General features: G+C 50.1%; 48 protein-coding genes (1 of these 48 running past the window's edge). 26 read left to right on the top strand and 22 right to left on the bottom strand.

The genetic code is table 11. The features are described from left to right. Window positions 1-37 carry the beginning of an iron donor protein CyaY gene (cyaY, locus tag ACO6UY_RS09235; protein WP_422460622.1) on the bottom strand. It extends 287 nt beyond the left edge of the window, so the window shows 37 of its 324 coding nt (coding positions 1-37); its start codon is at window positions 35-37; its stop codon lies off the left edge, out of view. Between the two features lie 189 nt (window positions 38-226). Between cyaY and lptM the strand changes: the two genes are divergently transcribed. Genes lptM through xerC form a run of 5 tightly spaced genes read left to right on the top strand, consistent with a single transcriptional unit; the run spans window position 227 to window position 4,273 of the window. Then, a complete protein-coding gene (lptM, locus tag ACO6UY_RS09230) occupies window positions 227-391 on the top strand; it encodes an LPS translocon maturation chaperone LptM (protein ID WP_269675681.1) in 165 nt (54 codons plus the stop codon). Window positions 392-447: 56 nt separating this feature from the next. Next, window positions 448-1,725 (top strand): diaminopimelate decarboxylase, encoded by a 1,278-nt coding sequence (lysA, locus tag ACO6UY_RS09225; RefSeq protein WP_422489719.1) that lies wholly within the window; start codon window positions 448-450, stop codon window positions 1,723-1,725. A gap of 23 nt (window positions 1,726-1,748) precedes the next feature. Continuing rightward, on the top strand, window positions 1,749-2,579 hold the full coding sequence (dapF, locus tag ACO6UY_RS09220; RefSeq protein WP_422450547.1) for a diaminopimelate epimerase: 831 nt from the start codon (window positions 1,749-1,751) through the stop codon (window positions 2,577-2,579). Window positions 2,580-2,600: 21 nt separating this feature from the next. Beyond that, a complete protein-coding gene (locus tag ACO6UY_RS09215) occupies window positions 2,601-3,329 on the top strand; it encodes a DUF484 family protein (protein WP_422449954.1) in 729 nt (242 codons plus the stop codon). A gap of 35 nt (window positions 3,330-3,364) precedes the next feature. Next, complete coding sequence (xerC, locus tag ACO6UY_RS09210) at window positions 3,365-4,273, top strand: tyrosine recombinase XerC (RefSeq protein WP_422450546.1); 909 nt, start codon at window positions 3,365-3,367, stop codon at window positions 4,271-4,273. Window positions 4,274-4,302: 29 nt separating this feature from the next. Here xerC and ACO6UY_RS09205 read toward each other — a convergent pair whose 3' ends face one another. From ACO6UY_RS09205 to ACO6UY_RS09180, 6 genes are all read right to left on the bottom strand, one after another. Then, window positions 4,303-5,532: a hypothetical protein gene (locus tag ACO6UY_RS09205; protein WP_422449953.1), complete on the bottom strand. Its 1,230-nt coding sequence runs from the start codon at window positions 5,530-5,532 to the stop codon at window positions 4,303-4,305. A gap of 248 nt (window positions 5,533-5,780) precedes the next feature. Next, a complete protein-coding gene (locus ACO6UY_RS09200) occupies window positions 5,781-7,007 on the bottom strand; it encodes an ankyrin repeat domain-containing protein (protein WP_422449952.1) in 1,227 nt (408 codons plus the stop codon). 77 nt (window positions 7,008-7,084) lie between these two features. Then, on the bottom strand, window positions 7,085-7,324 hold the full coding sequence (locus tag ACO6UY_RS09195) for an anion permease (RefSeq protein ID WP_422449951.1): 240 nt from the start codon (window positions 7,322-7,324) through the stop codon (window positions 7,085-7,087). Further along, window positions 7,293-7,835 (bottom strand): SLC13 family permease, encoded by a 543-nt coding sequence (locus ACO6UY_RS09190; RefSeq protein WP_422460629.1) that lies wholly within the window; start codon window positions 7,833-7,835, stop codon window positions 7,293-7,295. Before ACO6UY_RS09190 ends, ACO6UY_RS09195 begins: the two co-directional genes overlap by 32 nt. After that, complete coding sequence (locus ACO6UY_RS09185) at window positions 7,768-8,091, bottom strand: SLC13 family permease (RefSeq protein WP_422489699.1); 324 nt, start codon at window positions 8,089-8,091, stop codon at window positions 7,768-7,770. Before ACO6UY_RS09185 ends, ACO6UY_RS09190 begins: the two co-directional genes overlap by 68 nt. A 621-nt stretch (window positions 8,092-8,712) precedes the next feature. Then, window positions 8,713-9,069: a hypothetical protein gene (locus ACO6UY_RS09180; RefSeq protein WP_422449948.1), complete on the bottom strand. Its 357-nt coding sequence runs from the start codon at window positions 9,067-9,069 to the stop codon at window positions 8,713-8,715. On the opposite strand from ACO6UY_RS09180, the gene ACO6UY_RS09175 reads away from it, so the two are divergent. Beyond that, on the top strand, window positions 9,050-10,045 hold the full coding sequence (locus ACO6UY_RS09175; protein WP_422449947.1) for a hypothetical protein: 996 nt from the start codon (window positions 9,050-9,052) through the stop codon (window positions 10,043-10,045). The genes ACO6UY_RS09180 and ACO6UY_RS09175 overlap by 20 nt on opposite strands. 135 nt (window positions 10,046-10,180) lie before the next feature. Here ACO6UY_RS09175 and ACO6UY_RS09170 read toward each other — a convergent pair whose 3' ends face one another. Further along, entirely contained in the window at window positions 10,181-11,578 is a 1,398-nt protein-coding gene (locus tag ACO6UY_RS09170) for an L-cystine transporter (protein WP_422460632.1), read from the bottom strand. A gap of 439 nt (window positions 11,579-12,017) precedes the next feature. Between ACO6UY_RS09170 and ACO6UY_RS09165 the strand changes: the two genes are divergently transcribed. From ACO6UY_RS09165 to ACO6UY_RS09145, 5 genes are all read left to right on the top strand, one after another. Continuing rightward, window positions 12,018-12,920, top strand: coding sequence for a hypothetical protein (locus tag ACO6UY_RS09165; RefSeq protein WP_422449944.1), 903 nt, complete (start codon window positions 12,018-12,020; stop codon window positions 12,918-12,920). Continuing rightward, window positions 12,913-16,704 (top strand): hypothetical protein, encoded by a 3,792-nt coding sequence (locus ACO6UY_RS09160; protein WP_422489697.1) that lies wholly within the window; start codon window positions 12,913-12,915, stop codon window positions 16,702-16,704. Before ACO6UY_RS09165 ends, ACO6UY_RS09160 begins: the two co-directional genes overlap by 8 nt. Before the next feature lie 137 nt (window positions 16,705-16,841). Next, window positions 16,842-21,461 (top strand): hypothetical protein, encoded by a 4,620-nt coding sequence (locus ACO6UY_RS09155; protein ID WP_422489695.1) that lies wholly within the window; start codon window positions 16,842-16,844, stop codon window positions 21,459-21,461. Window positions 21,462-21,615: 154 nt separating this feature from the next. After that, window positions 21,616-22,236 carry an FKBP-type peptidyl-prolyl cis-trans isomerase gene (locus ACO6UY_RS09150; RefSeq protein ID WP_422489693.1) on the top strand — a complete coding sequence of 207 codons (621 nt, stop codon included), beginning with the start codon at window positions 21,616-21,618 and terminating at the stop codon, window positions 22,234-22,236. A 201-nt stretch (window positions 22,237-22,437) separates the two neighbouring features. Continuing rightward, the gene (locus tag ACO6UY_RS09145) at window positions 22,438-23,037 is read left to right on the top strand and encodes a hypothetical protein (protein WP_422449940.1); all 600 of its coding nucleotides are present in this window, start codon (window positions 22,438-22,440) and stop codon (window positions 23,035-23,037) included. Window positions 23,038-23,111: 74 nt separating this feature from the next. Here ACO6UY_RS09145 and gpmM read toward each other — a convergent pair whose 3' ends face one another. Then, window positions 23,112-24,644 (bottom strand): 2,3-bisphosphoglycerate-independent phosphoglycerate mutase, encoded by a 1,533-nt coding sequence (gene gpmM / locus ACO6UY_RS09140; RefSeq protein WP_422449939.1) that lies wholly within the window; start codon window positions 24,642-24,644, stop codon window positions 23,112-23,114. 421 nt (window positions 24,645-25,065) lie between these two features. On the opposite strand from gpmM, the gene ACO6UY_RS09135 reads away from it, so the two are divergent. The 3 genes from ACO6UY_RS09135 (at window position 25,066) to ACO6UY_RS09125 (ending at window position 26,364) form a co-directional block, all read left to right on the top strand. Further along, entirely contained in the window at window positions 25,066-25,482 is a 417-nt protein-coding gene (locus tag ACO6UY_RS09135) for a rhodanese-like domain-containing protein (protein WP_422449938.1), read from the top strand. Window positions 25,483-25,569: 87 nt separating this feature from the next. Further along, the gene (gene secB, locus ACO6UY_RS09130) at window positions 25,570-26,076 is read left to right on the top strand and encodes a protein-export chaperone SecB (protein ID WP_241693370.1); all 507 of its coding nucleotides are present in this window, start codon (window positions 25,570-25,572) and stop codon (window positions 26,074-26,076) included. 3 nt (window positions 26,077-26,079) lie between these two features. Next, entirely contained in the window at window positions 26,080-26,364 is a 285-nt protein-coding gene (locus tag ACO6UY_RS09125; protein ID WP_422449937.1) for a DUF29 domain-containing protein, read from the top strand. Between the two features lie 174 nt (window positions 26,365-26,538). Here ACO6UY_RS09125 and trmL read toward each other — a convergent pair whose 3' ends face one another. After that, the gene (gene trmL, locus ACO6UY_RS09120; protein WP_422489692.1) at window positions 26,539-27,003 is read right to left on the bottom strand and encodes a tRNA (uridine(34)/cytosine(34)/5-carboxymethylaminomethyluridine(34)-2'-O)-methyltransferase TrmL; all 465 of its coding nucleotides are present in this window, start codon (window positions 27,001-27,003) and stop codon (window positions 26,539-26,541) included. 1,049 nt (window positions 27,004-28,052) lie between these two features. Between trmL and ACO6UY_RS09115 the strand changes: the two genes are divergently transcribed. From ACO6UY_RS09115 to ACO6UY_RS09100, 4 genes are all read left to right on the top strand, one after another. After that, the gene (locus ACO6UY_RS09115; RefSeq protein ID WP_422449935.1) at window positions 28,053-28,601 is read left to right on the top strand and encodes a hypothetical protein; all 549 of its coding nucleotides are present in this window, start codon (window positions 28,053-28,055) and stop codon (window positions 28,599-28,601) included. A gap of 347 nt (window positions 28,602-28,948) precedes the next feature. Next, a complete protein-coding gene (locus ACO6UY_RS09110) occupies window positions 28,949-31,411 on the top strand; it encodes a TcfC E-set like domain-containing protein (protein ID WP_422449934.1) in 2,463 nt (820 codons plus the stop codon). A 93-nt stretch (window positions 31,412-31,504) separates the two neighbouring features. Beyond that, complete coding sequence (locus ACO6UY_RS09105; RefSeq protein WP_422449933.1) at window positions 31,505-32,539, top strand: hypothetical protein; 1,035 nt, start codon at window positions 31,505-31,507, stop codon at window positions 32,537-32,539. Between the two features lie 402 nt (window positions 32,540-32,941). Then, window positions 32,942-33,769 (top strand): hypothetical protein, encoded by an 828-nt coding sequence (locus tag ACO6UY_RS09100; protein ID WP_422449932.1) that lies wholly within the window; start codon window positions 32,942-32,944, stop codon window positions 33,767-33,769. A gap of 250 nt (window positions 33,770-34,019) precedes the next feature. Here ACO6UY_RS09100 and ACO6UY_RS09095 read toward each other — a convergent pair whose 3' ends face one another. Then, the gene (locus ACO6UY_RS09095; RefSeq protein ID WP_422449931.1) at window positions 34,020-34,766 is read right to left on the bottom strand and encodes a hypothetical protein; all 747 of its coding nucleotides are present in this window, start codon (window positions 34,764-34,766) and stop codon (window positions 34,020-34,022) included. 414 nt (window positions 34,767-35,180) lie between these two features. Here ACO6UY_RS09095 and ACO6UY_RS09090 point away from each other — a divergent pair, with 414 nt between their 5' ends. After that, complete coding sequence (locus tag ACO6UY_RS09090; protein WP_422449930.1) at window positions 35,181-35,570, top strand: hypothetical protein; 390 nt, start codon at window positions 35,181-35,183, stop codon at window positions 35,568-35,570. Here ACO6UY_RS09090 and ACO6UY_RS09085 read toward each other — a convergent pair. The 6 genes from ACO6UY_RS09085 to glnA all read right to left on the bottom strand — a co-directional run bounded on the left by ACO6UY_RS09085 (window position 35,552) and on the right by glnA (window position 42,284). Beyond that, a complete protein-coding gene (locus ACO6UY_RS09085) occupies window positions 35,552-36,268 on the bottom strand; it encodes a molecular chaperone (RefSeq protein ID WP_422449929.1) in 717 nt (238 codons plus the stop codon). The genes ACO6UY_RS09090 and ACO6UY_RS09085 overlap by 19 nt on opposite strands. 152 nt (window positions 36,269-36,420) lie before the next feature. Continuing rightward, complete coding sequence (locus tag ACO6UY_RS09080; RefSeq protein ID WP_422489690.1) at window positions 36,421-36,735, bottom strand: hypothetical protein; 315 nt, start codon at window positions 36,733-36,735, stop codon at window positions 36,421-36,423. A 361-nt stretch (window positions 36,736-37,096) separates the two neighbouring features. After that, window positions 37,097-38,575, bottom strand: coding sequence for a nitrogen regulation protein NR(I) (gene glnG / locus ACO6UY_RS09075; RefSeq protein WP_422449927.1), 1,479 nt, complete (start codon window positions 38,573-38,575; stop codon window positions 37,097-37,099). A 3-nt stretch (window positions 38,576-38,578) separates the two neighbouring features. Next, complete coding sequence (glnL, locus tag ACO6UY_RS09070; protein ID WP_422449926.1) at window positions 38,579-39,652, bottom strand: nitrogen regulation protein NR(II); 1,074 nt, start codon at window positions 39,650-39,652, stop codon at window positions 38,579-38,581. A 411-nt stretch (window positions 39,653-40,063) separates the two neighbouring features. After that, window positions 40,064-40,624, bottom strand: a complete 561-nt coding sequence (locus tag ACO6UY_RS09065; RefSeq protein ID WP_422449925.1) for a DUF4124 domain-containing protein — start codon at window positions 40,622-40,624, stop codon at window positions 40,064-40,066. Between the two features lie 256 nt (window positions 40,625-40,880). Next, complete coding sequence (glnA, locus tag ACO6UY_RS09060) at window positions 40,881-42,284, bottom strand: glutamate--ammonia ligase (RefSeq protein ID WP_101746446.1); 1,404 nt, start codon at window positions 42,282-42,284, stop codon at window positions 40,881-40,883. A gap of 675 nt (window positions 42,285-42,959) precedes the next feature. Here glnA and thiI point away from each other — a divergent pair. The 4 genes from thiI (at window position 42,960) to ACO6UY_RS09040 (ending at window position 48,818) form a co-directional block, all read left to right on the top strand. Beyond that, the gene (gene thiI / locus ACO6UY_RS09055) at window positions 42,960-44,417 is read left to right on the top strand and encodes a tRNA uracil 4-sulfurtransferase ThiI (RefSeq protein WP_422449924.1); all 1,458 of its coding nucleotides are present in this window, start codon (window positions 42,960-42,962) and stop codon (window positions 44,415-44,417) included. An 83-nt stretch (window positions 44,418-44,500) separates the two neighbouring features. After that, window positions 44,501-45,004 carry a dihydrofolate reductase gene (locus ACO6UY_RS09050; RefSeq protein ID WP_422449923.1) on the top strand — a complete coding sequence of 168 codons (504 nt, stop codon included), beginning with the start codon at window positions 44,501-44,503 and terminating at the stop codon, window positions 45,002-45,004. Window positions 45,005-45,248: 244 nt separating this feature from the next. Then, on the top strand, window positions 45,249-48,008 hold the full coding sequence (locus tag ACO6UY_RS09045) for a hypothetical protein (protein ID WP_422449922.1): 2,760 nt from the start codon (window positions 45,249-45,251) through the stop codon (window positions 48,006-48,008). Window positions 48,009-48,134: 126 nt separating this feature from the next. Next, the gene (locus tag ACO6UY_RS09040) at window positions 48,135-48,818 is read left to right on the top strand and encodes a DUF2057 family protein (RefSeq protein ID WP_422449921.1); all 684 of its coding nucleotides are present in this window, start codon (window positions 48,135-48,137) and stop codon (window positions 48,816-48,818) included. A gap of 273 nt (window positions 48,819-49,091) precedes the next feature. On the opposite strand, the gene argA is transcribed toward ACO6UY_RS09040, so the two are convergent. From argA to ACO6UY_RS09020, 4 genes are all read right to left on the bottom strand, one after another. Then, on the bottom strand, window positions 49,092-50,459 hold the full coding sequence (gene argA / locus ACO6UY_RS09035) for an amino-acid N-acetyltransferase (RefSeq protein WP_422450545.1): 1,368 nt from the start codon (window positions 50,457-50,459) through the stop codon (window positions 49,092-49,094). Between the two features lie 94 nt (window positions 50,460-50,553). After that, the gene (gene argE, locus ACO6UY_RS09030) at window positions 50,554-51,708 is read right to left on the bottom strand and encodes an acetylornithine deacetylase (RefSeq protein WP_422449920.1); all 1,155 of its coding nucleotides are present in this window, start codon (window positions 51,706-51,708) and stop codon (window positions 50,554-50,556) included. Window positions 51,709-51,792: 84 nt separating this feature from the next. Next, the gene (locus ACO6UY_RS09025; RefSeq protein WP_422449919.1) at window positions 51,793-53,064 is read right to left on the bottom strand and encodes an inorganic phosphate transporter; all 1,272 of its coding nucleotides are present in this window, start codon (window positions 53,062-53,064) and stop codon (window positions 51,793-51,795) included. A 19-nt stretch (window positions 53,065-53,083) separates the two neighbouring features. Further along, complete coding sequence (locus ACO6UY_RS09020; protein ID WP_101746454.1) at window positions 53,084-53,764, bottom strand: TIGR00153 family protein; 681 nt, start codon at window positions 53,762-53,764, stop codon at window positions 53,084-53,086. A 169-nt stretch (window positions 53,765-53,933) separates the two neighbouring features. On the opposite strand from ACO6UY_RS09020, the gene ACO6UY_RS09015 reads away from it, so the two are divergent. The 3 genes from ACO6UY_RS09015 (at window position 53,934) to ACO6UY_RS09005 (ending at window position 56,763) form a co-directional block, all read left to right on the top strand. After that, window positions 53,934-54,386: an inorganic triphosphatase gene (locus ACO6UY_RS09015; protein WP_422460644.1), complete on the top strand. Its 453-nt coding sequence runs from the start codon at window positions 53,934-53,936 to the stop codon at window positions 54,384-54,386. Window positions 54,387-54,417: 31 nt separating this feature from the next. Beyond that, entirely contained in the window at window positions 54,418-56,157 is a 1,740-nt protein-coding gene (locus ACO6UY_RS09010; RefSeq protein WP_422450544.1) for a GspE/PulE family protein, read from the top strand. Window positions 56,158-56,226: 69 nt separating this feature from the next. Beyond that, complete coding sequence (locus tag ACO6UY_RS09005) at window positions 56,227-56,763, top strand: hypothetical protein (protein ID WP_422460646.1); 537 nt, start codon at window positions 56,227-56,229, stop codon at window positions 56,761-56,763. Between the two features lie 100 nt (window positions 56,764-56,863). Here the strand turns inward: ACO6UY_RS09005 and ACO6UY_RS09000 are convergent, their stop codons facing one another. Next, window positions 56,864-57,538, bottom strand: coding sequence for a hypothetical protein (locus ACO6UY_RS09000; protein WP_422489688.1), 675 nt, complete (start codon window positions 57,536-57,538; stop codon window positions 56,864-56,866). Between the last annotated feature and the right edge of the window lie 133 nt (window positions 57,539-57,671).

The raw sequence follows: 57,671 nt of genomic DNA, 5'->3' as shown, positions 1-57,671 counted from the left end.
GGCCATCCAGAAGTTCATTATATTGACGCTCTTTCATTCCTGTCTCGGTGCAATTTAATCTGAATGGGGGAATTTTAGCCTGCTTCCGGCGTTGCTGATAGAGCCTTGCATGAAAAGAAAGCGCTGCCACCGCATGCCGAGTTGCCTCAATTATGAAATATTCGGGCTAGAGCCATCGCTAATTAGACAGTTATACTGTGGCCTATTCAGAATTAAGGATCAGATTATGAGATTGTTCACTGCTGACCATCGGCTGAAAACTTCCGCTCTGGCCGCTGCTGCGTTTTTCGTGCTGCTGCTCACAGGCTGTGGTCAGAAAGGTGACCTTTATCAACCAGCATCATCTCTGGCTGATGCATCGGCTGCTCTGGAAGAAACAGTCGTTGAATAAAGAGCAGTTCTGGCTAATTACATCAATAAATAAGTGAAATGGGGAACAGTCACCTTATGGAGTGGTTTACCTTTCAGCCCTCTGAACCAGCGGCCGGTAGCGAGTTGTTTGCCGAAGAGATTCCGGTGCAACAGCTGGCCCGCCAGTATGGTACGCCTTTATATGTCTACTCCAGACGAGCCCTGGAAGCCAGCTATCAGGCCTATTATCAGGCCATGTCTGACAGCCCCCACTTGATTTGTTATGCGGTAAAAGCGAACAGCAACCTGGCGGTGCTGAATGTTCTGGCCCGGTTGGGGGCTGGCTTTGATATTGTCTCGGTCGGGGAGCTGGAACGGGTGCTCGCGGCCGGCGGTGATCCCGCCAGGGTGGTGTTTTCCGGGGTGGCCAAGCAGCGCCATGAGATTCGCCGGGCGCTGGAAGTGGGTGTCCACTGCTTCAATATTGAATCAGAACAGGAGCTGGAGCGTATTCAGGAAGAAGCGCTGGCGATGAATCAAGTGGCCCGCATCTCCCTGCGGGTCAATCCGGATGTGGATGCCCGGACTCACCCCTATATCTCCACTGGCCTGAAAGATAATAAGTTCGGCATTGATATTAACCGGGCTCCTGCGGTTTATGCCCGGGCTGCTGAATTGAGCAATATTGAGGTGGTGGGTGTTGATTGCCATATCGGTTCCCAGCTGACCACCACCGAGCCTTTCCTGGATGCGCTGGATCGTCTGTTGCTGTTAATGGATCAGTTGCAGGCTCAGGGGATTCATTTGCAGCATCTGGATATTGGCGGTGGCCTGGGGGTTCAGTATCAGGATGAGACGATTCCGTCACCTGCCGATTATCTGGTGTCGGTCAAACAGCGCCTTGTTGAGCGAGGCTATGGCGATGTGATACTGGTGGTGGAGCCGGGTCGGTCCATTGCTGCCCAGGCGGGTATTCTGCTGACCCGCGTTGAGTTGATCAAGGCGACTGAACAGAAGCATTTTGCCATTGTGGATGGAGCCATGAATGACCTGTTGAGACCGTCCATCTACAGTGCCTGGCATACTATTGCCAATACGGCGCAGCACGCGGATGTGGATAGTCAGGTGTATGATATTGTCGGGCCTGTTTGTGAAAGTGGCGACTTTCTGGGCAAAGCACGGAATCTGGCCATCCGGGAAGGTGACCTGCTGGCGGTGTATTCGGCGGGTGCCTACGGTTTTGTTATGAGTTCCAACTACAATACCCGCAATCGAGCCGCCGAAATCATGGTTGATGGTACTCAATCTTATGTGATCCGTCGCCGGGAAACCGTTGCCGAGCAGTTTGCCTCAGAAAGCCTGCTGCCGTCGTAAAGTATCAGGAAAGAATGAACTATATGTTGCTACATTTCACCAAGATGCATGGGCTGGGTAACGACTTTATGGTGGTCGATATGGTGTCCCAGAATCTGCGCCTGCCGCCGGAAAAAATCCGCCGCCTGGCGGACCGGCGGTTTGGGATCGGCTTTGACCAGTTGCTGCTGGTTGAACCCCCGACCAATCCTGATATGGATTTTCGCTACCGCATCTTTAATGCCGATGGCAGTGAAGTGGAGCAGTGTGGCAATGGGGCCCGTTGTTTCGCCCGTTTCGTCCGGGACAAAAAGCTGATCGGCAGAGACCGGATCCGGGTACAAACCGCCGGGGGCAACATTGAGCTGACGATTCAGAGCAATGGCGAGGTTTGCGTGGATATGGGGATGCCGAGGCTGGACCCTGAACAGGTGCCGTTTAATGCGCAGCAGCGTTCAGTGACCTATCCCCTGATGGTTGATGGCCAGGTTATCGAGGTTTCGGCCGTGTCCATGGGCAATCCCCACTGCGTTTATCGGGTGGCTGATGTGCACAGGGCACCCGTGGACACCTGGGGGCCGATGATTGAAGCCCATCCGGACTTTCCCCGGAAATGCAATGCCGGATTTATGCAGGTCCTCAGTACCGATGAAATTAACCTGCGGGTATTTGAGCGCGGCGTTGGTGAAACCCTCGCCTGTGGCACCGGTGCCTGTGCCGCTGTGGTGGCAGGACGCCTGCAAGGTTTGCTGGGCGATACCGTTAAAGTGAACTTGCCCGGGGGTAGCCTGTCTATTTATTGGCCGGGAGAGGGCAGTCCGGTTATGATGACAGGCGCAGCAACCCGGGTTTATGAAGGATACACCCGGCTATAAATCCGCTAAGGGCCAGAGACCATGACCGAACAGATCGTCGAAACAGACAGGGAGCAGCAGGAAACGCCGAATCAGCCGAAAGCTCTGAAACCCAGGCAGGTTGCCAACTTTCTGAAAGAGCATCCTGATTTTTTTGTGGGCCGTGACGATCTGCTGCTGGATCTGACCCTGCCTCATCAGCGTGGGGATGCGATCTCGCTGGTTGAGCGTCAGGTGGCGTTGCTGCGGGAACGGGCCCTGGATTACCGGCATCAGCTGGTCCGTCTGGCGGACAATGCCAAAGCCAATGAAAAGCTGTTTGAGCGTATGCGGCTGCTGGTATTGGCCCTGCTGGAGAGCAGGGATCTGGAACAGCTGGTGGAGGTGATCGGTGACAGCCTTAACCATGAGTTTGGTATTGAATTCCATTCGCTGATTCTGTTCAGTGACCAACCAATGAACCTGCCCGTCAGGATTGAACATACCGACGTGGTGGTGGAAGCCCTGGGTTCCATTATGACCAGTGGCAAAGCCATTTGTGGCCAGGTGACTCAGGCAGAGCTGGACTTCCTGTTTCAGGAGCAGGCCGAGCATGTTGGCTCGGTGGCCATTGCCCCTCTGAACTATGCCCTCAGTGAACCACAGCAGCTTGGGGTTCTGGCGCTGGGCAGTCAGGACAAACATCATTTCAAGGCCAGCATGGGCACCCTGTTTATCAGTTACCTGGGCGATATCCTGAGTCGAATTCTGGCTCGACAGCTACATTCATGAACCACTCATCTTCCAATTCTCCGGTTAATAGCGGCCTGCAACAATCAATAGCGGCTTTTCTGGATTACCTCCGCTATGAAAAGCAGCACTCTCCCCATACGCTGTCGGCCTATCAGCGTGATCTTGCCCGTGTGATGCAGCAGGCTACCGCCAGTGATATTCAGGGGTGGGCAACGATTACCGAGAAGCAGTTAAAGCAGTGGCTGGGACTCTGGCACGAAGAGGGGTTATCCAGTCGCAGCCTGCAGCGGCTGATCTCATCACTTCGTCGTTTTTATCACTACCTGTTAACCCGGGGTGAGGTAACCAATAACCCGGCGCAACGGCTCCGGGCACCGAAAACCGGTCGGCCTCTGCCGGTGACGCTGGATGCCGACCAGGTCAATCATCTGTTGGATGACCCGCATGGTCAGGCGGAGGGTGATCCGCTGAAGTGCCGCGATCTGGCCATTCTGGAGCTCTTCTACTCGTCAGGTTTGCGTCTGGCCGAGCTGGCGGCACTGAATCTGGACAGCTTTTCCAATGGGTTTTCCCAGGTAAAAGTGCTTGGGAAACGCAGCAAAGAGCGGATGATCCCGGTGGGCAGCAAAGCCCGGCAGGCAATTCAACACTGGCTTACTTTTCGAGAACAGTTGGTTCGGGGAGAGAGTGGTAGCGCCCTGTTTCTGTCAAAGCTGGGCAGGCGCATCAGTACCCGACAGATTCAGAATCGTATCAGGGAATTTGCCCGGGAAGCGGGCATGCCGGTGGGGGTTCATCCCCACATGCTGAGGCATTCGTTTGCCAGCCACCTGCTGGAATCCAGCGGTGACCTGCGCTCAATTCAGGAACTGCTGGGGCACAGCGATATCTCCACCACACAAATCTATACCCATCTGGATTTTCAGCATCTGGCCACGGTGTATGATAAGGCTCACCCAAGGGCGAAGAAGAAAGACGACTGAATGCAAGAATTCCGGATGGTGAATTTGATTCAGGCTGATCCGGAACAGGCAGTTTTTAATGTTTCCAGCCGGACTATGGCATGGGAATTACCCGCTTTTTTGGCGTAATCCAGCGCAGTATTGCCAGAATTTCCGGATGAATTAAGATCAAAATCCAGCTCGCCTGCATGATCATACAAGTAATCGAATACGCTGTTGGCTTTATAATATGCGCATTGACGAAAAGCGAGGCCAAATTCTGACTTGCCGATACTGACGGTTATCTTTTGTTTAAGTCGTGAAGCAATCTCTGAGGCGTCGATTAAACGGATTAACTTAATATTATGTACTACCGTTTTAATATCCTGCATAGCTTTTACCGCTTTCTTATCACCCTTGATTTTCCGCTCAAAAAATTCAAGCTCATCATCTGAAATCGGGAGGTAATCATTACTCCCTGTAAAAGAAACAGAGTACTCTCCGCGTAACCCAAAGTTGAGAAAAATTCCTACAGGGGTTGTATTTAACCCATTACCCGGAATGATCTGATCATTAAAAGGATCGACAAAAATCAAATTTGGTAGTTTTTCCTGTAACAAGAAAAAAAAATCCGCAACATCCATGGCAATTCCAGGTCGCTTTTTATTTTCAACACCGTATTTAGCGGTAACGATATTCATTTGATCAAACAACCGCTCCATAGACTGGTTATCGGCAATTAGCAGCATACAATGTCCATCATGTGGAGTATCACTTTTGCGTCTGTTAGAAAAATGGAGCGCCCAGATAATATCAGCGGGAACACCTGCTTTTAACAAGTTTTTCCGGCACTGATAAACTTGGGAGCCACAATCACCAAAACCGTTTTTTGAAGAGAACTTGAAATATATATCGCTAGTTCTGATGTTGGATAGATCATGGTTTTGTCGAAATATTCCCTGTAAACACTGGTAGCCCAAATTCATTTTTTTCACTTGCCCGGTAACAAAAGGACCGCGATGCAATGTCATCCTTACCAGATCGATTGGCTTCAGGCTGGGATAATGTATGCTAAAGTCCGTGACGAGATGACTGTTTCCTACCACTTCACTGCGAGTTGCCGCAACGACATGGTTGAGAAACCGGGCATTTTCTGCGATATCCTCAACCCTGGTCGAAAAGCCACGCCAGCACGGAGCGTCAATACTTTTGGGACGATTTGACTGGGCTGCTTCCGATGTGGGCAATGGTAAACCATGAGCTGTTATCGAATCACTGCTTTGGGAGGCTGACGCTTGCATTGCTGTTGTTCCTTGCAAAAAAGTAACTGAATTCAAGCATTGGACAATTCAGATTGAAGGCCGTTCATCCGGAGGGTGACCGAGATTTACGGTTACCGCACAGGGCTGTCTATGCTCGGACAGCCTCAATGGAGTTTCCCGGACTTGATCGGCGGGTCCGGGTTAAGCCCGACCGTCTCATCAGGCCGGGCTGGCACCCATCAGAAAACAACCTGCCAGTGTCACCAGCAGACATAACAGTCAGCGCTTCAAGCTTTGTCTTTTAACAGATCCTGAACCTGAGTTTTCAGATTGGTGTCCAGGAGGTCGATCATCCGGCTGAGTATTAGAGCGATTTTATTCTTATCAAAACCGTCAAGCTCTACTTGTGGTAGATGATTATTTTGCTTGAGTGACTTCATATACCACATATAAGATTTTTCATTATCTGCCACAAAGCCCTCGCCACCATGCTTATACAGGGAGCCAAGGCATCTCATGGCCGTGGCATCCCCCAGCTCAGCGGCCTGCAGGTACAAGCCCTCCGCTGCGTACAAATCTACCGGAAAGTCCTTGCCGCCTTCCTGAAACATGCAGCCCAGATTGATCATGGCTGAAACAGACCCCAGCTTAACCGCCTGCTGGTACCAGTGCTTTGCTTTGTGCAGATCTGCCGGAAAGTCCTGGCCACCATACTGATACAGATAGCCCAGGTTGTTCATAGCTGCAGCATTCCCCAGCTCAGTCGCCTGCAGGTAGCAACTCTCTGCTTTGTGCAGATCTGCCGGAAAGTCCTTGCCACCCTGCTTATACAGGTAGCCCAGGTTGTTCATAGCTCGAGCACTTCCCAGTTTAGCCGCCTTCAGGTACCAACTCTCTGCTTTGCTCAGGTCTACCGGAAAGTCCTCGCCACCATACTGATGCAGGTAGCCCAGGTTGTTCATGGCTGAAGTATCCCCCAGCTCAGCCGCCTTCAGGTAGAAGCTCTCCGCTTTGCATAGATCTACAGGAATGCCCCCGTCACCATGTTGGTACAATTGCTCCAGGTTATTCAGGCCGATCGGGTCGGAGGATCCCTTGTCGGCCAGCAGCAGAGCAGCATCAAGGTGCTTGTTGTTAACGGCCCAGACCAGGGGAGTCTTCCCCGCAATCTGGCCTGCATCCGCGGACGCCCCCCGGTTCAGCAGGGCCCGGATGATCCTGATATTGCCCTCCTTTGCAGCGTTGACCATCCGGGTCTGCCAGTTCGGTGGCAGGGTCAGGATTTCCACCGTTACATTCTCAATTACTTGCCGCCCGTAAGGGCACTCCAGATTAGCTCCTGTCCACAGGGTAAGACAGTTAAGGTGGTACTTATGCCCGCAGGGACTGGCAATGCCAACGTGCTTGCCAGCAAACTCCGGATTCTTAGGTTGGTAGAGGTCATCATGGCACACTGGGCAGGTTGAGGGCTCAGTGGGTATCGCTACCGGTGTACCGGATGGAACACTGTTCATGTCAGGTACTTCCCTACGTTTTTTGGGGGGGCTACTCAGACCGTGTAGAACCCGAAAATACTCCGTAGAAAAGATAATTATCCCATTAAAAACTGACCAATCAGGAAGTAACCCACCAGTGTCACCAGCAGAATACCCATAATATTCAGGGCAAAGCCAGCCTTCATCATATCGGTTATTGCCAGTTTTCCTGAGCCAAAGACCACAGCGTTTGGCGGAGTCGCTACGGGCATCATAAAGGCAAAGCTGCAGGCAAGGGCCGCCGGTGCGGCCAGCATCACCGGGTCAATGCCCAGGGTCACACCCAGGGCACCCATCAATGGCAGGAAGCCGGCAGCCGTTGCGGTGTTGCTGGTCAGTGCGGTCAGGAAGGTGAACAGTCACCAAGAAAGCAACGACCAGCAGCACCGGCAGACCATTGGCAATCGTCATGGCTTCGGCCACCCAGCCGGCCAGACCGGTATTTTTGATCTGCGCTGCCAGAGTCAGAGCACCACCAAACAGCAGCAGAACACCCCATTCCCGGGCCTTTTCCCAGGACATGACATAAACACGCTTATCGTGCTTCACCGGAATGATGAACAGGCTGATGGTCGCGGCAATGGCAATAATGGTGTCAGAAAGACCGGGAATAAACGCCTTCAGATAGGGTCTCGTAATCCAGGAAATAGCGGTGATGGCAAAGATAATGGCAACCGTTATTTCGCCGCGACTCATTGGGCCCAGTACTTCCAGCTGCTCACGGAATACCGTTCTGGCCTCAGGGTTCTCTTCGGTGGACAGTTGGAAGCCAAAGCGGGTCAGCCTGACCCAGCATAAAACCGCCAAAGAACAGATAGATGGTTGGGTGTGCGTAGGGTGCCGTCACTTCCTTGATGCTGGCGATGCCCGGCAGTGGCACCAGTATCATTGGCAGCAATGAGGTCACAGGAATGGGAACTACCTCCGATACCCACCAGATCGCCATCATGGTTGCCACACCCACCATATACCAGGCCGATGGTTGCGCGGTTTTGGGATTTATCAACCTGGCACCCACTTTATCCAGGAACAAGCGGGAAGAACTTTTTGGGCTAAGCCTCAAGCGTTGTCGAGTGATTTGGATAATTTCCCTGCTATCGGGTTGATCAACCCGGTTTAACAAAAATAAACAAAGAATATCTGCAAATTGTCCGGCAGCCGTTATGCTTCGTAGTCGAAAATCCACTTGAATGCTGATAGGCGAGGTATAGCAGATCGTTATGGATTCGGTTATCAATCACACTGGATTACCCAATCTCTGTGGACAAGCGCCCGTTGATAAATCAACTCAAACGGATCCTGATGCAGAAACGTCCGGATCTCTGGGGCCTTATGAGGTTAGCCGTGTAGATGCAGATGAAGTGATAACATTTACCGGTTGTCTACCTGATAGGGAAATTACCATAGAAAAGGGCAGGGTTGTCGTGAAGATTCATCCTGCTTTGAATGTTGCTGCCCAGGACGAAGAAGGCAACAGCAAATCTTTCAGCATCAGATTCCACAGCTTACCCGTGAATCAGGCAGCCTCTAATGTGACAGAAGACGAGGTCAGAGAACACCTTGACTGGGATGGCTATGCTGCTTGCGCAAATTTGTACAACACCAGGCCAATATCAGTAAATACAGCCCGTGAATCTCAAATCTCCCGGGATTCGGGTGTTGATACCCATTCAGCCGCTCATGTTCAGAGTGCCACGTGGCAATCAGCCCTGTCAGCAATGAGTGAGGGTTCGATGTCTTCGGATGACAGTGTCGCTGAAGGATTGGCTGCAGGCTCAGGCTCAGCCTCCACACTGTCTTCTCTCGATAGAGATTCCCGCCACTCTTTCGACTCCTTCAGTGGTTCTTTGAATGCCGCCCCTGTCGAATCCATCAGCAGACCTTTGAATGCTGAACCTGTCGGCTCCGCCAGCGGTTCTTCGAAACCTGACTCTCTCAGTCCCTTTGTAAATGGCCAGAGGATCTGCGAAGCAGCGGAAGTAATCCGGGAATCGCCCCAAAGCGATGAACCCGTATCCAGGTTGTTCTTCAGTAAACTCATCACTTATGATCCGGACAAGCCGCCTGCCTGGTACAAAAAAAAATATGGATATAAAACATATTATGGTGAGCAATTAAGACATAGTGAACATGTTAAAAATTTTATTCTGTCAAGCTTTGGTGATTGGTTGGGCAGGCTTGATACTGGTGGTAGTGGTAAAGGCATAAATATTTTTAACAGTTCGAAAAGTCGGTTCAGTTCAAAATTTCTGTTTTGGCTTGAACATAATACCAAAGCCTTCGAGAGTATTTGTGAAGCAGCGCAGCCGATTAACAATGTCCGGAGGCATCTTAACCGGTTCTTTCGCGGAGAAATTAAAACCGAAAATCGTGCTCATCTTTATCAAAATCTGGCATTTAAACAATGTGACAAGGCAACCATTAAATGCTTAACCCGAAACGGGGATGATCGATTCATAGAGGACTGTACTCCTGCAATTTACTTCTATTTCCGTTACTTTATATCGAAAATAGAGGAAGTATCAGCATCAGAAAAATATCAGGCAGGGAGGGACAAAATTGCCCGTAAAATAGCGAACTATACGGCTTTGGAAGAACCCAGAGGAGATTTTGGTTTGTTAAAAGCCTGCGCAAATTATAACGCGGCGGTTCAGTTGTTTGAGAGGGAATATAAATCAACTCGTCTGGCTGAATTTGATCCGAAAAGGAGGGAGCATGGTAATTTAATCGCCAATATTAACTATTCCCGTGTTGCTGCCGAGGATTTGCAGGTGATAAGGCAGTTACTTTTCCTGATTGAAGTTCTGGAGGAAGAAGGTCGTGGCATTATCAGTAAATACCAAAAGTCTATTAATGGCCTGCCAGCAACGGTACAAGGCAATAGCTTTGAGGAGAGGGTGTTACAAATGTTCGATAATGGTAACGGTTATGTCAGTCGGCCATTACAAGGCATAAAGACAACATTGGATAACTTATTGGCAAATCATCCGGATAACCAGAGGGTTTCACCGGATTGATTCCCGGAAGAAAATCCGCAGATATTCATTATCTGGCCACCCGACGGGCTTTGGCTGCGGCACTCATACCAGCCGCCTCTCCACCGATAATGACGATTCTGAGTGACTCAGAATTCGTGGACTGATTCACAGACATCAGGAAACTGCATCCATATCCAGTTCAAGGGAAGCATTGCTGTTGAAGGTTTCCATATCCACCTCACCCATGGCTCGACCACTGACAAAGCCGGTGGTAATGGCACCACTGACATTGACGACAGTCCGGCCCATATCAATCACTGGCTCAATGGAAATTAACAGGCCCGCCAGTTCAACAGGAAGACCGAGGGCCGAGAGCACAATCAGTGCCGCAAAGGTTGCGCCACCACCCACACCGGCCACGCCAAACGAGCCGATAGCGATGGTCACTATCAGAGTGCCAATAAAGCTGAGGCTGGTTGGGTCAATACCCACGGTGGGGGCAATCATCACGGCCAGCATGGCCGGATAAATGCCCGCACAACCGTTCTGCCCAATGGTGGTACCGAAAGATGCGGCAAAGTTGGCCACGCCTTCAGAAACCCCGAGGCCCTTTGTCAAAGTCTGAATGGTCAGCGGCATGGTGCCCGCACTGCTCCGTGAGGTAAAGGCAAAGATCAGTACCGGCAACGTTTTCCTGATGAACCGGATGGGGTTGGCACCCACCATGGTGACCATGATCAGGTGAATTACAAAGACGGCAATCAGAGCTGCATAAGAGGCAATGACAAACTGAAGCAGTTGCAGTATGTCGGTGACGTTACTGCCTGCCACCACTTTGGTCATCAAGGCCAGAATACCGAAGGGGGTCAGATGCAATACCATCGTCACGATACGCATAACAATGGCGTGGACAGCGTCAACGGTTCGCTTAAAGTGGCTGGCCTCTTCAGGTTGCTCAGGATGGAGACCCAGCGCCGCGGCACCGATAAAAGCGGAGAAAATTACCACGCCGATAATGGAAGTGCTGCGGGCTCCGGTCATATCCATAAACGGGTTGGCAGGGATCAGGCTGATCAGCATAGAGGGAATTGACAGGTTTTCTACCCTGGTCACCGTGTTTAGCAGCTGCTCCCCACGAGCCACTTCACGAACACCGGAGGTAATGGACTCGGCACTCAAACCAAAGCCCAGGGCGGACATAATACCAATGGCACCAGCAATAGACACGGTGACCATCAGCAATGTCAGAATCCAGCCACTGATCCTGCCAAGGGTGCCAGCACCTTTCAGCTTCAGGATAGCCGAGATCATGGACACCATGACCAGGGGCACAATAATCATCTTCAACAGACTGACATAGCCGTTGCCAACAATATTGAACCAGTTGATGGACTCGGTCAGGGTCTCAGAGGGGTAACCATAAAAAAGCTGTAAACAGGCTCCGTAACCCACGCCCATACCCAGGGCGATAAATACCCGCCAGGTGAACGGCAGGCAGTGTTTCTGGAAACGGTAAAGCAGATAGAGCAACGCTACCATGATGAAAATATTGGTCAGTACTGCTAGAGACATGGTTCCTGGTACCTTCCTGTTTCAGGTGTTATCAATGAAGCCCGGTCATTTACCAACCCTGACAGCGAACTTGTCAAGCAGCAGAGTCGCTAGCCCGGATATTTCATAAACGTGCTCCCGATCTCGCTTGCCCTTTGCCGCTCTAAGGGAGTTTTGCTCAGTCGACCGTACTCCCCGGTACGGCGCTCCCTCACAAAATCCCTTAGAGCGACAAAGTCCTCGGCTTCGGCATCCTGCGTCGCCCTATCTCCCACATCCATGTGGTCGTGCGCGAGATTCGGGGCAGTTTATGAAATATCCGGGCTAGAATATGCACTGTTGATAAGGATTTATATGGGAGCAAGGAATTTAAGACAACAACCTTGGCAATTGAAACTTAAATATCATGGATACTCATTATCACTCGTCTGCCGGGCACCGGGTCCCTGGTGCAAAACGGATGTCAGAACCTCCATTAGCTGACTCTTCCCGGAAAAGGTCTCAACCAGAAGTCGGTCTTGCAGAGAGCCGGATGAGCGCTTCTGCACCGGAAAGGACGATTGGTTCCTATGAAGTACATCAGGTTTTTCCATCGAGCAGAGTGTCAGCGGTTGCATTGCCAAGTCATATGAATTCGCTGGTTGGCCAGATTGCTCAACTGCAAAGAATTACGGGAAGCGATTTTCATCAAATAGAGCGTTATCAAAGACATCATGTTCGTATTCCTGTACTGAAAAATATCTTTTCAGAGGCCCGACGTGGCAAGCTTCCTTCACTTTCTCAGCTTATTGACAACAGGAAGCAGCATATCGACGGTTTAGGTGCAAAGTTCGGTGGAGTAGTTGGAGAGCCGGTTTATGTTTATCTCCATCTTTTATTATTTTTGCACAATCGGGGAATAACAGGGATTAAGCATCTGGCACCTTACCATGAGGTCAAGCAATCCCTCATTGAATACTGGAACTTTCTCGTCTGCCCTGAACATCTTGGGGAAAAAGTTCAAGACCTTGGCAAACAGATTTTAGGCAGTTCCTTGCCATCTGAAAATTTGCAGGGTCTCGTTGAGATTGATCCCGTGCAGGAAGAAAACTTACTTATCGCTTTTTCTATCTGTATTGAAACGGTTGAAGAGAGATATTGGCTGGAACATAAGTCAATCAGTCCATCCAGGCTTGCATCCTGCAAAAGAACCAGTTCATCACTGACCAACAGCAATATGCTCAATCTGCTCCATGATTTTCTTTCTCTCAGCTATGGTCGCAGGGCAGATCGCGTGGTGAGGTCATTGCCAGCCAGCGTCGTGCAGTTTTTAGATGTCGAGTTTGGCAATAAAGCATTTATGGCGCTTTTACAGGTTGGCTGATGAACCTGGTAACCATTTTGCGGTCAAAAGGCGGTGTTTAACGTCTATCGGGCAGGGTTTTATTCTGAAAGCAACAGCATCAACCTATGCTCAGCGTGTGTCTGCTGGTGACCGGGAAGCCGGTTCAGGCAGGGTTCCCAGTCGCTGCGGAAGTACATTTAATGGTAAACGAGTCGCAAACCGTCAGCCTCATAAAGGCAGCGCCGCCACTCCGGATTATGGCAAAGAAATGGAAGATGCCTTTTGGCAAAATAAACAGTTACCAAGACGTATAATTATCCCTGCTGATGTACTTACCGCCTATGGAAAGGATGCATCGTCGATCAGAAGTGGCTTTTTCCTGCAAAAACTCTGCTTGCAGAGCGTGCTGGCTGGCAATAAAAAAGTGACTCCGGATCAGGTCATTCAAGAATTCAACCGAAAACCGGATCAAAACAATAAGTACCAATTAGCGATAGCGCGCTTTAAGGAGAAGTGTTGCCTGAAGGGCCTGGCATTGCGTGGGCAGCAGGTGACACCGGATGCGGTGGTTAAGGACTTTCAGGCAATCAAGGCAGTACTTGAGCTGGCGCGCTTCAAGGCAGATTGCTGCCTGAAGGGCGTGGTGTTGCATGGCCAGCCGGTTACAGCAGGTGAGGTGGTTAAAGATTTTCAGGCAGCCAAAGCAACGCTGGAGCTGGCGCGCTTTAAAGAGGAATGCTGCCTGAAGGGTCTGGCGTTGCATGGCCGACGGGTCACAGCGGATGAGGTCGTTAAGGCTTTGCAGGCAGCCAAAGCACCACTGGAGCTGGCGCGCTTTCAGGGTGATTGTTGCCTGAGAGGTCTGTTGTTGAATGGCCAGCCGGTGACACCGGATGCAGTGGTTAAGGATTATCAGGCCATCAACGCAACACTGGAGCTGGCGCGCTTCAAAACGGAGTGTTGCCTGAAGGGACTGGCGTTGAATGGCCAGCCGGTCCTGCCGGATGCGGTAGTTAAGGATTATCAGGCAGCCAAAGCAACAGTTGGGCTGGCACGCTTCAAAGCGGAGTGTTGCCTGAAGGGGATGGCGTTGAATGGCCAGCCGGTCACACCGGATGAGGTGATTAAGGATTTTCAGGTACTCAAAGCATCACTGGAACTGGCTCGTTTCAAAGAGGAATGTTGCCTGAGGGGCCTTTCATTGAATGGTCGGCCGGTTCCACCGGGTGAGGTGGTCAAGGATTTCCAGGCCATCAACGCAACACTGGAGCTGGCACTCTTTCTGGAACAATGTTGCCTGGGGGGGCTGGCGTTGAATGGCCAGCCGGTCACACCGGATGCAGTCGTTAAGAGTTATCAGGTGGCCAGGGCAGCACTGGAACTGGCACGCTTTAAATCGGAATGTTGCCTGAGGGGCCTGGTGTTGAATGGCCAGCAGGTGCCACCGGATGAGGTGGTTAAGGATTATCGGGCCGTCAACGCAACACTGGAGCTGGCGCGCTTACTGGAACAGTGTTGCCTGAGGGGACTGCCGTTGAATGGCCAGCCGATTACAGTGGATGTAGTGGTTGAGAGTTTCCCGGATAGTCCGCGAGGCCAACTGGGGATGGCGCACTTCAAAGCGGAATGTTGCCTGAGGGGACTGCCGTTGAATGGCCAGCAGATCCCACCGGATGAAGTGGTGAAGGATTTCCCGGCCAGTGTGGAAGGCCGACTGGCCATAGGGCGCTTCAAAGAGGGATGTTGCCTGAAGGGCCTTTCATTGAATGGTCGGCCGGTTCCACCGGATGCGGTGGTTAAGGATTTTCAGATAACCGGGGCAATACTGGAGATAGCACGCTTCAAAGAGGCATGTTGTCTGAAGGGGCTGGCATTGAATGGCCAGCTGGTCCCACCCGATGCGGTGGTTAAGGATTATCAGGCAGCCCGGGCAATACTGGAGATCGCACGGTTTAAGATGGAATGTTGCCTGAGAGGGCTGAGACTGAATGGCAAACTGATCCCACCGGATGAGGTAGTTGAGGATTTTCAGGTAGCCAGGGCAACACTTGAACTGACGCGTTTTAAAGAACAATGTTGCCTCAGGGGCCTGTTGGTGAATGGCCAGCCGGTCACTCCGGATGCGGTGGTTAAGAATTATCAGGCAGTCAAGGCAACCCTGGAGCTGGCACGCTTTAAGGAACAATGTTGTCTGAGAGGCCTGGCGCTGAATGGCCAGCCAGTCACACCGGAGTCGGTGGTTAATGGGTATGAGCGCGGTGGCTGGTTGCTTGAAAGAGCTTTTTTTTATGCCCAGCTGGCACTGAATGCCAGAGAATTGAATGGCAGCTATCTGGATAATCAGAAAGTATTAGCAGCGTTTAATGACGTACCCGGGGATCAATCTTTAAAGCAGACTGAATACCTGATACAAAGGTTGCAACAGTCTCGGCAGTTCGATGAAACTGACCAGGCTCAGGATGAACTTCAAGAGGCCTGGCAGATCTTAAACGGCCTCCTGGTCAAAGGTGATGAGCAGCATCGACTGCAATGTCTATTGAAATTCATGGCTATGCGTAATGAGTTGACGATCGATCATCAGAGAGTATCAGCAGAACATGTGTTGCAATCCATCAAAACACTGAGGTGCTCATTTAAGAGTTCTCGCCTGCATTTTTTCTTTCTGGCACACTGCTACATCACCGGACAATCCATTAACGGGCGGAAAATCCATAAGAGTTATGTACTAAATCACCTTCAGAGTTTTCCGGAAGGAAGCAGGTTTCGCCATGCTTTAGGCTACTGGTTTGGACAATGCAGCTCCGAAGCCAATTTAATGGATAATTTACTGTTCAAACGGGAAGGTGCCGTCGCTCCGGGAGCCGTTGCTCCGGGAGCCGTTACCTCCAGTTTGGCCATAACTCTGCTGCCATGGCTAACAACCGGCAGAACGGATTTCCCGGACAAGCAGGTTCCGTATTTAAGTGCGCTAACGCTAAAAACACTGGAGATTATTCAGGAAGTCAATGACGCTTATACCAATCCTCCCATCCTGATTACCGGCTCATACGCGCGTTTTTTACAGAACCTCTGCTCATTCTTTAATGATATTGACATTATCTGTACGACAGAAAAATCCGCCAGAACACTCTTTGACAAGCTAAAGGCAATGAACACCGACAGGTATGCAGAAATCCCCCAAAGCCTCACCATCAGGCCTATCCCGGGATGCCAGGCGATTAAACTACCAAACGCCTATAATATCCATCTTAAAGGCGGTGACCTGGGCACCGGAGCAAAGGTGATTCAGGTCAATATTGACGACAGGGTAACCCATGAAAATTCAGGGCAGTTGGCCTTTCACGTCCCCGGGGTTAAGGTGCCGGTAAGGTGTTTGTCCTTTGCTGAAGAAACCCGATTACTGAACAATACGCTGGAACACCTCGCTGATCATCTTGACCTCCTAACCGGGCAGTTGCAAACAGGGCCGGTATTTTACATACCGAGAACCCTCCTTTTTAATGCTCCTCAAACCCCCGATGAGCGTATTTATGGCTTGCTTATGCGCTCTCTGCTTACCCTGAATAAAGCCCGGCAGTTTATTGCCCTGCACTCTGAAAGAAAAACCGCACAACCTGATTACCCGATAAACCCGTTGCAGGAGCAGCAACGCCTTCATGCCCTGGTTGAGAAAATTCAGATGAAATTGCATAGCCATGCATACCGTCATGATTTTGAACTCAGAGTGAACAACTGGCTATCGACAACTCTCCATGTGAATGATTATGAGATCAAGAGAAAGGAATTCATCAAAACACTGCTGGCGATGATGCATCCTGAATAAGGTCACGGCCGGTCACCGGGATGGAATTACATAAATGGAGTGAACCTAACAATCATTTTGAGGTCAAAGGCAGTATTTAAAGTCTAATTGTTCAGGGTTTTATTCTGAAAACAACGGTATCAACCTATGCCCAGTGTGTGTCTTCTGGTAACCGGGAAGCCGGTTCAGGCATGCCTCTTGATCGCAGAAAAAGTACATTTAACGGTAAAAGGGTCGCAAACCGTCAGTCTTATAGAGGCAGAGCCTCCACCCCGGATTATGGCAGGCAACTGGAAGAAGCCTTTTGGCAAAATAAACAGTTACAAAGACGTGTAATTACCGTGGCTGAAGTGCTTACCGCCTTTGGCAATGATACAACGTCGATCAGAAGTGGCTTTTTCCTGCAAAGACTCTGCTTGCAGAACGTGCTGGCTGGCAATAAAAAAGTGACGCCGGATCGGGTCATTCAAGAATTCAACCGAAAACCGGGTCGGAACAACAAGTGCAAATTAGCAATAGCACGCTTTAAGGAAGAGTGTTGCCTGAAGGGCCTGTTGTTACTTGGCCAGAAGGTGACACCGGAGGCGGTGGTTAAAGATTTTCAGGCAATCCAGGCAATACTTGAGCTGGCGCGCTTCAAAGCGGAATGTTGCCTGCAGGGCCTGGCATTGCATGGCCAGAAAGTGACACCGGATGCGGTGATTAAGGATTTTCAGGGAGCCAACGCAACACTGGAGCTGGCACGTTTTAAAGAACTGTGTTGGCGGAAGGGTCTGATGTTGAATGGCAAACCGGTATTACTGGATGAGTTATTCAAGGATTTTCAGGCAGCCAGAGCAATGCGGGAGATAGGGCGCCTGAAGGAGCGATGTTACCTGAAGGGCCTGTCGTTGAATCGCCAGCCGGTCACAGCAGAAGCTGTGATTCAGGATTATCACGCAGCCGGGGCGACACTGGAGCTGGCCCGCTTTAAGGAACAATGTTGCCAGAAGGGCCTGATGTTAAACGGGCGGCCGGTCACAGCGGATGCGGTGGTTAAGGATTACCAGACAGCCAGGGCAACACTGGAGCTGGCGCGTTTTAAAGAGAAATGCTGCCTGAAAGGCCTGATATTGAATGGTCAGCCAGTCACACCGGATCTGGTGGTTATGGGTTTTCCGGATAGCCCGGAAGGCAAATTGGGGATAGCTCGCTTCAAAGAGGAATGCTGCCTGAGGAAGCTGCCATTGCATGGCCAGCCGGTCACAGCAGATGCGGTGATTAATGACTTTCAGGCCATCAAGGCAATACTGGAGATAGCGCGCTTCAAGGCAGAATGTTGCCTGAGAGGCCTGATGCTGAATGGCCAGCCGGTCACAACGGACGTGGTGATTAAGGATTTTCAGGCCGCCGGGGCAATACTGGAGCTGGCGCGCTTTAAGTCGCAATGCTGTCTGAGCCGCCTGCCGGTGAATGGCCAGCAGGTCACAGCGGATGCGGTAGTTAAGGATTTTCAGATGGCCGGGGCAAAAGTGGAGCTGGCGTACTTTATAGAGCAATGTTTTCTGAAGAACCTGCCATTAAATGGCCAAACAATCACACCCGATGCGGTAGTCAAGAGTTTTCAGGTGGCCAGGGCAGCACTGGAGCTGGCACGCTTCAAATCGATATGTTGCCTGAAAGGCTGGCCGTTGAATGACCAGCAGGTCACACCGGATGCGGTGATTAAGGATTTCCCGAATAATCCGGAAGGCAACATGGGGGCAGCGTACTTCAGGTCGCAATGCTGCCTGAAGGCGCTACCGGTGAATGGCCAACAGGTCTCAACGGATGCGGTGGTTAAGGATTTCCCGGGTAGTCCGGAAGGCAAACTGGCGATAGCGCGCTTCAAGCAGGAATGTTTTCTGAGGAGAATGCCGTTGTATGGCCAGCCGGTTACAGCAGATGCGGTGGTTAAGTGTTTCCCGGATAGCCGGGAAGGCAAACTGTCGTTAGCACGCTTTAAGGAGTCGTGTTGCCTGAGCAGCCTGCCGTTGAACGGGCAGCCGGTCACTGCGGATGCAGTGGTTAAGGATTTTCGGGCAGTCAGGGCAACGCTGGAGATAGCCCGCTTTAAGGAACGATGTTGCCTGATGGGCCTGGCATTGAATGGCCAGAAGGTCACACCGGAGGAAGTCGTCAAGGATTTCCCGGATAGTCCGGAAGGTAGACTGGGGATAGCACGCTTTAAGGAACAATGTTGCCTGAAGGGCGTGATGTTGAACGGCCAACGGGTTACACCGGACGCAGTGATTAAAGATTTTCAGGCCGCTAAAGCAATACTGGAGATAGCGCACTTTAAAGAACATTGTTGTCTGAAGGGGCTGTTGTTGAATGGCCGACAGGTGACAGCCGATGCAGTGATTAAGGGTTATGAGGCCTCTGAAGCATTGCTGGCTCTGGCACGTTTCAAGGCGGAATGCTGTCTGAGGGGAATGTCGGTTAATGGCCAGCAGGTCACTGTGGATGAAGTGATCAAGTATTTTCCGGATAGTCGGGAGGGCAAACTGGGTATAGCGTACTTTAAGGAACGATGTTGCCTGAGTGGCCTGCTGTTGAATGGCCAGCAGATCACACCGGATAGTGTCGTTCAGGCTTTCCTGGATAGTCCTGAGAGTAAAATAGCCGTAGCACACTTCAAGCTTCAATGTTGTCTGATGGGGCTGAGGTTGAAAGGTCAGCGGGTCACACCGGAAGAGGTGATCAAGGGTTTCCCAAATAGTCCGGAAGGCAAGCTGGGGATAGCGCGCTTTAGGGAGCAGTGTTTCCTGAGGGGAATCTTATTGAATGGCCAGCTGGTCACTGCGGATTCGGTAGTCAAGGATTTTCCGGATACTTCGGAAGGCCAACTGGGGCTGGCGCGCTTTAAGGAAAAATGTTGCCTGAGTGGCCTGCTGTTGAATGGCCAGCCGGTCACGCCGGATGCAGTGGCCAGGGCCTTCCCGAAGAGTCAGGAAGGAAAACTGGGGTTAGTACGCTTTAAGGAACTATGTTGCCTGAGAGGCCTGCTGTTGAATGGCAGGAAGATCAGACAGGATGCGGTGATCAAGGCCTATGAACGGGGCAACTGGTTGCTCGAAAGAGCGATTTTTTATGCTCAGCTGGCATTGAATGCCAGTGAAGTGAATGGCAACACCCTGGATAACCAGATTGTATTGGCAGCGTATGATAAAGCCCCCGGGAATCATTCTTCAAGGCAAGCTGAATACCTGATGCAAAGGTTGAAACAACCTCAGTGGTACGATGAAGCCAACGAAGATCAGGAGACCATTCAAAGGGCCTGGCAAATCTTAAACAGCGTACCGGCTAAAGATCTCCAGAAACGGCTGAAATGTGTATTGAAATTCATGGCGATGCAGTATGAATTGACCATTGATCATCGGAGAGTGTCAGCAGAACAGGTATTGCAATCCATCAAAACACTGAGGTGCTCATTTCAGAACTCACGCCTGCATTTTTTCTTCCTGGCACACTGCTGTATCACCGGACGGCCTGTTAATGGACGACAAGTCCATAAGAATCAGGTTTTGGAGTCCCTTCAGAGTTTTCCCCGGGGAAGCAATCTGCGCCATGCCCTGGGCTGCTGGTTTGAACAATACAGCTCCGCAGCCAACCTGATGGATGAGTTACTGATCAGACAGGAACATGCCATTGCCCCGGGGCGGTCCAATTATAACCGACGTGGATATGCAGCCCCTGCCTCACCAGCGCCATCCGCCGTCAATCCCGGCAGGGCAGCCCCATACCCTGTTCAGCTTAAGGAATACCTTAAAGAAACAGAAAATACGTCTGCCGCAGTTACCGTCAATGCGGCTCAAACTCTAAAGCACGGTTCAACAGAGCGGCCAGCAACAGGTAGACCGGAGTGTTCTGACAATCAGGTTCCGATGTTAAATGGGCTCACGCTGAAAGCTCTGGAGATTATCCAGGAAATCAACCATTCTTATACCAATCCACCCATCCTGATTACCGGTTCATACGCACGTTTTTTACAGAAACACTGCTTATCATTTAATGATATTGACATTATCTGCACGACAGAAGTGTCTGCCGAAACGCTCGTTGAAAAACTGCGGGCACTGAATACCGACAAGGATTCAGACATTCCTCAGGGTATCGTCATCTGGCGAGTCCCGGGGTGTCAGGCGATTAAACTGCCAAACGCCTACAATATTGATCTGAAAGACGGTGATCTGGGCATGAAAGCAATGGGACTCCAGGTCAATATTGATGACAGAGTAACCGATGCGAAGGCAGCGGCCATTCAGGTTTCCGGCGTTGATCGGCCGGTATGGTGTTTGCCGTTTACTGAAGAGACCAGGTTACTGAACAATACGCTGGAATACCTCGCTGAGAACCTTGATCCACTGACCGAACAATTGCAGAATGGCGCGGTATTTCCCATACCACGCACCATTCTGTTTAATCATCCTGAAAGCCCCAATGAGCGTATTTATGGCTTGTTTATGCGCTCCCTGCTGACCCTGAATAAAGCCAGACAGTTTATCGCCCTGCACTCTGCTGCCCCCCCCAAAGAACCTGACGACCTGACGAACCTGCTTCAGGAACAACAACGCCTTCATGCACTGACGGAGAATCTGCAAATGAAATTGCGTAACCATGTTCGCCGTCGTGATTTTGAGCACAGGGTTAACGGCTGGCTATTGACCAATCCGCCTGTGAATAATTACCAGATCAAGGGGAGGGATTTTATCAAAGCACTGATCGCGATGATTGGGCCTGCCAATTCCACCTCCTGAAAATGGGTTGAGCCAAATAATATGCATACATTGGCAATTAACCAAATGGGCTCATAATGTAGGGAGTTATCTATTGCTGACCATCAGATCTCAATGGATCGCTTGCTAATCGTGATATACTCCCACGCTTAATTCCTAAAGAAGTTGATAATTAATGTCTGATATTTACCAAACCATGGAAGAGCGGGTCAGCTACGGTATTGGTCGCCAGATGGGTGATCAGCTGGCCTCCAACCCCATCGCGGGCTTATCGATTGATGCGGTTCTGGCTGGCCTTGCAGATGCCCTGAACGGTGTCGAAAGCGCTGTTGCCCACGAAGATCTGCACGCAGCCTTTACTGAAATGCAAACACGCCTGCAGGCAGAAGAAGCAGAAAAGGCTCGGGTGCTTGCTGCCGAAGGTGAACAGTTCCTGGCAGAAAATGCCAAACGTGAAGGTGTTCAGGTCACGGAATCCGGCCTGCAGTTTGAAATAATGGCCGAAGGCGATGGCGAAAAACCAACCCGTACCAGCACGGTAAGAACCCATTACCATGGCACACTGATTGACGGAACCGTATTCGACAGCTCCGTGCAACGGGGAGAGCCTGCAGAATTTCCGGTATCCGGTGTGATTGCCGGCTGGACGGAAGCGCTGCAAATGATGAGCATGGGTTCCAAGTGGAAGCTGTTTGTTCCTTATCACCTGGCTTATGGTGAGCGTGGAGCCGGTGGTGCCATCGGTCCATATACGACGCTGGTTTTTGAAGTGGAACTGTTGGATATTGTTTCCTGATCGATCAGTGCCTTTCAGATCCCTGTCTTTACTGACAGGGATCTGAACAACTCCTCAGTTCTTTGATAACCACTGCAAATGAAATAAATGTTTCTTTGCGAATTTAAAATCAAACTAAAAATAAATATTCATCTATTATGGTACTTTGTAAAAATCGTGAGACCGAAATAACTTGATAAAAGATTTAAAGGTACGTTACCGATGAATAATTTTAATTCCTATTTTGGTCAGTCAGGCAAATATTCAATGCCCGACCAATTTTCGCAGACATCGATGCCAGACAGGCCTCAACAACCACCATTTTCCCCTACTACCCAGCCAAGCCATTCTTCAACGCCCACCAAGACTGCAAACGGTCTGCCGTGTGCATCGGCCCAACCTACTTCGTTCATGCATCAGGCCACTTCACAGCCAAAAGATGACAGACCTTCATGTCCGTCCCAGCCGACAAGATCAGTTTGTTATAGAGAAGTGACTCAATATAAACAGACAACCTTTGAGGCTACTCCGAAAGAATTACTTAAATTCTGTCCGAATGCTTTACTGGCGCAGGGTTTTACCGAGATTCCCTTTGTTGATGATCTTTTACTGGCCACATCTCTCCCTGATCAACAAGCTGTGCAAGTGCTGCACACCGTCACATCATCCACTGTAGAACTCAATCGAAACTGGCATACACCGCCAGTACCGGCACAAAGGCATTCTTCGGTGGGAGAACCTGATTCTGGTCGCCCCTCTCACCCGACGCAATATCATCAAAGCCATCACTATCCTCACAGAAGCCGACGTGAAGGCATTTAACCTGTGGTGTCCGACAACATCTGAAGATAAGCCTGTCACTTATCTTCAGACTCTGATCGAAAAAACAGAGCAGCTTAATTAATCAGCAGGGACTTTCCTGACATCTCGGCAGGCTGCTCCAAACCCATCAGCGCCAACAGGCTGGGTGCCAGGTCAGACAGAATACCATCCTTCAGCTGAATGCTTTGCGGTCCAGCATACACCAGTGGCACCAGCTCACAGGTGTGGGCAGTATGAGCCTGACCGGTGGTCGGGTCTTCCATCTGTTCGGCATTACCATGGTCCGCAGTAATCAGGCACTGGCCACCGACTTCTTCCAGGGCTTCCAGCACACGGCCAATGCTCGCGTCTACCGCTTCCACCGCTTTGACCGCTGCGTTGAAATCACCGGTATGGCCAACCATGTCGCAGTTTGCGTAGTTACAGATGATCAGGTCGTGCTCGCCACTGCGGATTTCCTGAATCAGACGATCGGTGACTTCCGGAGCACTCATCTCTGGCTGCAGGTCGTAGGTAGCGACTTTTGGTGAGGCCACCAGCACTCGCTTCTCGCCATCAAACGGCTCTTCACGACCACCGCTGAAGAAAAAGGTCACGTGAGCGTACTTCTCGGTTTCCGCAATACGGAGCTGGGTTTTGCCCAGTTTCTCCATGTATTCACCCAGCGTGTTCACCAGTTCGCTGGGCGGGAAGGCACAGGGGGCATCGATGTCCGCAGAGTACTGCGTCAGCATCACAAAACCGGCCAGATCGGCCACACGGCTGCGCTGGAAACCATCAAAGTCCTGATCAACAAAGGCACGGGTGATTTCACGGGCGCGGTCAGCACGGAAGTTCATAAATACCAGTGCGTCGCCATCGTTCAGCCGGGCGGCTTCACCACCAACAACGGTGGCTTTAACAAACTCGTCGTTCTCGTCACGCTCATAAGCGGCTTGCAAACCTTCAACCGCGGTTGCGGCAGTGAACTCGGCCTGGCCATCGGTGATCAGGTCATAAGCCTGCTGGACACGATCCCAGCGGTTGTCACGGTCCATGGCGTAGTAACGGCCAATCAGGCTGGCAACACGGCCAATGCCTTTTTCCTGCAACATGGCATCCAGCCTTGCCAGGGACGATTCAGCGCTGCGCGGCGGTGTGTCACGGCCATCCAGGAAGGCATGAACATAGACTTCTTTGGCACCACGACGGTCAGCCAGTTCAACCATGGCATGGATATGGTCTTCATGGCTGTGAACACCACCCGGAGATACCAGCCCCATAATATGAACGGCTTTACCGGCATGAATGGCTTTATCGACAACGCCGGTAATCACCTCATTCTCATAGAAGTCACCGTCCCGGATGGCTTTGGTAATGCGGGTCAGTTCCTGGTAAACCACGCGGCCTGCACCCAGGTTCATATGGCCAACTTCACTGTTACCCATCTGGCCATCGGGCAGGCCAACGTCCATTCCGGAACCGGAAACGAAGCTGTGCGGGTTCTCTTGCCACAGACGATCCATTACCGGCGTTTTGGCGGCCAGAATGGCGTTGCTGTCTTTTTCTTCACGGTAGCCGTAACCATCAAGGATGATCAGGGCGGTAGGTGTGCGCTTATCAGTCATGGGTCTTAACCTTGGCGAACGGGAAGGCTGGTGAAGAGGCTGAATGTCTGACTTATCAGCGCGATCTCTTGAACCAACCTTATGGTGAGTGGAATGGTTGGCATTCTACCTGCTTTGCCGCCGGTTTCCAGTGCAATGCCTGCTCTTGAGTGAACAGCGCAAACTATCACACCAGGGGGCGTCAACCGGCGATATCCTCTGGAAGTCTCTGCAATTTTCTGAAACTTTCCGCACAAATATCACCGACAGCGTTTATGGAGTCATTTTAGTTGGCGGTGGCTTTTTGTACTAACGCGCCGTACATACCAAAAGGCGCACAAAAAGTCGGCCAGCACTTTTTTCCGTCGTCATTCCCTTACTTTCCTGAGACGGGATCAGTATACTTGCCACCTTTCAATTGATAGATTGACAGCTTGTCGGCATGGAACAATTCATCGAGTTTATCATTAACCATCCCCTGCACGTTGGTGCACTGGTGGCGCTGGCCAGCGCTTTGGCCTTTACTGAAATGCGCAAGGGTGGGCAAAGCGTTTCCACCGCCCAGCTGACCCAGATGGTCAACCAGGACCAGGGCGTGGTGATCGACGTCCGGGAAAAGGCAGATTTTTCCAAAGGTCATATCGTCAACGCCATTAACGTTCCTTATACAAAAATCAAGGAGCGTGCCGGTGAACTGGAGAAATACCGCGAAAAGACCATTATTGTGGTGGATGCCATGGGGCAGCACAGCGGCAGTGTTGGCAAAACCCTGAAAACCGAGGGCTTTGCCAATGTGGTCAGACTACAGGGTGGTATGTCCACCTGGGCCTCTGACAACCTGCCAGTGGTCCGAAAATAGGCTCTGGCTGGACAATCTGCACGATCATTACCAAAATGCGTTATTCGCTTGGCTTATCATTAGCTCATCAAAAGTAAGGAAATGACAATGGCTGAAAATCATCAGCAGGCTTCTCAACAACAGCAGGCTCCGCAGTTTGCGTTGCAGCGAATCTACACGAAAGACATCTCCTTTGAATCACCAAAGGCCCCTGAGATCTTTCAGAAGCAGTGGCAGCCAGAAGTCAAACTGGACCTGAGCACCAGCAACCGCCCTCTTGAAGAAGGTCTGTACGAAGTGGTTCTGTCCCTGACGGTAACCGTGGAAAATGGTTCCGGCAACAACCCTTCAGATAAGAAGGAAACCGCTTTCGTGACTGAAGTACATCAGGCAGGCGTCTTCCTGGCCAAAGGTCTGGATGAAGAAGAACTGCACCGTACCCTGGGTGCCTTCTGCCCGAATATCCTGTTCCCCTATGCCCGCGAAGCCATCGACAACCTGGTACTGCGCGGCAGCTTCCCTCCGCTTATGCTGGCACCAGTAAACTTCGACGCGCTGTATATGCAGGCCCGCGAACAGCAGTCTGCCAAGCAGCAGCCGGAAGCGGTTAACTGATTAATGCTTAGCCGACTTCTTTCTGAAGTCGGCTTCCTTTTCCTGCCCCCCCTCCCCTTTGCCTCCGCTGTAATAACCATAAAAGAACAAAGAAAGCAGATTGAGCGTTTATTAATGGACTCCCCGGGGCTGAAAAGCAAACTTAACGAAATGTTGCCTGTCGCATATCAACGAGCCGTGGAAGATGCTCATGATGAAACCAATCTGCCAGTTAACTCATTTCCAAAACAGTGCCCCTGGAGTTTCCAGCAAACGGTGGATAAAAACTTCTGGCCTTTCGGGTCTTAGTACATGGTTTCAATGAGTTTGATGTCTATTATCCCCGTTCATCCTGAGCGGAGTCGAAGGGTGATTGGGACAGTCCTCAGGGTATGGAGTTTGCGTCCTTCGACTCCGCTCAGGACGAACGGAGTTTGGGCGTCATTGATAGAGAGAACCCATCAAATACATTGAAACCGTATACTACCGCCCACCAATAAACCCCATCTGCCGCCAGGCTTCATAAACCATCACCGCCACGGTATTGGACAGGTTCAGGCTCCGACTGTCCGGGAGCATGGGTAATCTCAGCACCTGCTCTTTCGGCAAAGAGTCAAGAATCTCTGCTGGCAGGCCACGGGTTTCCGGGCCAAACAGCAGGGCATCCCCTTCTCGAAAGGTGCAGCAGCTGTAATTACTGGTTCCCTTGGTGCTCAGAGCCAGCACCCGGCCTGGTTTGACGGATTCCAGAAAACTTGAGTAGTCCGGATGAATCTTCAGCTCGGCAAACTCATGGTAATCCAGACCCGCCCGTTTCAATCGCTGATCATCCAGCTCAAAGCCCAGGGGTTCTATCAAATGCAGACGAAATCCGGTATTGGCACAGAGACGGATAATATTACCGGTATTGGGGGGGATTTCCGGCTGGTAGAGGACAACATCAAGCATGGGCAGATCCAATAGATGACAGAGTGTCAATGATAGAGTATCTGGGTGTTGGAGGGCATTAGTTGAGTTGGGTTCGCCTCCCGCTGCCCGATAAGCTTAAGTGCAGCAACTGTTTCGGCCAACAGCCAACAGCCAACAGCCAACAGCCAACATGCTTCAAATCGCCATAAAAAAAGGATTGGTAAACTTACTGCCTTGCTAAGCTGGCATCTTGCCTTGAAGATGAAGGTTTTTCGCCGCTTTCTATCCACCCCCACCATACCGAACTGTCCGGCTTGCTTCCCATGATTCACAAAGACCCGTTTGACCGCCTGTTGGTTGCCCAGGCTCAGGCAGAAGGCCTGGATTGTCTCGGTTGATGCTGTCTTCCCCGGTTATCAGGTCAGATTGGTAAACGCCGGGGAGTAACAGCGCTCCCCGACCAAGAGCATGACATTTCTGTGACGCCAAATAGCGATAATTGAGTCTCAAACAGCCAGCCATTCAGAAACCATCCCGGTGGCATTGGCATAATGCCGTTGCTCATAAGTTGGATGGGAATAGGCAATACCCCAAGCGTGAAGAAGCGGCAGTAAAACATCATCAAATGATAGGTATTGAGACACATTGCGCGAGCATAAAATTGTCAATTATTCACAAGGCACAGATGCTTGAGTACTGCATACTCGTAAAAACCGATGGTTAGAAAACTTATTTGATATAAGTCACAAAAAGCTTGTGTATAATTCCGGAATGTTGAAAAATCGCGGCTAAATATAATGACTGACCAAATGCTTTTAGTCTGTGTGAATGCAGAAAAAGACTTTGGTCGTAAAATAAACATTTTCCGGTGTTGACTTGAGAAGGTTTGTGGCTGGGTTTACGGAAAGAGTGAGTGAATTGTTAACTGTAAACAGTGAATGGTTGGGCTTGGCGAGCTGGGCATACCTTGGTAACCATTCACTCTTCACCCTGAGCACTTCCCTTTTTCCCGCTCACAAATTAAACGTCACCGTATAATAATGTAACCATAAGAAAACAGCAGTTAACCACTGCGTGAGGGCAAAATAATGAAAAAATTAAAGACATTGGCGCTGACGACGGCGGTTTCTTTGGGGTTGTTGGGGTCTAATGCTTCTATGGCCGAAACTCAAGGAAGTCTCGGGGCAACATCTGAGGGAACTTTTGATATTAAACTTAGCCTTGGGCAAATTGTACAAATATGGGGCTTTAATGATTTGTACTTTACAGGTAATGACAAGTCGCCTGCTATGAATCTATGCGTCAAAAATAATGACACTAATAATACTGTCAGGCTCAGTGTGGAAGGAAGTTTCAAATTAGGCACTCCAACCGAAAATGGTGCTAACTATTCTGTTTCCATAACTGACACCTCTAACGCAAAAGAATCAGTCTGGGGTAGTGGTGCATCTGAGCTTGACTCTGGTGAATTCAGTACTGTGGGCTACACAACACAAGATTCATCTGATGCTGTAGATACAACTTCTTGTGCTGATGGCTCTACTTACAATGCTGTAGACCTTACAGTTCAAGTTAAAGGCACAAAGGGAACAGGTGTATTTAGTGACACAGTTACTGTAACTGTATTCCCAATCTGACCTCATTCCCACGGTTCCCCGTGGGAATGCATACCCAAAAACTGGAGTCAAGTAAGAGAAACCAGGGTCAGAAACAAGGGTCCAGAAAAGCAAACAAGGGTCAGGTCTTGATTCTTGAAACAAAGGTAGGCCGGTTCGCTGGCCTCGTTCCCACGCAGAGCGTGGGAACGAGAATATAAACTCTGAGATCCCTGTGCCACCGCCAGGGATCGTGAAAACGCTGAAAATACTGGAGCAATTTTCAGCATCTTTGTGGTTAAACAACCAGGATAAGACCACCTATTATGCGTCGTTGGCAGTACATCGCTAGATTGTTTTTTGTATTTTCCATGTGCGCTTGCAGCCAAATGGCACTTGCTGCCGACCCTATTTTTCTTGCCGCCACCAACCCACCCGCCGGGTTTGAAGATCTCAGCAGCACCCAGCAATCCCTGGTGGATATCTATTTCGGCAACCGCTATATCGGCTCCCAGCTGGCCTCGTTCAGCCCCGGCATTATTGAACTGCCCAACCCCGCTGAGCTGGTGCGCCAGATCGGTAATCTGAATGACCCAACCCTGATTGTCAGCACCCTGACCGGCGAACTGAACAGCCATAGTGATCGGGTGTGCCTGAATGATTCATCACAAAACTGCGGTATCCTGGAAACGCGGGTGGCCGGGGTAATCTTTGACGAATCCCGCTTCCGTGTGGATATATTCATCAACCGTCGTTTTATGCTGACCCGCGCCGCCGATGTGCGCAAATACCTGCCCCCTTCCGATGCGGGCTTTGCCCTGATGCAGAACTTTTCTGCGGCGGTTTCCGGCTCCACAGCCGAGGGCAGCGATAACAGCTATACACTCAATGGCCTGACCATGGCCGCCTGGAAAGAAAACAACCTCTACTGGAGCTGGGACTATTCCGATACCAACCACTTCTCCGTCAATCAGTTGTACGGTCAGCGGGACTTTGAAGGGGTTGAATACAACGCTGGTCTGTTATCCACCAGCGGTTTTGGCTTCAACCTGACCTCTGACCAGCCGATGGTCGGCCTGCGAATTAACAGTTCCAACAATACCCGGGAAGACCTGGACTTCTCCGGTGGTATGCCGGTGGCCGTGTTCCTGCCCACCCGTGGCCGGGTGGAAGTGCGCAAGGATGACCGACTGATCGACAGCGAGTTCTTCGAGGCAGGTTCCCAGCAGCTGGATACCAGCAGCTTTCCCAGTGGCGCTTACGATATTGAAATTCGTATTCTCGATGAAAGCGGCAATCGGACCACCACGGAAACCCGCTTCTTTGCCAAGCAGAGCCAGATTCCACCCAGCGGCGAATGGCTGTTCTTTATGGAAACCGGCCGGGTGGTGAACCGTCAAGCGGATAAAGCCCTGCCAGAGCTGACGGAACAATGGCTGACCCGCGCCGGAGCCAACCGTCGGGTGCTTGATACTCTGGCCGCCACAGGTGCGGTGGCCATCAATAATGACGACGCCCTGATGGAGTTCGGGCTTTACCACTTTGGCTACCGTTATGAGATCTCACCATCACTGATGCTGGCAGATAATGGCAGCAAGGGTTTTACCGTCAACAGTCGTCTGAGTCTGGGTGACTTATCACTTTCGGGAAACTACCGTCGTTTATGGCACGATGAGTCACTGACTAACGATGTTGATGATGATGGCAATGAAATACCCGGCCTGTTTGGCAACGCCTTTGAACAGCACTCTTTTTCTGCTTCCATGCCCCTGTTCGACGGCAGCCTGGGCTACCGTTACAGCCTGAACCAGAGCTATGACGACAACAACGAAGAGCAGGACCCGACCCGTACTCACAGCCTGGACTATCGCCGTACTCTATTTCGCACCTTTGATTACGATGGCGATGTGACCCTGAGCCTGAGCAAATCCAGCGATACCGAGATTGGCCTGGTCAGCTTCAGCTTCCGTTACCGTGCAGACCGCTGGAACTTCCGGGCCACACCACGGGCACAGATCAGCAAGCGGAATGGTGAAACCGACAGTTCTGAACGACTGCGGCTTTCTACCTCCTGGGTTGATGGTCATCTGCTGGATGGCGATCTGCGTGTTGATGCAGGCGTTGAAGGCGGCACCGGTGATGAACGTATGGATGGCAGCGTGCAGTACGCCAACCACTATGGCCGGGCCAGCTTCAGTGCCAGCCATACCCGCAGCAGTGACAGCAGTATCACCTCCTGGGGCGGCAGTATGAGCACCAGCTTCCTGACGGACGGTGAAGTGTTTGCCCTGGGTGGTGAAGAGCGTGCCGAGAGCGCCCTGGTGGTGAATCTGGATGGCCGCCCCGGTGATGTATTTGACGTAAAGGTAAATGGCCAGCGTCGTGGTTATGCCATTGCCGGCTCCCCATCCATTATTGCCCTGTCACCCTACGAGCAATACCGGGTCAGCCTGAGTCCGGCCGGTGAAACCCTTTACAGCTTTGATGAGCGGGAAAAAACTGTCACCCTCTACCCTGGCAATGTGGTGACTCTGGATTACGAAGCGATTCCCCTGCAGCTGCTGTTTGGACGACTACTGTTTAACGGTCTGCCACTGGAAGGTGCCCGTATTAACGGGGGCCTCTTCCCTGGCAGTACAGACGATATCGGTATGTTCCAATTGGAAACCCGTTCCGATGTCGGTAACCTGCAGGTAGAACTGAACAATGGCTGGCTCTGTCAGCTACCGGTTAAACCACTGAATGCCGGTTATGTATTGCAGATGGGCACCATAGATCTTGCCGATGCCCAGTGTGCACCGTTGCTGGAGGGCCAGCTGGCGATTACCGGGCGAAATGCTATTGACGAATAATGTCATTTCTACCCGTTAGTCAGCCTGCAGAACGCTACAGGCTGTCAAAATCTGGAAACATAACCAACCAATCCCTATTTATCAGGACATACTGTGAGCGCTGTTGTCACACAAACCTATAAAAAAAAGGCAAAACCTCTCTCAACTTGCCTGTTCTTTCTTTTCTGCATTACCGCTTTTCAAGTAACAACGGCCTATGGTGATAGAGACTGTGTTGGCAACAACTGTGATCAGGACGGTAACTACTGGGTTAAAGTGAAGCGCCTTCCCGATATGCTGCCTTTGCCTGACTGGAATGGCCAGAAGTCTGTTCCCGGAAATACCGAAACCAGCGGTAAAAGTCAGTTTTGTACCATTGCCTATTTAGAAGGCAGACCTCGTACAATGTTTGATCCGCAAGTCAGTATTTATGGCCCCGCATCTGATAGCAAATATATCTTGAAAAATGGCGGCCATTCTGTACCTGTAACCCTTGAAATCGAATCTGTTGCGGGTAGAGCCCCCCAGGATAAAACTGAATTTAAACCAGGGCAGTCGATCACCCTGACTGGCAATAATGGGTTTAGCCTGTGCAGAAATAATGAGCTGATTATTACTGCGACTGTTCGCCGGGAAGACATCCTGAAAACTGGAATGACAGGAAACTATCGCAGCCTTTTCCGGTTTAGTTCTGAGTCCACTATGGACGGTAAAAGCCTTGGTCCAGCCTGGATGGAATTTGAGGTCACACTTAGGATATTGCCTGTTATTCAAATATCACAACTGGGCAATATTCCCCTTATTCCCAGTGGAAACTCTGCCAAAGGTAGCCACCGGTTCTGTGTTTATGCCATGGGTTCTAATACATTTTCACTGGAAGCATCCAGCCTGACTGGAACCAGTCGGCCTGAACAAAAATTCGCTCTGAAAAATGGAGATAACAATTACATCAACTATGAACTTACAGTTACAGACTCCAAAGCAACCAGTAAGTCTTACGATAAAAATAGTGACCAAGAGGGGTTTTCAGCCACCGATGACTATCAATGTTCATCAACAAACATGATCGTAGAGGTGATAGTGCCAGATATTAATAAGCCAGCAGGCACTTACATCGATACGATGACATTTACGGTGACTCCGGACTAACCAGCCATCATCAATCTCCACTTTGTTATACGACGCTGTTTGACCGGATGGATTTTGGGTGAAAAATCCGTCACATTAGCTCCTTGTATATAAGCCTGATCTGATAAGGCTGGTTTCCAACTCTATAGAGTCTGTAACATCAGTCAGACGTTAGAATAATAAAACAGGGTCTGGCCATCTTTTATCTCAGTATGAGCGAAGTGATGGCACTGACAGTAATCAGTTATGTTGTATGATATTTTCTCGATCGTTCTAAAGTGCTTTCCCCCTATCGTTTTCACTCTATGGGTCCCTCTCTCTTTTGCTACTTTGGAATGCAGCTCACTTTCCGGAAACAGTGAACGCTGCACTGACGTGATTGGGCTGGAAGACCAGGAAATCACGATTCAGACAGAAGAGATCATGAATAACAGCTCTGTGATTTACGGCGAACAGCAATATTGTATTCTTTCCTATACAAAACCCTCTGCTAACAGTGATATCAACGCCTGGAGTCGTTTACCGTTTGATGTGCAGGTGGATGGCGATACGGCAGGTGACGATTTTGTCTTAAGAAATGGTAATAATACATTGCCGGTTGCTTTTAAGTGGCGTGGTGGTGCTCCAGTAAGTGGCGACTCCATTTGGGAAGAGCCTGGTCCGAGAAATCTGACTTCGGATCAGCAAGGTGCCACCTCCTGTGAAGATCAGCCCTTTTCTCAAGCATGGGTTCGGTTTGAGCTGCTGTCTTCCGAACTGCAAAGTATCCTGCCAGGCAGTTACAGCGGTAACTTTTCCGTTGATATCGGTCAGGGTTCAGCGAGCTACCATTCTGATGTTAATTTCACGGTAAACTTGCCAACCCTGGTCAAGATCAGCGGGTTGGACGATATGGTGCTGACCAGACGAGGCAATAATCGCTATCGCCAGGATGAGCCCTTTTGCGTGTTTGTGTCAGGGGGCGCTGATTATCGTATAAAGGCCAGCGGTGGCGCAGAAGCAAACGCCCCCTTCCTTCTTTCCAATGGCAGTAACACCATTCCCTACAGGGTGCGTTTATCCAGCGATGGGTCCAAGCTTAGTAAGGTCGATCCCGGAAAATGGCTGGAGGCAAAGAACAGCAGTACCTCGCTAAATTGCAGTGATAGTAACAACACTAAAGTGAGGGTTGTGGTTCTGGATAAATGGATAAATGGTAAGCCAGCCGGAGTATACAAAGGCACACTTTATCTCACCGTTGAGCCTTTATGAGAAGACTGATACTAATATCTGGCTTATCCCTTTCCTTACTTCACTTTTCCGGACACTTTTTCTCTCGTCCCCATGCTCCTGAGGTTGTCGCAAAACCCATAAAAGGGTCTCACCGCGTAGGCCACGAGTCGGCTCGCCTGCGAACCGACCTGCATCAAGACCATTTTTCCGGGTTTCGGGACGCAGGTTTCGGGTCAACCTCGCTCCGCGTGGGAACGAATGCAAACTACATTGAAACTCCGTGTCTGCTTTACGGCTCAATGGTTATTTCCATAACATCGCTGTAACTGCCTGCGCTGCGTGCCGGAAGATCTGACTTCAGAATCTCCACCCGTAACCTGACATTGGTGGAACCATTACAGATTTTACTGCGACTGCTCTTATATTTATATTTGCTTTTACCCGGACCATTAAAAATACTCCAATTTGAACTCCCATCCCCCCTTAAACTGATGCGATAAGAAATTTTGTTCCGGTTGGTACTGTCTGACAGGTAAAAGCCCTCAAGGGGACGTCTGGCGGATTTCAGACTCACCCTGTAATAAGTGCCATGGGTACCATACACACAAAAAAGCATTTCCTTCCACAACCATGCGCCGCCACCATCTTCCGGGGTAATCTCAACATCACTTAAGCCGGAGATGCGGTACAGTGTTTTAATATCCAGATCAATCCGGATTATTTTTGACTCCCGGCGGCTAGGAGGCCCGACAGTGAAGTCCAGCCAGGCCTTTTGCAGTCCAAGCAAGTCAAGCGTTTCTATTTTTTTACTGGCGATATGAATCTGCAGTTCAAATTCATAATCAGGACACTGGGATGGACCTGAAGAACTGCCTGAGGCAATAGTTGCTACTGAAGTCCTGTCGGGCTGAAGCTCTATTTTTTTTCCTTCTACCGCCTTGCCTTTGCCGGTAAACACCACTTTGCTGATGAAACTGTCATTAAGTCCACTTCTATAGAGGCCGGTGCTCAAGGGTCCAAATCTGAGTTCTTTCATATCATCCCCTGGGCTAACCGTGAGACAGAAGGATGTCTTGAGAACCAGCGTTTCTTCGCCGCTCCAGACCTCACTGAAGTTATCGTCGGGCATATTTATGAATGGCTGGTTACCGCCCTGCTCAACCCGGCTACCCTGTAATCCATCAACCTGAAATGAAAGAAAGAGGAGAATTCCCCATAAAACAGAAAATCTCACAACTCACTACCGAATAAAACTACCAACTGACAAACAGCCTGTTTACCACAAACATTACGGCCCGGCAAAACTCATTTCTCGTTTGCGTTGCTCTTTACTTTGCCGCACTGACAACACCGCTCCCGACCGTAACTCAAAGGCAGCAGTTTGAATATTTGCATTTCTACTGCTCTGGTCTGGCTTTGACACTCCAGGCAAGTGATGAGGATGATAATAATGACCGTCGAACGTTACGAGTTCCGCCTGACCCGATTAGAAGAAGTGAGGAAGGTGCGTCGTAACCAGGTGGATACCAGCAAGGGGGTGGATACCCTGGCCAGCCATATGAAGAAACATCAGGACCTGCTGCTTTCCAACCATAAGGCTACTGCCGACCTTGAGCAGGTGGTGCTGACACTGCCCCGTGATCTCAAAACCTTATCCGTTAAAGTGGATCAGAATCATATTGCCATGGAGAGCTATATTGATTTGTTTCCGGGTCTCCGGCAATCCTGTTCCCAAGATTTCGGCAGGGTGCCAGATGGTTCTGTTAAGGAACTCTCGAATCATCCCACCGGGAGCTTCACCAAGCGACAAATCGCCTGTATTTACAGAGAGAACTTCTGAGTCTCCTCAAACTCACCATCGAACAGGCCATACTGAATAAACCCTTTACCTTTTGCTGCACCCTCGGGCAGAGGCATTTCCCAACTTTCACCGGCATAAATACGAGTACCGTCGCTCAGGTCAGTACAGCTCTCTTGCGCATTACTGGTGCAGTATTTTCCATTACGAAGCACCACGTTGATATTGCCGCTATTGGTAAACGTCATTTTGCCATTATCCAATTTACCCTCCACTTTATACTCAGGGTTCTGAGGGCGCACAAAGACCAGGGCCTGATAGGCTACCAGCAGTTTGATGGCGGTTTGTTTGGCTTCCAGGTCACCAACCACAGGACGGAAGGTTACTCGATAGACCAGCTCTTTATCTTTGGGGGTTTCCAGACTCACCAACCTTACGGTTTTACGGCCATTGGGCGGAATAATGGCTTTTCCCGGTGTGGCCAGCAGTTTGATGTCATTGGGGTCTGTTACCCGAATACGTTCTTCCTGCTCCGTACCGGGATTGATGACGTTGTACACTTCAGTTTGCAGGTAGAGATTTTCTTTATCCGGATTGGAGACCACCACATCCTGCCGTGGCAGCTGGTCTGGCTTGAAGTAGACGATCATACGATCAAGAGACATGGTTGCCAGCACTTGTGAGCTGGCGATAAGAGTGACCAGCAGGCAGGCTCCACGGACAAGACGTTTCATGAACATATAATGGCAATTCCGGTTTGCCCCGGGCCAAACTTCGCTGCATAAGCCAGGGAGGTTTGAGGCGACAGGGGATGAACAATATTCCGCTATTCTATTGCCACGAAAAATAATCTCAAATGGGTTTTACTGCCTAAGTTGCCTGAAACTTACCCTTACTCGGCTTGAATCAATAACGTCGCAGGCTGTTTTGAGCCCTGAAAACCGGCTACCGGCTGGGCAGTCAATTGTCTGCTGCTGTTACGGCAGTCGTTTTCAACACCAAATATGGCGGAGGGCTGCCCGGTAATCCGGGTTTCTCCCGCTGGCTCAGAGACGCTTAAATCAACACCGTCGGCACCGCTGGAGGCCAGGCTGAATTGGGATAAGCCACGCCCTGAGACACAGAGGGAAACCGGGCGATCAAAACTCAGCGTACTGGTTGGGATAATATCCGGATTACCGTTTTCATCCGTTGCACTCTCATCCACAATGACAACCTGCGACTGCAAGGACGGGTAAACAATGAGCGTGATAGAAAATGAACCGGTGGAGGTGTTACCCGGTTTTCCCTGGGTCGCTGCTTCAACGTATGTCAACGAAGTGACGGCAAATATACCAAATAGGAAAAATGCGCCAATTCTCTGGCGTAGAGATAGAGTCCGTTCCATGATGCTACTGCCTTACTGCCACATCCTGTTTTCAGTATAGGCAGTGTGAAAGACGTACTATTGACCTTATGTCCTGTAAAATTTCCTTATATCAGGAGTAAGCTTTTTAACCATGGAAACAGAAATACGATATAAAAACTTTTTGTCTCCGTGTCGTTTATGCCCTTAGATATTGCGGTACTTAACCAATCAGCTCTTCTTCCAAAGGCGCTGAGGGCTCTTCCAAAGGCGCTGAAGGCTCCAGGTTCAGCTCCTTAATCTTCCGGGTAAGCGTATTCCGGCCCCATCCCAGTAACTCTGCTGCATCTTTTTTACGGCCACCGGTATGGGCCAGTGCTGATTCAATAACAATGGTTTCAAAGGCAGGCACCGCCTGATCAAGAATGCCGACCTGCCCCGCTGCCAGCTCACGATCACACCATTGGCGGAACAGTTGCTGCCAGCTGCCATAGCCGGTTACCGAACCCAGGTCACTGTCTCCCTTATCCATCAACTCTGGGGGCAGGTCAGAGACCAGCACTTCACGGCCAGAGGCCATCACAGTTAACCAGCGACAGGTGTTTTCCAACTGCCGGACGTTACCGGGCCAGTCCAGAGTGCTGATGTAACCGGCCGTTTCAGGGTGCAGGATTTTCGGTTCCACTTCAAGCTCTTTGCCTGCCTTGTCCAGAAAGAAACGCGCCAGTCGTGGAATATCTTCACGACGATCCTTAAGCTTTGGCAGATGTACCCGGATGACATTCAGTCGGTGAAAAAGATCTTCACGGAACTTGCCTTCTGCCACCAGTTTTTCAAGGTTCTGATGGGTCGCTGCAATAATTCGCACATCGGCTTTAACCGGCGTGTGCCCACCCACGCGGTAAAATTCGCCATCGGCCAACACGCGCAGTAAGCGGGTCTGGGTATCGGCGGGCATATCGCCAATTTCATCCAGAAACAGGGTACCACCACCGGCCTGTTCAAAACGCCCACGACGCATGCCTCCGGCACCGGTAAATGCACCTTTTTCGTGACCAAAGAGTTCAGACTCAATCAGGTCCCGGGGAATCGCTGCCATATTCAAGGCAATAAAAGATCGCTCCGCCCGGGGGCTGTGGCGATGCAGTGCCCTGGCCACCAGCTCTTTACCGGTGCCGGATTCACCATTAATCAATACGGTGATGTTGGAGTGCGACAGGCGGCCAATGGCACGAAACACTTCCTGCATGGCAGGGGCTTCACCGATAATCTCCGTAGACTCCTCCTGTTGCAGGGAGGCCTCCGGAACCGCTGCCTCAGCCAGTTGTTGCTGGCGATGTTCCTGACCGCGCTTGACCAGCGCTACCGCTTCATCAATATCAAAAGGCTTCGGCAGGTACTCAAATGCTCCGCTCTGGTAGGAAGACACGGCGCTGTCCAGATCCGAGTGTGCCGTCATGATAATAACGGGAATATCCGGCTTCCGTTCATGAACCGCCTTCATCAGTTGCAAACCGTTCATGCCCGGCATCCGGACATCACTGATCAGGGCCTCCGGTTCACTGTGTTCCAGCGCTGCCAGCACTTTTTCCGGCGCATCAAAGGATTGTGTTTCGATACCGGCTGAATTCAGGGCCCGCTCCAGAACCCAGCGTATTGCCTGGTCGTCATCCACGATCCAGACTTTGGAACTCAAACTCATACCTCACTCCTGTGTCATATCCAGCGAAAGCGGTTCTCTGGTGATGGGTAAGAACACGTTAAAAATGGTTTCACCCGGCTTACTCTCACACTCAATCAATCCCTGATGCAGGCTGATGATGGACTGTGCCATGGGTAACCCCAGGCCCGTTCCATCGGCACGACCACTGATCATGGGGTAGAAAATATTGTCGATCAGATCAGGCGGAATTCCTGGCCCGTTATCAATAATGGACAAGTGACAAACCAGCCGCCGTCGCTGGGTGCCGATGGTAAATTGTCTTGCAATACGGGTTCTCAGGGTGATCAGGCCTTCAGATCGCGGCATAGCCTGATCAATGGCCTGCATGGCATTGCGCACCAGGTTCAAAATGGCCTGTATCATTCGTTCAAAGTCACCCGGTATATCGGGAATACTTGGATCGTAGTCTCGTTTGAGCCTGAGTTCTCCACCGGTTTCGGCATTGATTAACTGCATCACCCTTTCAAGTACTTCATGAATGTTCAGGTCTTCCATTTTTGGTGGCTGAAGCGGCCCCAGCATCTGGTCGACCAGGTCACGGAGCCGATCCGCTTCCTGGATAATAATCCCGGTAAATTCTTTCAGCCCCTGGTCCTCCAGTTCCCTGGCCAGAAGCTGAGCCGCGCCACGAATACCGCCAAGGGGATTTTTTACTTCATGGGCCAGCCCCCGAACCAGAATTCTGGAGGTTTCCTGCTTGGCGATCAGAGACTCTTCCCGGGTAATTTTCTGAACCCGGTCACGGGGATTGATTTCCAGAAGCAGCCTTGCTTCCCCGCAGGTGATGGGTGAAATGCTGTAATCCACATTGATCATCTCCCCATTGATGGGAAAGTCGGTTTCCCGACGGGTAAACTTCTGATACTGAGACAGACTGCGATCCAGATCAGCCTTGAAGTTTTCGTCAGGAATCACCGTGGTTACCGGCTGGTTCAGAATCCTTTTCAAACTGGTATCCAGCAGGGTTTCTGCCGCCGGATTCAGGGTAATCACCCGGAACTCCCGGTCGAGCACCATCACCACGGTATTCAGGTTATCCAGAATGATGTTTTGCATAGTTCCTGTTTCAGGGATTATCTCTTCTAAAGAGCCAGGTAAAAGCTGCTTCATGGTCAGGTATTGTTATTACTTTTATGGTGCATTTCAGGCTCTGTTGACCTGAATCTGATGCGAAACGGTATTGGCTATCGTTAATGCAAAAACCAAACCACCCTTGATGGCAAGCCAGACTTTTTACCGTGAAACTTCCAACCTGCCTGATATTTCATCTATTCGGGCCATATCAGTACGTACCATCGAAAAGATGCTCAAACGTTAATTCCAACTTGCCAGCTTCAATTGCACCATAATAGTGCATTAATATAATCAGAGCACCAGGTTTATGGAGATTAAACTAGCAAAACTATGGGCTGGTCTGAAAGTGTGGGGGAAAGCCTATAGCTCACTCTCCCCTTTTTGGTGCAGCCGTCAGGAGGCAGGAGGGTTTATAGATACTGCGGGCGTGAATAAGATTCGATGGACATGGATCGTATTGCTGGACGACTGAATGACTTTGGCCTGGTTATCAATGATCTCCACGACAAGGTTGTGGGTACCACGATCCACATTCTCAAGTTCAAAGGTTAAATTTCGCTTGGGGCCCGCCACCACCTTTCCATCAAGCAGCAGGCGAACTTTGTGACCATCAATGATTTTGGGTGCTGTGACAATTTTTACCGTGAAATTTCCCTGGTTACGCACCGTGGCATTATTGGCTGGCTCTATAATCTGCAGTCTGCCGTAGGGCTTCTTGCTCACTTTTTGAGCAGGTTTTGGTAATTCAGGCTTATTCTCCGGTGCTGGAGACATTGGCGTAATCGGGCGTAACTTGACCTCCTCACTGGGCTGATCCGCAGGTCGGGAGTCAGTAAAGATCACATTTCCGTCCTGATCCACTGTTTTGTAAATCGTGCCAAACGCAAAGTTCACTGATACCAGGGGCAGAATCACCGCCAGAAAAGACCAAACCATTGCCTTTTTTATATTCATGAGCCTCTTGCCTTAGTGAAGTCATATCCGGCTTATATCGTGTTGAGCACTGGTTAGCTTAATAGTTACCAAGACTTTTTAACAGGTAGTAACGGGGAAAACGCATGCTGGTTATTTCCCGGTAATGGCCCCTGTGTACGTCTGCCGCCTACATCCATTCAGTCGTGCATTTACAGGGTTCATCAGAAAGAGAAAAGCCAGAACTTTCGCTCTGGCTTGAGGTTAAACGACAGCTTATCCGGTCTGCAAAAACGGTTTAGACAGAATAATACAGATCAAACTCTACCGGGTGAGTTGTCTGGCTAACGGCAAGACACTCTTCCTTCTTGAGTTCAATGTAACCATCGATCATGTCGTCTGTGAATACGCCACCGGCCGTCAGGAACTCACGGTCAGCGTCCAGGGCAGCCAGGGATTCTTCAAAGCTGGCAGAAACCGTTGGGATCTCGGCCGCTTCTTCTGGTGGCAGATCGTACAGATCCTTATCAGCCGCATCGCCAGGATGGATCTTGTTCTTGATCCCGTCCAGACCGGCCATCATCAGGGCCGCAAAGGCCAGGTATGGGTTGGCAGTGGGGTCAGGGAAACGTACTTCAATACGACGGGCCTTAGGGCTGTTCACGTAGGGAATACGGATAGAAGCAGAGCGGTTACGGGCCGAGTAAGCCAGCATAACCGGAGCCTCAAAGCCCGGGATCAGACGCTTGTAGGAGTTGGTAGAAGCGTTGGCAAAGGCATTGATGGCCTTGGCATGCTTGATTACACCACCGATGTAGTACAGGGCTTCTTCAGACAGGCCTGCATAGCCGTCACCAGCAAACAGGTTCTCGCCGTTCTTGGACAGAGACATGTGAACGTGCATACCGGAGCCGTTGTCGCCTACCAGTGGCTTCGGCATAAAGGTAGCGGTCTTGCCATAGGCATGAGCAACGTTATGCACTGCGTACTTCAGAATCTGAACTTCGTCAGCTTTCTTTACCAGGGTGTTGAACTTGACACCGATTTCACACTGACCAGCAGTACCTACTTCGTGGTGATGAACTTCAACGTCCAGACCCTGGGCTTCCATGGCATCACACATGGCGGCACGCAGGTCGTGCAGGGAGTCAACCGGTGGTACCGGGAAGTAACCGCCCTTCACTTTTGGACGATGACCGATGTTGCCGCCTTCAAATTTGGCGTTGGAAGACCATGCCGCTTCTTCTGAGTTCACTTCGTAAGAAGCACCGGAGATATCAACGCTCCACTTAACGTCGTCAAACACAAAGAACTCTGGCTCAGGACCAAAGAACGCAGTGTCGGCAATGCCGGTAGACTTCAGGTACTCTTCGGCACGCTTGGCAACAGAGCGTGGGTCACGCTCATAACCCTGCATGGTGGATGGCTCCACGATGTCACAGCGCAGGTTAAGGGTGGTGGCTTCAGTGAATGGATCGATGACAGCCGTGCTGTCATCTGGCATCAGAATCATGTCGGATTCGTTAATGCCCTTCCAGCCAGCGATAGAGGAACCGTCGAACATTTTGCCGACTTCGAAGAATTCGTCGTCTATTTCACCAATGGGAATCGATACGTGCTGCTCTTTACCCTTGGTATCGGTGAAACGCAGATCAACCCACTTAACGTCATGTTCCTTAATCAGGCTAAGAGTCTTCGACATTTATTATTTCCCCTCTGGAGGACAAAAAAACCGGACAAACACCGCACTGGCAACCAGATCAGGCGGTTTACTGATCAATCTCTTTGCTGTCTCATCAACGAGCAGCCAGGAGATTCGTTTGCTGGACCATGAGCAATAGCTATGCCACATTTTGCAACTTGATCAGATGGGATGGACAAAAACAGTGCTTTTCAGTGGAACATCTGAAAAAAGGCAAACATTGAGCAAAAAGAGACCGGGAAACAGCCAGATACCAGACCGGTTCACACAGTTTTTGCTTGCCTTATCCTCCTCAGGCTGCTCAAAGTACACATGTTCACGGCTCTCACGCACCTGAACAATGCAAGGCACCTCAAGATCCGGAAAAAGCCCGCCCGATACGGTGCAGAGAAAACCATAAGCGCACCAAATAAGTGCAAACAGCTTTTACTACACCCATCTGACCAAACAGCGGCTGACAGTGTAACCCCTTTGACAGGGGATTTGCAGCATTACTTACCGGCATAGAGACAAATACCAATTACGATCCATATAAGCCGGTTTCCCGGGGTCATCCTGCAACGTGCTACAAGGGTGCCAGAGCTCTCGGTTATTCGGTATAATGCGCCGTTAACGAATGGTTAAGTTATCCGTCCTACCCGCCTTGACTACCCAGCCCACAAGGTCTCCTGATCCATGAAGTTCATCATCAAACTGTTTCCGGAAATCACCATTAAAAGTGCCCCGGTAAGAAAACGCTTTATTAAAATGCTGCGTAAAAATATTCGCACCATTCTCAAGCGTGTGGATGAGAATATCGATGTCTGCGGTGTATGGGATCATATAGAAGTCACGACCAGTAGCAATGATCAGATCCTGATGGCAGAGGTCGGTGACCTGTTAAGCCATATCCCGGGCATAGCCTACTGGCTACAGGTGGCGGAGCACAAGCTGGTCAGCCTGGACGATGTTCTGGAAAAAGCCGTTGAGGCTCACTCAGAAACACTGGCGGGCAAAACATTCTGCGTTCGCTGTAACCGGACCGGCAAGCACGATTTCCAGTCCATTGAGGTAGAGCGATTTGTCGGTGGCGGCCTTATCCAGCAGACCGAAGCCAAAGGGGTCAGCCTGAAAAATCCTGAAATAACGGTTCGTATTGATATCAAGAATGACCGCTATTTTATGACCAAGAAGCGGGGAGCAGGTCTGGGTGGCTATCCCCTCGGGTCTCAGGAGCCGGTTCTCTCGCTGATTTCCGGCGGTTTTGACTCTACGGTGTCGAGCTTCCTGACCATGAAGCGCGGTATCCGCACTCACTTCTGCTTCTTCAACCTGGGTGGGCATGCCCACGAGCTGGCAGTAAAAGAGGTGGCTTTCTACCTGTGGAACCGCTTTGGTTCTTCTCGCCAGGTTAAGTTCGTTACCGTACCTTTTGAAGGGGTTGTCGAAGAAATACTGACCAAAGTGGACAACGCCCAGATGGGCGTTATTCTCAAGCGAATGATGCTCAGGGCCGCCACTAAGGTGGCTAAAGAGATGGAGATGGCGGCACTGGTCACCGGCGAAGCCATTGGTCAGGTTTCCAGCCAGACACTGCCTAACCTGGCAGTGATTGACTCGGTAACCGATGCCCTGGTGCTCCGGCCTCTGATTACCATGGATAAGCAGGCAATCATCGATATATCCATACAAATCGGTACTGAAGAATTCGTTCGTAATATTCCGGAATACTGCGCAGTGATCTCGAAAAACCCCACCACCCGGGCCAGGGTAGAGAGAATTGTGGCAGAAGAGGAGCGGGTCAACTTCGATGTACTCGAACATGCTATTCAAAGCCGGAGAACGGTCTCTATCCACGACATCATTGCGGATGACCTGACCCGGGAAGAAGTTGAGGTGGTTAGTGAAGTACATCAGGGTGAAGTGATTATCGATATTCGTCACCCCACTGAAGAAGAGATAAAGCCATTTACCATGCCCGGACGCGAGGTGGTGATCATTCCCTTCTATCAGCTGCGCACACGCTTCCCGGAGCTGGACAACAATCGACATTACCTGCTCTACTGCGAAAGGGGTGTAATGAGTCAGCTGCATGCTATGCACCTTCGGGAAGAAGGGCATGAGAATGTTGGCGTATTTAACCCGAAGCCGTAAATTTTCTACCGGGAAGACACAGCGATTTACACGCGTTGTCTTTGTGGTTCACAGCTGTATGGTTCAAAAAAGGAGTAACATGGATGAAACTGGCCCTGATCGCTGCGGTGGCAGACAATAACGCCATTGGCATCAATAATAAAATGCCCTGGTATCTGCCGGGAGATCTGCGCTATTTCAAAGCGGTTACCATGGGAAAGCCTGTGATCATGGGCCGGAAAACCTTTGACTCACTGGGCAAGCCTCTGCCAGGCAGAACCAATATCGTCATTACCCGGGATCAAAACTGGCACCATGAGGGCGTCAGCGTAGTGCACAGCCTGGATGATGGGATTGCCCTGGCGGAGGCGGCTAACCTGATCAACGGTAACGAAGAAATCATGGTCATTGGTGGCGAACAGATCTATCGACAGGCGATTGATCAGGCTGACCGGCTTTACCTGACCCGGGTGTATCAAAGTTTTGACGGTGATGCCTTTTTCCCGGACATCAACCCGCAGGAGTGGCGGGAAATCTCCCGGGAAGACACCCAATCAGAAGATGAGCAGCCACTGACTTACAGTTACCTGGTGCTCGACAGGACCTGAATATCAGCACCTGTCGTTTTTCCTCTTCCCCCCTTGGTATATGCCACATTTCCTGCCGCTTCAGATGCAGGAAATGCACTTTTCTCCAATTCTGATTGTCTATAGTTAGTTGAACAGCTTGTCATGTTGCATGGAAAAGTTGTCTGTTTTCTATATTGTTCGCTGGGCAGGCAATGCATCATTTTTACAAATGATCAATAAGTCAATTCAAGCCTTTAATAAGGGTTACCTTAGGGAATGAGGAATGCCCCGGATACCATCTACAGATCATATTTCTTCGCACCACGCAGGATACCCGCCATCCGAACCCGGTAAAGGTCAACACGCCACGGATACCCGGGAAATAAAATCGGTTGAGACCACCATTCAAGCGGCTGAGCATATTGAATCCAGGCACTGGCATAACCGTTTAATCTCTTTCTGTAAGGAAAAAATAAATCGCTTTATTCACCCTGCCCCCTCAATGACAGTGAGTGATCTGGTTGATGATCTGACCAAATACAATCCAGAGAACCCACAGAAGGTACTTGCTGCATTAAAACTGCATGCTGGCCACATCAAGCTGCATCGATCAGAAGATGGCAGACTGGGTATTTCGGATGGAAATATCGCTATCAGCACAGAAACGATGGAAGCTGTCGTCAAATCCATTCAACTCAGCAGCATGGATATGGCCTATGAGTATTTACGTAAAGGTAAAACACCACCTGATGGCTTCCTGCAGCAAGTACTACTGACGCATATCCATAGAAAAATTCGCCTGGCAATGCAGTATGAAAAAACCTCCGGCTTACCCGTCATGCAGCAACAACTTCAGGGAAGAGAGCAATATGGAGTGCATCCTGAACAACAATATGAATATATTAAAAACTTATTAATAAAGGTTGGCATAAAAGATGAAAAAACGTTCACTTTTGAACGAATGCTTGAGTTTAAAAAAGAGTTACGAAACAACCTGGTTCTGCCCATTGAAGAACAAAAATCAGCAACCGGCAATAAAGTAAAAAGTATTGACAGTGCAGCCCTCGATCATCAGCAGCCGCCACTTCCTCAGCTACCTGAGCCGAAGAAAACAGGTCATTTTATCGAGAAAGAAGACAGTAAACATATTCAACGACTGGCTTCAGGAGAACGTTTTTTTGCAAATATACACCTTAAAGATATTGGCAACAGAATAAAGAGAAATATCTTACGCAATAAACGAAACCAGATTTACAATTTCTTTATTTTACTTACTGGAGCCATCCTCACTGCTATTTTCCCACCTGCTGGAATTGCCATTGGTATTGCCGTTGCTGTCGGACTGATCACTGACCTGGGTTACATCGCTTTCTGGTCTTCCAGTACCGAACTCTGGCGCAGGGTCAGGATGGTCAGAGGACTTAAACAAATAAAAAAATACGCTGACTTTGACTATACCAACTTTGATAAGTCAAACGACAAGAAAAGAAAAAAGCTCATCAACAAACTTCGTTATCGATGCACTCATAAAACCTTTTCACAGATATACAACGCTTATGCCGATCTCGAAAAACAGGCAATAAAACTCAAAACAATGGCAGAAAAGGAACAGAAGACACTGGCAGAGTCTATTGCTTTAGAGAATGAGAAAGCACTGTACTTTGAGCGAAGAAAAAAACTGAAAGCCAATTTATTTTACTTTGACAAGCTTATCGAGAATGTCGTGATCAGCCGCACCATTCTTGAAAACCGGCATATAAAGGATCTGGAAGACCTGTGGAATTCAAAATTTAAAGATATGCCTCCTGAAAAAAGAGAAGAACTGTTCAAGAGTGTCACCACAAACAGAAAGTTAACCATTCACGGCTACCAGATAAAAACCAATGAAAAAAAATGGATGCAGCAAATCATTCCTCACTGGATGAATCCTGCCCGGCACACAGCGAGCCAACCGGATTCTGACAATGTGGGAATTGAGCCTAAACAAGAATCTGCGGCCTTTAAATCAGCCGGGATTTTGAAAAGCATGATTCAGGATTTTTTCTATACCCAAGTCAAAGGAACCTTATATAAAAACCTGGTAAAAATTTTCAAAATAGCTGGAAAAAGAGGAAGCACCATCAATTTAACCCCTGTCGCTCCAAAGATTACTTTGAGTGGAGTCTTGTGCTATGTGGCTTTCTTTTTTACGGATATGGCTGCCGATCATGCAAATACCAAAGTTAATAAAAAGAGAATGGCAAAGATTATTAAAAAGCAGCCTGATTATACCAGACAACTGTTTGGCAAACGGCTAAGAACAGGGCGCGAGGAAGTTGGTACGCTACGCTCACTGGCCAAACAGGAATTGGAGCCAATGGTTGATCATTTACTCCAGTCGATAAAATCAATGGAAGACATTGGCAACAGTCTGGAAGAAGCCAGACAGCGAAGTGAACTACTCAACAAAGGGCCGTATGAGTCAATGAGTGATGAAGAAGCCGCGATAGTTATCCTTAAACATGCCGCCTTACAACAGTTGCTTGATCAGGAAATTAACAGTGCATTCGGTACATTCTATCGTGTTGTTCAGGAAAAAAGCGCCAACTGGAACAAACAAATAGCCAAAACACTGATTGGTAATAGTGTACGGGTTGTTACTACTGTATCCGAAGGCCAGGAACGCAGATATACTCCAGGGGCTGACCGGGTGAGAGAATCAGCGGATCAGCATGCTCACAATAAACATCAGCGTTTATCATCAGAGGATTTCTTGCACTCTATCCGAAACCAACCCTGTGGCCGTCTGATTATCCGGTTTCGTACAGGAGAAATATCAGAAGGCCTGGCACTCAAGGAAATCAGAGAACTCGATAGTCTGGACGAACTGCTTGACTTAAGAACCTGGATTGAAAAAGCACAAAGAGAAGGAAGTTACCAGAAGCACGAAGAGACTCTCAGGCTGTTCCACAGCATTATTACTTATGTTATTGGCAGCAAATATAACTCTTCTCAATCCCCTCAACACCCAATTGGCAACCAGCGCCCGATTGATCCGGTTTAGCCGTGTCCTGGCCATCGATAGCGCCGCTGCCCACAGTTCAAGCCCACAACTTCGGAAAGCAACAATACGAACCGGTAGTTGTACCAACCTATAATCGATAGATTGTCTATAGGAGAACACTGCCTTATGTTTGTACGTCGTCTGTTGGGTGCACTGTTGGTATCCACTCTGGCCATGCCGGTTATTGCTGACAATACACTGGTACTGCCTGAGAAAACAAAGCTGCTGGTTCTTGATGGTAAAGATGCCGATCATCTGGGCAGCAAGAAGGACCTCTCTCTTGGCAACGGCCGTCATCAGTTGGTATTTCAGCTGAAAACGCTGGTGAGGGACGGTGGTGATACCAAAATGTTTACCACCAGCCCGTATATCATGACGTTTGACCTGTCTGGTGATCAGGCCTACACCATTAATGCCCCGAGACTGAAAACAGCAAGGGATACCGATAAACTGTCACAGTCGCCAAAGGCCCAATTCTCAATTACCAATGCCAAAGGTCAGGCGATTCCCTTTGAGTTCAGCGTGCTTAATAAATCCGGGCTGTTAATCGGCGGAGACACGTTGGAGGATATCCAGAAGTTTAACCTGTCTGACAGCCCGGCGGCTGTTCGGGCAATGGCCGGAACCGTTTATATTGCTAACCCGCAAGGTGTCTCATATCAGGTTGCTCAACCTTCTGTCATGCCAGCACCGGCAATGGCTCAGCCAATGAGTGAAAGCATGCTGCAGTATTGGTACAACCAGGCGGATGAAACAACCCGTGAACGATTCCTTCAGTGGGTTTCTGACAGTAAAAAAACCGGGAAGTAGCCTGCTCGTTTGCAGTTAACCCAGGAGGTTGTCCGAGAATAGACTGCCCTACGCGACTACTGCTCCTGCGTTGCTCTAGCACACCATTTCAATGAGTTTGATGTGTACAATCTCCGTTCACCCAGAGCGGAGTCGAAGGGTGATTGGCACAGTCTTTATTCAGGGTGTGGTGTTTACGCCCTTCGACTCCGCTCAGGACGAACGGGGCTTGGGAGTCATTGATAGAAGGAACCCATTAATTACAATTGTCGCCGGGACGGGCAGTATTCTCGATCAGCCTCCTATCGTTTTCATAAGAACCTTTGACTGCCTTTTGGGGTTATATTTTGCTTTAAGCTCTGCCGGCAAATCATCACAGGCAACTTCAGCAAATTCCCGCTCAATAAACCAATGGGTAGTCTGGGTGGTCATGACGTAGATTTCGTTCATGCCCTGTTCTTCTGCCAACGCTTCAATATGGGCGAGCAAACGATCACCGCGCTGTGCACTGCGATATTCAGGATGGACCACAACACAGGCCAGTTCTGCAGCACTGGTACCATTTTCATAGTACGGATGAAGAGCAGCACAGCCGATGATCATGCCGTCCAGCAACACGACACTGAACAGCTTTATTTCCCGTTCCAATTCTTTTCGGGAGCGACGGCGCAATATGCCTTTTTCCTCGAAAGGACGGATCAGTTCAAGAATACCGCCCACATCCTCAATGGTTGCACCACGGACTTCTTCATAGTGATCTCTGGAAATCAGCGTACCGGCCCCATCACGGGTAAACAGCTCCATCAGCAGTGATCCATCATCCTGATAGCTGATAATCTGGGCCCGTTCGACACCATCGGAGCAAGCGGTCACGGCGGAGGACAGTAGTCGCCTGGATTCACCAGTCTGCGACTCAAGTTCTTTAATGGCTTCATGGGGAGAAATTCTATTGATCAGATTCCCCAGGTGATCAAAAATCCCCTGCTGCTCAGCGTAAAGTATCAATTTTTCAGCTTGCAGACTGATGGCAGTGCGGGTAGCCACTTCCTCTGCTTCAATATTGAAAATCTCTCCGGTGGGGGAAAGCCCGAGACAGGAGAGTAACACCACATAACCACTGTCTAGCAGATGATCGATGGCCTGGCTGTCTATCCTCCGAACTTCGCCCGTATGCTTAAAATCGATACCATCAAGCACACCCAGGGGTTTGGCGGTCACAAAGTTACCACTGACAACACGAATCCTGGCACCATGCATGGGCGAGTTCACCAGTCCCACCGAGAACCTTGATTCAATCAGGGCTCGCATATTTCCTGCAGCATCTTTGACACACTCAAGGCTCTGCCTGTCAGTGACCCGTCGTTCATTATGCACTCTGCCATTGCCAGCCCCGCCTTGATGAATCACTGTTTTAATGCCACGTTCCCGTAAACGCTCATCAATCTGAGGGCGGGCACCGTGTACCAGCACAAGGCGGACACCCAGGCTGCTCATCAGTGCAATATCACTGATGATATTACCAAGGTTGGGGTGAGCCAGCGTTTCACCACTAAGCATGATCACAAAGGTTTTCCCCCTGTGGGCATGAATATAGGGTGATGATTGACGGAAAAACTTCACGTACTTTTCTGCGCTGTCTGCTGAATTTTCCTTTTTTTTCACGCAAGCCACACTTGTTTATCCATGACACACTCTATTAAAGGCCGTCCTGAGTATCACATGCTCAGGTTATAAGAACATCGTGCAGTACTTCTCTTCAAGATAAGCAGTACTGTCTGATCAATGACTGCAAAATAGCAATCATTGGCTTTATCCGTTCCTGCGAGAGGTATTCATCTGGCTGGTGTGCCTGATCAATATCACCTGGTCCCAATACCACGGTATCCATACCCAGTCGGCTAAAGAATGGAGCCTCAGTAGCAAAGGCTGCGACTTCTGCCTGATGCCCTGTCAGCTTTTCACAGGCAGCCACCAGATCCGAATTCTCAGGACCGGCAAAAGCTTCAATAGCCGGTGTAATTGCTTCGAGTGAGATCTCAACCTGATCCGCTTCAGCAATTGGCAAAAGCCTCTGACGAATTTGCTGCCGCAGTTGTTCGCTGTCCATCCCCGGCAGCATACGAATATCGAAGTCCAGCTGGCACTGCCCACAAATCCGGTTAGGGTTGTCGCCACCATGAATGCAACCCAGGTTCAAGGTAGGGGTCGGAATGGTAAAGCCAGGGTTCTGATAACGCTCGGCCAGTTCGGCGCGAAACTGCATCAAGTCAGTGATCACCTTGTGGGCTGTCTCCATGGCATTACGGCCCAGTGCCGGATTACTGGAATGGCCGGATTGCCCGAGAATCTGAATACGCTCCATCATAATGCCTTTGTGCATATGAATAGGTCGCATCCCGGTAGGTTCTCCCACCACAGCATACCGCGCTTTTGGTCGACCAAGTTCCGCCAGGGCACGAGCACCATTCATTGAGGACTCTTCATCCGCCGTGGCCAGAATGATCAGTGGTGCTTTCAGTGGCGTGTCCAGATACCCCCGAACCGCTTCCATGACCAGGGCAAAGAAGCCTTTCATATCGCAGACGCCCAATCCATAAAACCGGCCATCTCTTTCTTCCAGGGCAAACGGTGAACTTTTCCACAGGCTGTCATTGTAAGGAACCGTATCCGTATGCCCGGCCAGTACCAAACCTCCCGGGCCACTGCCAAGAGTTGCAATCAGGTTCGCCTTGTGAGGAGCCCCGGGCAGGGGTTGAATCTCGCATTGAAACCCCATCGCTTCCAACCACACCGCCAACTCATTGATAACCGGCAGGTTACTCATATCCAGATCAGGAAGGGTTGAGCTGACAGAAGGTATCTCGATCAATCTTGAAAGTGCATGCTGAAATGTTGGCTGCTGACTGCTCATAACCCTGATTATCACCGTCTAATGAAGGGAGTCTCTTAAGATGATAAACAGGGCAGGCCTTATTGGAAACTAATTCAAGGTTTGCTAGCCAAAAATCAACTTGAGGCAGTGGAAGAAAATAATCGCCAGAATCGCTCCTGCTGGCAGCGTGACCAGCCAGGACATAAAGATGGTGCTGATAACGCGGAGGTTCAAAGCGCCGATCCCCCTGGCCAGTCCCACGCCAAGAACTGCACCAACCAGCGTATGGGTTGTGGAGATTGGCAAGCCAGTGCCGGAGGCCATCACCACCGTAGAAGCGGCCGCAAGCTCTGCGGCAAAACCCCGGCTGGGTGTCAGCTCGGTGATATGAGAACCTATGGTAGCCATGACCTTATAGCCCCAGGTCGCCAGCCCTGCCACAATACCTACAGCACCCACCAGCAGAACCCAGGGCGGAACGGAAGACTTGCCGACAATTTCACCACCACTGATCACCACACTGACAACCGCTGCCAATGGCCCCACCGCATTGGCCACATCGTTGGAACCATGGGCAAAGGCCATGGAACAGGCGGTAAAAATCATCATAACCCCAAAGACTTTCTCCACACTGGAGAAATGAAACGACATATCCGCCTGAATATCTTCCTTTATTTTTGCCAGCGCCATCTGGCCAATAAACATTATGACCAAGCCGATAATCAGTGAGAGCACAGTGCTTTCGGTATAATCCAGCGGCAAGCCAATATGCTTGAGGCCCTTGATCAGCGTCACCATCGACATCATGAAGCCAACCAGAAACATATAAAGGGGCATATAGCGCTTGGCGTTTCTGAAGGGATTTTCAGTATCCAGAATCAGCTTCTGCACGCTGACAAAAATCAGGAAGGCGAACAGCCCTGACATCAGGGGAGAAACAACCCAGCTGCCAACAATGGCTGCCACTTTTCCCCAGCTGACGGTGTCGGCAGAGATACCAACAGCCGCAAAACCGACAATGGCCCCAACAATAGAATGGGTAGTGGACACCGGCCAGCCGTAGTGTGTAGCGATCAGTAACCAGGTGCCCGCAGCCAGCAGCGAAGCCAGCATGCCATATACCAGCAGATTGGGGTTCCCAGCCAGCAGGGGTAAGGATGGATCAATAATCCCCTTGCGTATGGTTTCAGTGACCGACCCGCCTGCCAGATAAGCACCGGTGAACTCCAGCAGGATAGCGATACAAATAGCCTGTTTAACCGTCAGGGCTCCCGAACCAACCGACGTCCCCATGGCATTGGCAACATCGTTGGCCCCAACCCCCCAGGCCATAAAAAACCCAAACAGGCAGGCCAGGATAAGGAAAACTGTGCCATATTCAGCGATAATACTCATCAGTCTGCATCCGGTTCAGTTAACGGGCCAGCAACAACTGGAGGTAACTACCAACACGGGAAGCCCGATCCGCAAGATCGCCCACCCACTCGATAATCTGATACAGAAACATGACGTCAACCGGTGGCAGCGTTTGCTCAAGATCAAACAGCATACGGCGTATTTTTACCTGGTCCCTGTCAGTTTCGCTCTCAATGTTGTCCAGCTCTTCAACCATTTTTTCCACCAGATCAACTTCCCGCCCCTGAAAACCCGTTTCCAGAAGCTCGTCCAGCTCATGAATGGCTTTCAATGCCTGTGCAGTTGTGGCAATTGAAAGGCGCACATAGGTAATGAATGCTTCGTGCATGGATTCAGGAATAACCATCTTTCTTCCTAACACAAGGCCTGCGATGTCCTTGGCACGGTTAGCCACTTTATCCTGAACGGTCACGATTTCCAGCAGATCGGTACGGGGAACGGGGAGAAAAAGGCTTTTGGGAAGTGACCGGCGGATACTTCGCTTGATGACATCCGCTTCGTGCTCAAATTTGGTGATTGTCTGCTGAACCTCACACGCCGTCTCCCACTCTTCGGCAAACACTGCCTGAAAGAATGGCTCCAGCTGTAACGCACATTTGTGAACAGTGGTAATGTGCTTTTGAATAGGTCCTATTGGTGAGCGGCCGAAAACACTCGCCAGTATGTTGCTGGTAGGCATTTTTCAAATCCATCCGGTTGAACGCCTGATTATAGAAGGCCGTTTCAATTCCTGCACATATGCGCATCAGCTGGCGCGCGCAGCACAGAGTGCCTTTACCCGTGAACCTATGATTTTTATATAATTTCTCCGTCCGATAGAATTTGACAACCGCATTGTGGATAAGAAAATGAGCCAGGAAACCGAATTAAAGCTGTCTGTGCCTGCCGATCAGATTGAGCCGCTGAAAAGTCACCCATTCTGGCAGGAGCATGCAGTACAGCCATCAGAAACCCTTCACCTTGGGAATACCTACTTTGATACCCGGGACCTGAGACTCAACCAGGCCAGGGTGGCTTTGCGGATTCGTGAAGTTAACGGGCAATATATCCAAACTCTGAAAACCCGGGGAGAAAGCATCAATGGCCTGACCCGTCGGGGCGAATGGGAGTGGCCGCTGCGCACCAATAAACTGGACGGGCAGGTTTTGACGCCTGTCTGGCCCGCCGAGCTCAGTGATATATCGATAGAGCAGCTCAAACCTCTATTTACTGAAACAATAAATCCATTTGTCCCCACGCCGAAAAAAAAGAGAGAATATAAGGCAATTCCAGCTGCAAACGGTATTTCACGTGAACAATAATAAAGCAGATGGCCTGCAACACAGGGAACAAATGCTGGATCTGGCAATGGTTGTGTCTGACCTGGTCAGAAGCAAGCATATCGAGCAGGCAACCGCTGATGATATCCTCAGCCGCCCGCGCACACCGGAACAAGTCCGTCTGCACCCCCTGGAATACCTGGCTGAGCTGGAGCTGGAGGATCTTTGTCATCCGGGTAACAAGCTGGATATTGAGCGCCTGTGTCAGTGGCTCGCCGAACTGGCCGGTCAGGATTACTTCCACATCGATCCTCTCAAGATTGATGCTACGGCCATTACCCCCATCATGTCCCATGCCTTTGCCATGCGACACCAGATCCTTGCGGTTGAGGTGACCAGCACTGAGATAGTGGTGGCCTCTGCCCAGCCATGGCATCGAATCTGGGAAGACAATCTGCGCCATGTGAATCGCCGGGAAATCCGGCGGGTTGTCGCCAATCCAACCGATATCCGACGTTATACCGTCGAGTTCTATCGTCTGGCCCGGTCAGTGATGGGAGCCAGCTCGGAGGCCGGTGTCACTTCTGCCTCGCTCAATAGCTTTGAACAGATGCTGGAGCTGGGCAGCATGAAGGCTCCGGATGCCAACGACCAGCATATCGTCAACATTGTTGACTGGCTGCTCCAATACGCTTTTGAACAAAGAGCCAGCGATATCCACATTGAGCCCCGCCGGGAACAATGCAATCTCCGGTTTCGAATTGATGGTGTACTCCACTCGATTTATCAGATGCCAGTCAAAGTCGCCGCAGCAATGACCAGCCGCCTGAAAATTCTTGGCCGCATGAATGTTGCCGAAAAGCGCAAGCCGCAGGATGGACGATTGAAAACCCGTAACGCCGATGGCTATGAGGTCGAACTGCGCTTGTCCACATTACCTACCGCATTTGGTGAGAAATTGGTGATGCGGATTTTTGACCCGGAAGTGCTGGTCAAATCATTCAGCGATATGGGGTTTTCCAGAGAAGATGAACGGCGCTGGAAAGCCATGTCAGGCCAGCCCAACGGTATCATTCTGGTGACTGGTCCCACGGGCTCTGGTAAAACCACCACGCTTTACTCAACACTGAAGCAGCTGGCCACGGATCAGGTGAATGTCTGTACTATCGAAGACCCTATTGAAATGGTGGAGCCTGCCTTCAACCAGATGCAGGTGCAACACAACATCGACCTGACCTTTGCCTCAGGGCTTCGGGCACTGTTAAGGCAAGATCCTGACATCATTATGGTGGGTGAGATCCGTGATCTTGAAACCGCCGAGATGGCAATTCAGGCCGCTCTGACCGGGCATTTAGTCATTTCTACCCTGCACACCAATGATGCGCCCTCTGCCCTGACCCGTTTGCTTGAGCTTGGTGTCCCCCCTTATCTTATTAAAAACACCGTGCTCGGTGTTATGGCACAACGTCTGGTCAGAACCCTCTGCCCGAATTGCAAAGCGAAAGCACCGCTGGACACCAGTGGCTGGAAAGCCCTGACAAACCCCTGGCCCGCATCGGCACCCTCAGAAGTCTATCAGCCTGTTGGTTGCCTCGATTGCCGTGAAACGGGTTATCGTGGGCGTGCCGGCCTTTATGAGATTTTAACCATGAGCCCTCAGGTTAAAGATATGGTTAATGAAAATCCTGACATTACACTGCTCAGCCAACAATGTATCAAGGAAGGCATGTATAGCCTGAGACAATCAGGTGCACAGAAAGTTGCCGCTGGAATGACCACCATAGAAGAAGTGATGCGGGTCACTCCCGAGTGAGCCCGGCAGCAATGTCAGGAAATGGCTTGCAGGAAAAAAATAACAAATCATAAATTCAGGGCCTTTGATATGAAGAAATACGCCTTTCTTTTACCGCTGTTGATCTTTCCAGCGCTGATCAACGCAAGCAGTAATAAGTCAACAGCTATTTACTCCGATAAGCATGGCCAGAAAATGATCGTCACAGAGGAGTCCGATTCATTTGCCAGACAGATAACGGCAAACACGCCCGGCAAGGGCCGTAAACAGGCACTGGAGAACTATATCAACAGCCTGCTAAAGGCACACGCTGTCTATAGCCAGCACGAAAGCCATGAAAAACCCACGCTGGTCTATCAAATTCAAGCCAATCAGGAAGGAACCATTGTTGCTACCCGCAGTGAACAGGGCAGATACGGAGTACAAATAGGTAACAGAAGCTTACCGGTATACGGCATTCATTATGATCTTGAATCCGATTGCTCATGGCAGGAGCAGCTTTGCTGGGTACTTTATCCTTCTTCCCATCAGCAAAAAGAACGATGGTTGGAAATTGCTTATGCTCCCCATGTCATTGGAGAGTTAACTGAGGGTGTTAGCTTGCTGATACGGAATCTTCAGAAGTAATCATTGAGCCTGTAAATAAATTCTGCAGTATCCATTGTTCAATCTCTGCTGACCAACAAAGTCCTTCGCGAGATTCGGGGTAGTTTGTGAAATATCCGGGTTAAGGAGCAACAAGCTTCATGGGTTGGTAATATCGGAAGTCCAGGGCTCTATCCCGATGGGTATACAATTCTTTCATCAGCTCCCTGCCACACAAAATTTGTATCCCCATCGCCATACTGTCATAGGGCACTCCGGATTCAGTGACCGCAGCCACGTGGCAGGTATGGCATATTTGGCCACCCTTCCAGAGTTGGATGGACACCTTGCTGAAATAACCATTTTGCCGGATATCAATTTTGTCCGGTTGCTTTTGCCTGAGTTGGTTCATCACCTGCTCTAACGTTCTGCGTGCGTTTGCTCTGTTGCCAGTAGTATCGAAAAAATGCAAATTGGCAGTCTTGGCTCCCCCTTTTGATAAATCAACCATAAACCTGATTGCCTTTCTGGCATGAGGATTTGCGAACGCTCGCTGCCCGAGCAGCATTTCAGCAATTATGTGCCAGTCAGAATAGCTTTTATCGTAATTTGAGTGATAGAACTCGCCTGAAGCTTCCAGAGCAACAACGTGCAAAAATTTTTCCAGTTCCTTGTTGCGGTCCTCTTTGGTTAACCCTTTTTCAGTTTCACCCGGCGCTTCGTCAGACTCTACGGCCCGGCAATCGTCTTCGTCATTATCACCGCTGGCAGCTGCCACTGGCGTGTTGGCAGATTGCCCATTGTCAGAGCCATCCATTTTGGCAAGTAATGAGACAAACTCTTGCGAACAGTAGCCGAGCAGTAATTCCCGATGAATCCTGAAGCACTACAGCCACGAGAGATACAGAAGAGGTAAAAAAATCATGCCCGCACAATTCTTCGACTAAAAT

This window comes from Endozoicomonas sp. ALE010 (assembly GCF_049310165.1).
In the GTDB taxonomy this organism is placed as follows: domain Bacteria; phylum Pseudomonadota; class Gammaproteobacteria; order Pseudomonadales; family Endozoicomonadaceae; genus Endozoicomonas.
The sequence above is the reverse complement of the archived record's forward strand: the minus strand, read 5'-3'. Positions and strand labels throughout refer to the sequence as shown.

Bases quoted from the DNA above. Each gene is read 5' to 3' on its own strand.
- ACO6UY_RS09040 (WP_422449921.1), top strand. From the start codon at position 48,135: ATGTTTGTACGTCGTCTGTTGGGTGCACTGTTGGTATCCACTCTGGCC.
- ACO6UY_RS09115 (WP_422449935.1), top strand. From the start codon at position 28,053: ATGAAAAAATTAAAGACATTGGCGCTGACGACGGCGGTTTCTTTGGGG.
- ACO6UY_RS09200 (WP_422449952.1), bottom strand. From the start codon at position 7,007: ATGAACAGTGTTCCATCCGGTACACCGGTAGCGATACCCACTGAGCCC.
- glnG (WP_422449927.1), bottom strand. From the start codon at position 38,575: ATGAGTTTGAGTTCCAAAGTCTGGATCGTGGATGACGACCAGGCAATA.
- ACO6UY_RS09165 (WP_422449944.1), top strand. From the start codon at position 12,018: ATGTCAGAACCTCCATTAGCTGACTCTTCCCGGAAAAGGTCTCAACCA.
- ACO6UY_RS09100 (WP_422449932.1), top strand. From the start codon at position 32,942: ATGAATAACAGCTCTGTGATTTACGGCGAACAGCAATATTGTATTCTT.
- ACO6UY_RS09205 (WP_422449953.1), bottom strand. From the start codon at position 5,532: ATGCAAGCGTCAGCCTCCCAAAGCAGTGATTCGATAACAGCTCATGGT.
- ACO6UY_RS09015 (WP_422460644.1), top strand. From the start codon at position 53,934: ATGAGCCAGGAAACCGAATTAAAGCTGTCTGTGCCTGCCGATCAGATT.
- thiI (WP_422449924.1), top strand. From the start codon at position 42,960: ATGAAGTTCATCATCAAACTGTTTCCGGAAATCACCATTAAAAGTGCC.
- argE (WP_422449920.1), bottom strand. From the start codon at position 51,708: ATGAGCAGTCAGCAGCCAACATTTCAGCATGCACTTTCAAGATTGATC.
- ACO6UY_RS09065 (WP_422449925.1), bottom strand. From the start codon at position 40,624: ATGAATATAAAAAAGGCAATGGTTTGGTCTTTTCTGGCGGTGATTCTG.
- ACO6UY_RS09170 (WP_422460632.1), bottom strand. From the start codon at position 11,578: ATGTCTCTAGCAGTACTGACCAATATTTTCATCATGGTAGCGTTGCTC.
- ACO6UY_RS09195 (WP_422449951.1), bottom strand. From the start codon at position 7,324: ATGGGTGCCCTGGGTGTGACCCTGGGCATTGACCCGGTGATGCTGGCC.
- secB (WP_241693370.1), top strand. From the start codon at position 25,570: ATGGCTGAAAATCATCAGCAGGCTTCTCAACAACAGCAGGCTCCGCAG.
- ACO6UY_RS09125 (WP_422449937.1), top strand. From the start codon at position 26,080: ATGCTTAGCCGACTTCTTTCTGAAGTCGGCTTCCTTTTCCTGCCCCCC.
- ACO6UY_RS09180 (WP_422449948.1), bottom strand. From the start codon at position 9,069: ATGAGTTTACTGAAGAACAACCTGGATACGGGTTCATCGCTTTGGGGC.
- ACO6UY_RS09020 (WP_101746454.1), bottom strand. From the start codon at position 53,764: ATGCCTACCAGCAACATACTGGCGAGTGTTTTCGGCCGCTCACCAATA.
- ACO6UY_RS09095 (WP_422449931.1), bottom strand. From the start codon at position 34,766: ATGAAAGAACTCAGATTTGGACCCTTGAGCACCGGCCTCTATAGAAGT.
- dapF (WP_422450547.1), top strand. From the start codon at position 1,749: ATGTTGCTACATTTCACCAAGATGCATGGGCTGGGTAACGACTTTATG.
- ACO6UY_RS09000 (WP_422489688.1), bottom strand. From the start codon at position 57,538: ATGGATGGCTCTGACAATGGGCAATCTGCCAACACGCCAGTGGCAGCT.
- lysA (WP_422489719.1), top strand. From the start codon at position 448: ATGGAGTGGTTTACCTTTCAGCCCTCTGAACCAGCGGCCGGTAGCGAG.
- ACO6UY_RS09085 (WP_422449929.1), bottom strand. From the start codon at position 36,268: ATGTTCATGAAACGTCTTGTCCGTGGAGCCTGCCTGCTGGTCACTCTT.
- ACO6UY_RS09005 (WP_422460646.1), top strand. From the start codon at position 56,227: ATGAAGAAATACGCCTTTCTTTTACCGCTGTTGATCTTTCCAGCGCTG.
- ACO6UY_RS09025 (WP_422449919.1), bottom strand. From the start codon at position 53,064: ATGAGTATTATCGCTGAATATGGCACAGTTTTCCTTATCCTGGCCTGC.
- glnA (WP_101746446.1), bottom strand. From the start codon at position 42,284: ATGTCGAAGACTCTTAGCCTGATTAAGGAACATGACGTTAAGTGGGTT.
- glnL (WP_422449926.1), bottom strand. From the start codon at position 39,652: ATGCAAAACATCATTCTGGATAACCTGAATACCGTGGTGATGGTGCTC.
- ACO6UY_RS09150 (WP_422489693.1), top strand. From the start codon at position 21,616: ATGTCTGATATTTACCAAACCATGGAAGAGCGGGTCAGCTACGGTATT.
- ACO6UY_RS09145 (WP_422449940.1), top strand. From the start codon at position 22,438: ATGAATAATTTTAATTCCTATTTTGGTCAGTCAGGCAAATATTCAATG.
- trmL (WP_422489692.1), bottom strand. From the start codon at position 27,003: ATGCTTGATGTTGTCCTCTACCAGCCGGAAATCCCCCCCAATACCGGT.
- ACO6UY_RS09050 (WP_422449923.1), top strand. From the start codon at position 44,501: ATGAAACTGGCCCTGATCGCTGCGGTGGCAGACAATAACGCCATTGGC.
- ACO6UY_RS09045 (WP_422449922.1), top strand. From the start codon at position 45,249: ATGCCCCGGATACCATCTACAGATCATATTTCTTCGCACCACGCAGGA.
- ACO6UY_RS09110 (WP_422449934.1), top strand. From the start codon at position 28,949: ATGGCACTTGCTGCCGACCCTATTTTTCTTGCCGCCACCAACCCACCC.
- ACO6UY_RS09010 (WP_422450544.1), top strand. From the start codon at position 54,418: ATGCTGGATCTGGCAATGGTTGTGTCTGACCTGGTCAGAAGCAAGCAT.
- gpmM (WP_422449939.1), bottom strand. From the start codon at position 24,644: ATGACTGATAAGCGCACACCTACCGCCCTGATCATCCTTGATGGTTAC.
- lptM (WP_269675681.1), top strand. From the start codon at position 227: ATGAGATTGTTCACTGCTGACCATCGGCTGAAAACTTCCGCTCTGGCC.
- ACO6UY_RS09215 (WP_422449954.1), top strand. From the start codon at position 2,601: ATGACCGAACAGATCGTCGAAACAGACAGGGAGCAGCAGGAAACGCCG.
- ACO6UY_RS09090 (WP_422449930.1), top strand. From the start codon at position 35,181: ATGACCGTCGAACGTTACGAGTTCCGCCTGACCCGATTAGAAGAAGTG.
- ACO6UY_RS09135 (WP_422449938.1), top strand. From the start codon at position 25,066: ATGGAACAATTCATCGAGTTTATCATTAACCATCCCCTGCACGTTGGT.